We start from the raw sequence: 57,400 nt of genomic DNA, 5'->3' as shown, positions 1-57,400 counted from the left end.
CCTTCGCGGGTACGCCGCCCCGGCGCGCCCAGTGCGCCGCCTCGGCCGGAGGAATCCCCTCGGCGGTCAGTCGCCGCATCACGTCCAGCCGGTCGAGGTCCTCGACGCTGTACCGCCGGTGCTGACCCGGCATGTGCCGGCTCGGACCCAGCCCGTACCGCCGGTGCCAGCTCCGCAGCGTGGTGACGGCGATGCCGAGCCGCCGTGCGACAGCACCGGCGCTCAGGGCGTCATCGGCCACCCGACCGCTCCGCCGGGTTCTCCTCCTGACCCGTGGGGGCCGTGACCTGCTCCCACCGGCCGCGATTGCCCGACCGGCGCGGTGGCCCGGACGGCGTACCGGCGGAACCGGACGGCGTACCGGCAGAACCCGACGGCGTACCACCGGCGGAGGACGACTGGGCCGGTACGCCGGTCAGCCGGCTGAGCACCCCACCCAGCCACGGCGCGTACGCCTCCGGGTCGGCGTCGAGCCCGGCCCGCAACTCGTCGGGATGTACCCAGCGCAGCTCGGCCACCTCGTCCGGGTCGGGCAGCACCGGGCCGTCGGCGGCGAAGTCGCCCCGGAGCACGTGGTCGTACTCGTACTCGACCCGGCCGGTACCGGGGTCCTCGGCCCGGTAGAGATAGACGCCGACCTCGGTCAGCGGTACCGCCTCGATGCCGAGTTCCTCGCGCAGCCGCCGGCCGGCGGCGGTGTCGAGCGACTGGCCGGGCTCCGGATGTCCGCAGCAGGTGTTGGCCCAGCGCAGCGGGAACCGGGTCTTGGCGGCGGCCCGCCGCTGGAGCAGGATCCGGCCGGCCGGGTCGACCAGCAGTACCGAGAAGGCCCGGTGCAGCTCGCCCGGCGGCCGGTGCGCCTCGTCGACGGTACGGGCACCGAGCGGGGCGCCTGCCTCGTCGACGAGTTCCACCAGGTGCCGTTCCCGGTCGGTCGGGCGGCCCCGCTCCCCGGCGGCGGACCCGCCCTCGTCCGCCTCCTCGGGCCGGTGCGCGGGGGCACTCCGGCCCGGCGTGTCGCGGTCGGCTGTCATCGGCCATCTCCAGTCACCCGGGCGGCGGCGAGCTTCCCGGAGATCATCACCATAGGCACACCCACCCCGGGCTGTGTGCCGGAACCCACGAACACCACGTTCGACAGGCTGCGGTGCAGGTTACCGGGGCGGAACGGGCCGGTCTGCCACAGGCTGTGCGCGGCCGCGAACGGCGTACCGGCGGCCATCCCCGCGTCGGCCCAGTCGGCCGGGGTGACGATCCGGAGTACCTCGACGCTGTCGGCCAGCCCGACGTAGCCCCGGCGTTCCAGGGTGGCCAGCAGCTCGTCCGCGTACCGCCGGGGCAGGTCGCCGCGCCAGTCCAGCCCGGCGCCACGGTCGAGGTTGGGCACCGGGGCGAGCACGTAGTAGCCGTGCCGGTCGGCAGGTGCGGTCGACGGGTCGGTCCGGCTCGGGTTGGTGACCAGCAGCGACGGGTCCGACATCAGCTCGCCGCGCCGGATCACCTCGTCGAAGGTACGCCGCCAGGCCCGCCCGAAGTGGATGTTGTGGTGGGCGATGCCCCGGTAGCCCTGCCGGGCGCCGACGTGCAGTACGACGCAGGACGGCGAGTATTGCAGCCGGCGCGGCGGCGCACCGTCGGGCAGCAGGTCACGGTATGCCACCGGCAGGTCGGGGTTGAGTACCACCACGTCGGCGGGGACGAACGACCCGTCGGTGGTGCGTACCCCGGTGGCCCGGCCGGCGGAGGTCTCCACCCGCTCGACGGTGCTGCCGTACCGGATCCGCACACCGTGCTTCTCGGCGGCGCCGGCCAGGGCCCGGGAGACGGCGTGGATGCCGCCGCGCGGGAAGTAGACCCCGGCGACCGAGTCGAGGTAGGAGATCACCGTGTAGATGGCGAGCGCGTCGTGCGGGGCGAGCCCGGCGTACATCGCCTGGAAGGAGAAGATCCGCCGGGTACGTGGGTCGGCGAAGAATTGGTCGATCTTGGTTTGCAGCCGTCGGAACGCACCGGCGGCCACCAGTCGCAGCAGGTTGCCGGTGAGCAGATCGGTGGGGCGGTCCAGGTTGCGGTCGATGAAGTCGGCGCGTTCGAGCTGCCAGAGCCGGCGGGCGTAGTCGACGAACCGCAGGTAGCCGTCGGCCTCCCGGGGGCCGCAGACCCGGGCGATCTCCCCGGCCATCCCGGCCGTGTCGGTGACGACGTCCAGGGTGGACCCGTCCGGATAGTGCGCCCGGTACGCCGGTTCGAGCGGGACGAGGTCGAGCCAGTCCGTCAGCTCCTCGCCGACGGCACCGAGCGCCTCGGCGATCAGGTCGGGCATGGTCAGCACGGTCGGGCCGGTGTCGAACTCGTAGCCGTCGAGGGTGAGCCGGCCGGCGCGGCCGCCCGGCACGGCCTCGCGTTCCAGCACGGTGACCTGCCGTCCGGCCCCGGCCAGGTGCAGGGCGCAGGCGAGGCCGCCCAGCCCGGCGCCGACCACCACCACCCGGTCGGTCCGTCCACCCACGGTTCGCACCCGATCACCTCCTGGATCGACCATCATCCTTACGCCCCAGGCCGCCGAAGGCATCCTTCTTCCGTTTTTGTAGCTGAAAGATCCCTTGTTGACACCCGGGTGGGCCGCGAACCGCCCACCGGAGGGCCGGTCGAGCGTACCCTGGAGCTACGAGTTGCGTCGATTGGTGCGTCGATTCCCTGGGAGGACCGGTGGACAACAGTCTCGGCGAGTCCTATGAACGTTGCCGTGAGCTGCACAAACGGCACGGCCGGACCTACTATCTCGCGACCAGGCTGCTGCCCGCCTGGAAACGACGGCACGTGCACGCCCTCTACGGCTTCACCCGGTACGCCGACGAGATCGTGGACCGGACCGAGGAACTCCCGACCCCGGTCCGGTCCGCCCGGCTGGCCGACTGGTCGGACCGGTTCCTCGCCGGGTTGCGCGGCGAGCCGGTGAACGATCCGCTGCTGCCGGCCGTGCTGCACACCATCGCGGTCTTCGACCTCGACCGGGCGGACTTCGCGGCGTTCCTGCGCAGCATGTCGATGGACCTGACCGTGACCAGCTACCCCCGCTACACCGACCTGCTCGACTACATGGACGGCTCGGCGGCGGCGATCGGCACGATGATGCTGCCGATCCTGGGCAGCGCCGACCCGGCCGCCGCCCGGGAGCCGGCCCGGCAGCTCGGCTTCGCCTTCCAGCTCACCAACTTCATCCGGGACGTCGCCGAGGACCTGGACCGGGGCCGGGTCTACCTGCCCGCCGAGGACCTGGCGAGGTTCGGGGTCACCCCGGCCGACCTGGTCGCCGCCGCCCGACGGGGGCAGGCCACCGCGCCGATCCGGCAACTGATCGAGTACGAGGTGAGCCGCGCCCGGGAGCACTACCTCGCCGCGGCGCCCGGGGTGCCCCTGCTCGCCCCCGCCTCGCAGTCCTGCATCCGCACCGCCTACCTGCTCTACGGCGGCATCCTCGACGAGGTGGTCGCTGCCGGGTACGACGTCTTCGCCGGCCGGGCGGTGGTGCCACGCCGCCGTCGGGCCGCCGTCGCCGCCCGGGCCCTGGTGACCCGGACCGGTACTCCGGTGGTGGCCCCGGGTGCGCCCCGCCGGACCGCTCGCGGCGTGCCGGAGCGACTGGCCATCCCCTGACGGTCCCGGGAATCAGCCCTTGATGCTGCCGGTGGTGAGGCCGGACATGATGTTCCGCTGGAAGATCAGGAAGATGACCACGGTCGGTATCGCGGCGATCACCGATGCGGCGATCACGACGTTCATCGGGGTACCGCCGGCGAAGGCGTAGATGCCGACGCTCACCGTACGGGTCTCCGGTGACGGCATCACCAGCTTCGGCCAGAGGAAGTCCTTCCAGACCGCCGTCACGGCGAAGATGGAGACCACCCCGAGGATGGGGCGGGACATCGGCAGGATGATCGACCAGAGCGTGCGCAGTGGCGTCGCGCCGTCCATCATCGCCGCCGCCATCAGGTCCTCGGGGATCGAGTCGAAGAAGCGCTTCAGCAGGAAGATGTTGAAGGCGTTCGCCACCAGCGGCAGCCAGATCGCGAACGGCGAGTCGAGCAGGTTGATGTGCAGGATCGGCAGGTCGATCACGGTCACGTACTGCGGCACGATCAGGACCATCGCCGGGATCATCAGGGTCGCCAGCATCAGGCCGAGGATCGCGTTGCCGAAGACCGGCCGCAGCTTCGACAGCGAGTACGCCGCCGCGGTGTCCAGGACGAGCTGGAACAGCAGCGCCCCGGCCGCGTAGTAGAACGTGTTGAAGAGCAGCTTCGCCAGGTCCAGGTTGTGCCACGCGTCGACGTAGTTCTGCGGCTGCGGATCGCGCGGAAAGAGCGTCGGCGGGGTCTGCGCGATCTCCTGGCCGGACTTGAGCGCCCCGGTGACCATCCAGTAGAGCGGGCCGAGGAAGACCAGCGTGAAGACCACGACGACGACGGTGAGCAGCGTCCAGTAGACGATCCTGCCGCGTCCCCGGCGGAGCTGGGCGGGGGAGATGAGGGTCCGGGTGCCGGAGTCCTGTGCCATGTCTCGCCTGTCCTAGTCCTGTTTCGTGGTCAGCCGGGCGTAGACGGCGGAGAAGCCGGCCAGTCCCACGAGCATGATCACGCCGAGCGCGGCGGCGCCGTTGAGGTCGTTCTGGAAGAACCCGTGCTGGTAGATGAGGTACGCCACCGAGGTCGCCGAGTCCTCCGCGCCCGCACCGTTGGCCAGGATCAGCGGCTCGATGAAGAGCTGCATGGTGGCGACGATCTGGAGCATCGCCAGCAGCAGCAGGATCAGCCGGGTCTGCGGGATGGTCACGTTGACGATCCGCCGCCAGATCCCGGCGCCGTCCAGCTCGGCCGCCTCGTAGAGGTCGCCGGGGATGTTCTGCAACGCCGCGAGATAGATCAGCACCGCACTGCCCATGTTCATCCAGGTCGAGGCGATCACCATCGCCGGCATCGTCATCTGCGGCGACTGCATCCACTCCGAGGTCGGCAGGTGCAGCGCGGCGAGGACCGCGTTGAAGAGTCCGGCCTCGCTGGGGTCGTAGGCGTAGTACTTGAAGAGGAAGAGTGCCGAGGCCGGCGGGAGCATCACCGGCAGGTAGACCAGGATCCGCAGGTACCCCTTGGCGTGCCGGAACTCGTTGAGCAGGATCGCCACGAAGAACGGCACCGCGTACCCGACCACCAGCGCCAGCACCGTGAAGTAGAGGGTGTTCCGCCAGGCCGGCCAGAAGCTCGGGTCGTCGAGGATCCGCAGGTAGTTGTCCCAGCCCACCCAGGTCGTCTCGCCCCGCCGGGTGCGCTGGAAGCTCATCACGATGCCGCGGATCATCGGGTACCAGGAGAAGACGGCGAAGCAGACCACCGCGCCGATCAGGAACGCGTGCCCGGTGAGGTTGTCCCGGATCTTCCGGCCGAGGCCGCTGCTGGGCCGTGGCGGTGCCGGGTACGGCCGGGCGGGGCGACCCGGTCTGGTGGTACCCGGGGCAGTGGTGATCGCCAAGGCAACTCCCAAGTCGGTGACCGTACGGTGCGGCGCGAGGGTGGGGACCGGTTGCGCCGGCCCCCACCCCGGTGGGATCAGCTCTCGGCGGCCAGGAGCTGGTTCACCTTGTCCTCGGCCGTCTTGAGCAGCGCGTCGACGTTCGCGTTCGGGTTGGTCAGCACCCCGGACATCGCCGCGTCGAGCACCGCGTAGATCGCCTGGGCGTTGCGCGGTTCCCCCTTGATCGGGACCGGGGCGGCCTCGAAGAGCGCGAAGTTGGCGGTGTCGAGGTTGGCGTTCGCCTTGCGCAGTTCGAGTTCCTGCTTCTGCGCCTCGCTGCCGTTGCTGAAGAGCAGCGGCTGCGGCAGCCCGACCGGGTAGTTCTGCGGCTTGGCGCGTACGTAGTCGAACTGGCCCTTGCCCGGGGTCAGCTTCTGGTACGCGATCCACTTCAGACCGGCCTTCACCTGCTCCGGGGTGAGGCCCTTCTTGAAGAAGTAGCCCTCGCCGCCGCCGAGCGTCCCCTTGGCGGCGCCATCCTGGCCGGGCATCGGCGCCATCGCCCAGTCCTGGAACTTCCCCTGGAACTGGCTGACGATCGCCTGGGTGGAGTCGGGTGCGCCGATGAACATGCCGACCTTGCCGGCGGCGGCGTTGGTAAGCAGGTCACCCCACTGGAGCAGTTGGCGGGCGCCCATGCTGTTGTCGCCGTACCGCATGTCCTTGAGGTTCTGCAGGACCTGCCGGCCCATCGGGTTGTTGAAGTCGGCCTTCTTGCCGTCCGGGGTGAGGACCTGGCCGCCCTGCGAGTAGAGCAGCGCGGTGAAGTGCCAGCCGCCGGTGTTGCCGGCGCTGTATTCGGAGTACCCGGCGATGCCGTTGCCGAGCGCCGCGATCTTCTTGGCGGCGGCCCGGACGTCGGCCCAGGTCTTCGGCGGGTTGTTCACGTCCAGCCCGGCCTGCTGGAAGAGCGCCTTGTTGTAGACCAGCCCCATCGAGTAGTTCTTCACCGGTACGGCGTAGAGCTTGCCGCCGTCGGTGAAGACCTCCTTGAGTGCCGGGTCGACGCTGTCCCAGGTCGGTACGGTCTCCTTGTTGGCGTACTCGTTGATGTCCATCGCCTGACCGGAGTCCAGCACCTGCTGCAGGTCGGTCATGTACCCGTAGAAGACGTCGGTCACGGTGCCGCCGGCGAGCCGGGCGGTGAAGTCCGGCGGGTTGTTGCACTGCTCGCCGACGCTCACGCTCTTGATGACGATGTCGGGGTTCTGCCGCTGGAACTCGGCGACGTCGGCGTTCCAGTTCTGCAGCAGCTCCTTCTGGGAGCCGACCGGCTGGCAGTCGACGGTGATGGTGACCTTGCCACCGGCGTTCGAGTCGCCGTCGTCGCTCTTGGTGGAGCATGCCGTGAGGCTGAGTCCCAGGCCGGCCACGAGCGCCAGCGCCGCGGCCTTCCGGTACTGCGGTACGGACATCTGTCCATCCCTTCGGGGTGTCTCCATGGCCTGTGCTGATCCGCGGGATCGTCACCGTGGCGGTGTCCTGAGGCTGGTCCGCATCCGCCGTGTGACCAGGCCCTGGAGCTGGGTGGCGTCGTGTGTGAGTGCGGTCACTGTAGCGAGATGAACTCATTCCAGCAAGATGGCGATCGTCTGTTGCAAAGACACGACTTGATTACGGCAGATAGTGACAACGGGTTGCTTGGGGCGTGAAGGTTGATCGGGTGACCCGGTGCTCCCGGGGTATCTCCGAGCTGCCGATCGGACGTCGGGTCGGGTGCGGGGTAAGGATCCTCGCCGAGGAGACTGTCGAGCTGCCCCGCTTGTGCAACCACCCCACGGGCTGCCCGAACCCCGGTCTCGCCCGGGCGGTCGGCCCGAGCCGCGTCGTGCCGTCGGCGACCCGGCTTCCGTGCCCCGCCTGTGCACCCAGCTCGACAGTCTCCGCGCCGACTAGCCCCGGCTCCGCTGCCGGTCACCCACGCGGTTGCCGACCAGCCTCCGCCGAGGCCACGTACCGCCCGGTCGAGGTCCCGGCCACGCAGCGGCGAGCCCGCGCAGCTCGGGCAACCGCAGGGTAAGCCCCGACCCGGGTACGCCGGGTGATCCGATCCACCTGGCCGGCCGGGGACGGATCGGGAAAGCTGGCGGTATGGCTGAACTGGAACGGAGACACGTGAGGACCGACGAGGGCGCGACCACGGACGTAACCGCGGAGGTCGACGTGGTGGTGGTCGGGCTGGGCGTGGGCGGTGAGGAGACCGCCAACCGGCTCGCCGCCGCAGGCCTCTCGGTCGTCGGCATCGAGCGCGACCTCGTCGGCGGCGAGTGTCCGTTCTGGGGCTGCGTGCCCAGCAAGATCATGATCAGGGCCGCCAACGCGCTGGCCGAGGCGCGCCGGGTCGACCATCTGGCCGGGCAGGCCCGGGTCGTGCCGGACTGGGGCATCGTGGCCAAGCGGATCCGCGAGGAGGCCACCGCCGGCTGGACCGACGACGCCGGGGTGGAGCGGTTCACCGCCAGGGGCGGCCGGTTCGTCCGGGGCTCCGGCCGGCTGGTCGGGCCCGGCCTGGTCAGGGTCGGCGACGAGACGTTCCGGGCCCGGGTCGGCGTGGTGCTGGGTACCGGCACCACCCCGGTGATCCCGCCGGTGCCCGGGCTGGCCGGCACGCCGTACTGGACCAACCGGGAGGCGATGGAGCTGGCCGAGCTGCCCGGCTCGGTGGTGATCCTCGGTGGCGGGGCGATCGGCGCCGAGGTGGCCCAGGTCCTCGCCCGGTTCGGCGTCCGGGTCGGCATGGTGGAGGCGGGCGAGCGGGTACTCGCCCAGGAGGAGCCGGAGTCGTCCGAGCGGGTCGCCGCGGCGCTGCGCGCGGACGGGGTGACCGTGCACACCGGGGCCCGGGCCGAACGGGTGGAGCACGACGACAGCGGCTTCACTGTGCACCTGGCCGACGGTGACCAGCTCCGGGGCGAGCGGCTGCTGGTGGCCACCGGCCGGCGGGCCGTACTCGACACGCTCGGCCTGGAGACCGTCGGGCTGGACCCGACGGCACGGTTCGTCGAGACGGACGACCGGATGCGGGCCGGCGACGGGATCTGGGCGGTCGGCGACCTGACCGGGCACGGCGCCTTCACCCACGTGGCGATGTACCAGGCCGGGATCGCGGTCGCCGACATCCTGGGCCGGGCCGGCGTGCACGACGGCACGACCGGCGACGGGCCGCGGGCGGACTACCGGGCACTTCCCCGGGTCACCTTCACCGATCCCGAGGTGGGCGCTGTCGGGCTGACCGAGCGGCAGGCGCGGGACCGGGGGCTCAACGTGCGGACCTCCTGCACACCGCTCGGCGAGTCCAGCCGGGGCTGGATCCACCAGGTCGGCGACGAGGGCTTCATCAAGCTGGTCGCCGACGCCGACCGGGGCGTACTGGTCGGTGCGACCTCGGCCGGGCCGGTCGGCGGCGAGGTGCTCAGCGCGCTGGCGGTGGCCGTACACGCCGAGGTGCCGGTGACGACACTGGCAGGGATGATCTACGCCTATCCGACCTTCCACCGCGCGATCGAGACAGCGGTACGCGGGCTGTTGCAGTAGGCCGGCGAACTTTGGTTCGGTTTTTTCAAGTACCTGTCGTACTATCGCGGCCGTGACCAGAAGACTCACCGAGGTGGCCCGGAAGGCCGGGGTCAGCGAGGCCACGGTGAGCCGGGTGCTCAACGGCCGGGGCGGTGTCTCCGAGAGCACCCGGGTCGCCGTGCTCACCGCCCTGGACGTGCTCGGTTACGAGCGTCCCAGCAAGCTGCGCGGCGAACGGGCCCGGTTGGTCGGGCTGGTCCTGCCGGAGTTGCAGAACCCGATCTTCCCGGCCCTGGCCGAGGTGGTCACCGGGTCACTGGCCCAGCGCGGGCTCACCCCGGCGCTCTGTGCCCGGACCATCGGCGGAATCTCCGAGATGGACTACGTGGAGATGCTGCTCGACCACCAGGTCTCCGGAGTGATCTTCGCCGGTGGCTCGTACGCGCTGGCCGACGCGCCGCACGACCACTACCGGCGGCTCACCGAGCGGGGCCTGCCGGTGGTACTGGTCAACGCCGGGGTCGACGAGCTGGGCTTCCCGTGCGTGTCGACCGACGACGCGGTGGCGGTCGAGCAGGCGTACGGGCACCTGCGGTCGCTCGGCCACGAGCGGATCGGTCTGGTGCTCGGCCCGGCCGACCACGTGCCGTCCCGCCGGAAGCTGGCCGCGATGGCGAACGTCGCCGGTTGGGCCGACGGCGAAGAGTGTGTCGAGCGGTCCAGCTTCTCCATGGAGGGTGCCCGGGTCGCGGCGAGCAAGCTGATCGAGCGCGGCGTCACCGGGATCATCTGCGCCAGCGACGTGATGGCGCTCGGCACCATCCGGGCGGCCCGCCGGCTGGGCCGGTCGGTGCCGGCCGATATCTCGGTGGTCGGCTTCGACGACTCGGCGTTGATGACCTGCACCGACCCGCCGCTGACCACTGTGCGGCAGCCGATCGAGATGATGGGCCAGGCTGCGGTGGACCTGCTGGTGAACCAGATCGAGGGAGTCGGGGTGCTCACCGACGAGCTGCTCTTCGAACCCGAACTGGTGGTACGCGGATCGACCGCCCCGGCCCCCGGCCACTGACCGCGCCGACCCCCTGGCTCACTGACTCCGCCGACCCCCTGGCTCACTGACTCCGCCGACCCTCGGCGCACTTTCCCCACCCGGTCCCGGGCGCTGACCCGGCCGGCCCTTTTCGCCGCGCCGGATCCTTTCGCCACCCCGCTGGGCCGGCTTGCCGGAGTGTGCCGACCGGCGCCTCCCTGCTCCGTGTGACTTTCGCCGGGTGCGCGCGACCTGCCGGGAGGCGGGAATGCGGCGTCGTCATCTTTCAGAGTTCTGTCGCATTATTGCGGTGTCGGTACCGAGTTTGTATCGTCATCGGCACGAAACGAGGCACACCAGCGGTCCCCGCAGACTCCGAAATCCCCGGGCCCAGCGTGCAGGTGCCGGTGGAGAGCTCACCGGACCGATCCAGGAAGCAGGTACTCGTGTCCACATCAGAGCGCGACCGCCGGTGGTGGCGAGACGCGGTGATCTACCAGGTCTACCCGCGCAGTTTCGCCGACGACAACGGCGACGGCATCGGCGACATCGCCGGCATCCGGAAGCGGCTGGGCTACCTGTCCGGGCTGGGCGTCGATGCCATCTGGTTCGGCCCGTGGTATCCGTCGCCGATGGCCGACGCCGGCTACGACGTCTCCGACTTCCGTTCCGTCGAGCCGGTCTTCGGCACGCTCGCCGAGGTCGAGGAGCTGATCGCCGAGGCACACGGGCAGGGCCTGCGGATCATCGCCGACCTGGTGCCCAACCACTGCTCCGACCAGCATCCGTGGTTCCAGGCAGCACTGGCCGGCGGGCCTGACGCGCCGGAACGGGACCTGTTCTGGTTTCGGCCCGGGCGCGGCCCCGACGGAGACCAACCGCCGACCGACTGGATCGGCGAGTTCGGCGGTCAGACCTGGACCCGGACCATCAACCCCGACGGCACCCCCGGCGACTGGTACCTGCATCTCTTCGCCGCCGAACAGCCCGATTTCAACTGGGACCACCCGAGGGTGCGCGCCGAATTCGAGGAGATCCTCCGGTTCTGGTTCGACCGGGGTGTGGACGGCATCCGGATCGACTCGGCGGCGCTGCTGCTCAAGGACGCCACCCTGCCCGAGGTGGTCGAGGGTGCGCCGCACCCGTTCCACGACCTGGACGGGGTGCACGACATCTACCGGAGTTGGCGGCGGATCGCCGACAGCTATCCCGAGCCGCGCGCGTTGATCGGCGAGGTGTGGCTGCCGGACCGGCAGCGGTTCACCAACTACCTGCGCCCGGACGAGCTGCACACCGCCTTCAACTTCGACTTCCTCACCTGCGCCTGGGACGCGGCGAAGCTGCGGGAGAGCATCGACGGCACCCTCGCCGAGCACGCTCCGATCGGCGCACCGGCCACCTGGGTACTCTCCAACCACGACGTGACCCGGGTGGTCACCCGGTACGGCCGGGCCGACACCACGTTCAGCTTCGCCAGCAAGCGCGAGGGGACGTACACCGACCTGGAACTGGGCACGGTGCGGGCCCGGGCAGCCGCGCTGCTCTCGCTCTCCCTGCCCGGCGCCGCCTACGTCTACCAGGGCGAGGAGCTGGGACTCTGGGAGGTCGAGGACATCCCACCGGCACTGCGGCAGGACCCGATGTATCCGCGCTCCGGATTCGTCGACCCCGGTCGGGACGGTTGCCGGGTGCCGCTGCCGTGGTCGGGTGACACCGCGCCGTTCGGGTTCAGCCCGGACGACGCCGCCGCACCGCCCTGGCTGCCGCAGCCGGCCGCCTGGAAGGACCAGACCGTACAGGCGCAGACCGACGACCCGCACTCGATGCTGGAGCTGTACCGCGAGGCGATCCGGATCCGGCGTACCCTGCCCGCGCTCGGCGACGGCACGCTGCGCTGGCTGCCGGCTCCGGACGGGGTACTCGCCTTCGCCCGCGATCCCGGGTTCGCCTGTGTGGTGAACCTCTCCGAGGCTCCGGTGGAGCTTCCGCCGCATCAGGGCCGCCTGCTGGCCAGCCGGCCGGTGGACGGTGACCTGCTGCCCTCCGACACCACCGTCTGGCTGCGTACCGCGGGAGCGAGTTGACGGTACGCGGCCGGGCGTGACTACGGTTGGGCCAGGACTCACGGGGGAGGATGGCCGGATGGGGAAGACGTACGACCGGATCGACGGCAGGTTGCGCACCTTCATCGAGCAGCAGAAGGTTTTCTTCGTGGCGACCGCTCCGCTCGCCGCCGACGGGCACGTGAACCTCTCGCCGAAGGGGCTCGCCGGGTCGCTCGCGGTGCTCGACGAGCAGACCCTGGCATACCTCGACTTCGGCGGCAGCGGAGCCGAGACCATCGCGCACCTGCGGGAGAACGAGCGGATCACGCTCATGTGGTGCGCCTTCGAGGGCCCGCCGAAGATCGTCCGGGTGCACGGCCGGGGCGGGGCGGTGTTCCGGGACGACGCCCGGTGGGCGGAACTGCTCGGGCACTTTCCCCCGGAGCAGGTCGGCCTGCCGGGGTTGCGGGCGATCGTGCTGGTCACCGCACGGCGGATCAGCGACAGTTGCGGCTACTCCATCCCGCTCATGGACTACCGCGAGGAGCGGACGCTGCACACCGAGTACTTCGGGCGGAAGACCGACGAGGAGTTCGCCGCGTACTGCGAGCGCAAGGAGAACGTCGGCAGCAGCATCGACGCCCTGCCCGCGCTGCCCCTCCCACTGCCGCCGCTGCCAGTGCCGCCGGCCTGACCGGGGGCGACGACCCTGCCGGCCTGACCGGGCGGCGACCCGGCGGGCGTCACGCCTCGGAGTACGACCCGTGCCGGCCCTCGCCGGAGGTGAACCGGGCCACCCCTTCGGTGGCGTCGGTGGCGAGCGAGTTCATCCCGTACGCCAACTCGGTGCGCATCGCCTCCTCCTCCGGCCGGCCGGCGGCGGCCAGCATGGAGAGCCGGTCGTTGCGCAGGCAGGTCTGCGGGAACCCGGCGATCTCGGCGGCCAGCGCCTCGGCGGCGGCCCGTGCCTCGCCCGGCTCGACGAGCCGGTTGACGAGTCCCATCTCGTACGCCTCCGGCGCCGGTACGGGCCGGCCGGTCAGGATCAGGTCCATCGCCCGGCTCTGCCCGACCAACCGGGCCAGCCGCACCGTCCCGCCGTCGATCAGCGGTACCCCCCACCGCCGGTTGAACACCCCGAAGACTGCGTCGGACTCGGCGACCCGCAGGTCGCACCAGAGCGCCAACTCCAGCCCGCCCGCGACGGCGTACCCGGAGACGGCGGCGATCACCGGCTTGCCGAGCCGCATCCGGGTCGGGCCCATCGGACCGTCCCCCTCCGGCTCGACCCGGTTGCCGCTCGGTGTGGTGATCGCCTTCAGGTCGGCGCCGGAGCAGAACGTGCCGCCCTCGCCCCAGAGCACCGCGACCGAGGCGTCCCGGTCGGCGTCGAAGCTCCGGAACGCGGCGGCCAGTTCCCGCGCGGTCGGACCGTCCACCGCGTTCCTGGTCTCCGGCCGGGACAGTACGACCGTCCGAACCGGACCGCTCTGCTCAACTCGTACGCCCACCGAACAAGGATGCCGTCAAGGGACCCGGCTTCGCACCCCCCAATTGTCGTCAGCCGGTCCGGCCGGCCCGGCCGGTGATCGCACCCAGCGAGGCGGCGACGACACAGCCGATGCCGAGCACCTGCGGCCAGCCCAGCGTCTCGTGCAGCAGGGTGAGGCCGACCAGCGCCGCCACCGCCGGTTCGAGGCTGAGCAGTACCGCGAAGACCCGGGCCGGCATCCGGCGCAGTGCCGCCATCTCGGCCGAGTACGGCAGTACCGAGGAGAGCAGCGCGACTCCGAGCCCCAGCGCCATGGTCCACGGGTCGAAGAGCGCCGACCCGCTGCCGGCCACCCCGAACGGCAGTACGCAGACCGCCCCGACCGCCATCCCGAGGGCGAGGCCCTGACTGCCGCCGAGCCGGGTGCTGACGGCCTTGCCGAACACGACGTAACCGGCCCAGCCCAGCGCGACCAGCCCGCAGTAGAGCAGCGCCGTACCGTCGAGCCGGCCCGTGCCGTGGGCGCCGGAGCCTGAGCCGGTGCCGGTCAGGGCGCCGAGGTCGAGCAGACCGGCGAGCAGCGCCACCCCCAGCCCGGCCAGGACCACCCAGCCGAGGTCCCGGGCACGACGGCTGGTCACCACCGAGACCAGCAGCGGCCCGGTGAACGCGATGGTGACGGCGACGCCGAGCGGCACCCGTTGCAGGGTGGTGTAGAAGGCGAGGTTCATCCCGGCCATCGCCACCCCGAACGCCACGACCAGCCCGGCGGTGCGCCAGCCGAGCCGAAGCGCCGGCCGGGCCACCGCGAGCAGCACCAGGGCGCCGAAGCCGAGCCGCAGTGCGGTCGTACCGCCGGGGCTGGTGGTGCGGAACAGTTGGGTGGCGATCGCCGCGCCGACCTGTGTGGAGACCATGCCGAGCAGCATCAGCAGCGGCGCCGGCACGCCCGGCCCGGCCAGGGCGGCGAGTCGGCCGACGCCGGCCGGTGCCGGCTCCGGGCCGGGCTGGCCCACGGCGCAGGTGTACGTCCCAGACATGCCGATCATCCTCCGGCCCGGCAGGCCCGGGAAGCGAGCGAGTTACCGCCCGGGAAGCGAGTGGGTTACCGGAAGCGAGTGGGTTACCGCGCGTTGATTAGGTCGAAGCCGTTGGCGGCCAGTGCGACGAGTTCGTCGAGTGCCTGCCGGGCCCGGGCCGCCGTCGCCGGCTCCCGCTCGGGCAGGCCGCTGGCGACGAACTCGTCCTCGTCGAGCCGGAGCACCTGACTCCGGTCGGCCGACACCCACAGGTCGAGGTCCAGGTCCGCTACCACCAGCACGTCGTCGCGTACCGTCGCCGGCCGGGTGACGTCGCAGTACCAGCCCTTGAGGGCGCCGGTGGCGTCGTACACCTCCTTTATGGAGTACCACCGGTCCCGCCAGTAGTGCTCGGTCCAGACGTCACCGGGCACGAACTGGACGAAACCCATGTCCCGGACGACATCCTTGCCCCAGGGAGCCCGGACCACCAGGTGGTCGCCGTCGTCGGAGACCACCGACGCGGGATAGCGCACGTCCGGGCGGGGATCCTTGACCAGTCGTACGGTCACCGGCTGCCCGGCCGCGAGGACCTGCCCACCGCCGTCGCCACCGATGTTGCCGTCGCCATCAGCCTTGCCATCGTCCCGGACCGTCATGCCGTTCCCCCGCGTCGCGCCGTGTCGTCGCGGCCGACGGTACCGGACCTCGGGGTAGCGGCTTCGTGCCGGGACGATGAAGATCAGCAGGTGGCTCAGGAGGGCGGCGAGTAGGGCCACTCCTCGAACGCCGCGCACCGGCCGTCCCCGGCGAAGGTCATGATCCAGAGATCCCGGAACTCCTCGCCGTTGCCGTACCGGACCTCGATCCGGGCGACTCCGACATCGCCGTCCACCGCGACGATCTCGCTTGTCATCTCGAACTCCTCGTCCGGCCCCTCCCGCTCGGCCTCCCACATCTCGCCGATGTCCCGCAGGCCGAGCACCGGCTGCCGGTACGGCCCCGGCAGGTAGCGCGCGTCCGGGGTGAAGAGCGCGGAGAGCGGTTCGGTGCCGGGGGAGCGCCAGGCCCGTTCGTAGCCGACGATCCAGTCCCGTACCCGCGTCCGGTCCATCAGGCCCTCCACCACGTCAGGCCGCCGGGCGGCCGGCGAACCGCTTTGTCGGCCGCAGCGGCGGGCTCGTCGTACCCGAGCCGGTGGCGATGCCGGCGAGCAGTTCCCGCAGCGCGACCCGGGCGTCCTGCCGCGGGCGCCAGCCCAACTCCCGCTCCGCCCGCGAGCAGTCCAGCAGCGGTACCGCCGCACCCATCTCCAGCCAGCCCTCGTCCACCGGCACCAGCCGGGTCCACCAGGCGGCCCGGGCCAGCAGCCGGAGCAGGGGCAGCGGCAGTGGCGCCGCCCAGCCGCCAAGTTCCGCCGCGACCAGCGGCCCGTCGACCACCGGCTCGGCGGCGATGTTGAACGCACCGGTCCGGTCGCTGCGCAACGCCCGCAGGTACGCCTCGGCGGCGTCGTCGGCGTGCACCACCTGGACCCGGAGTCGCCGGTGCCTCGGTACCACCGGCAGCCGCCCCGAGCGGAGCAGTGAGACCGGGGCGAACCGGCCGAGGAAGTACCGGGTGACCTCGGCTCCGGCGTCGTGCTGGAGCACCAGCGCGGTACGCAGCCGGGTGACCCGGAGTACCGGATAGTCCCGCTCGGCGTCGGCGAGCATCGCCTCCACGGCCGCCTTGTCGACGCTGTAGGCGGATCGCCCGACGCCGGTGACCGGCCAGTTCTCGTCGACCCGCCGGTCCTTCGGCCCGGGGGCGTACGTCCCGACCGACGAGGCGTACACCAGCTTCGGTACCCCGGCCGCCAGCATCGCGTTGACGACGTGCCGGGTGCCGTTGACGTTGGTCTGGCGCAGTCGGGCCCGCTGGTGACTCGGTTGGATCTGCCAGGCCAGGTGTACCACCGCGTCCACGCGAGCGAGCCGTTCGGCGAGCGAGTGCAGGCAGGCGGGGTCACCGAGATCGGCCGCGTGCCACCGCACCCGGTCGTACGGCGCTCCGGCGTCCGGCGGCGGGCAGCGCCGGGCGATGCCGATCACCTCGATGTCCGGCTCCCGGGCCAGCCGACGCAGCAACGCCGTACCGACGTTGCCGGTGGCTCCGGTGATCGCGATCCGCATGTCGGGCGGTCTACCCGGACCACGCCTCGGTAACCCGGCCGGGTGATAACCGACCTCCTCGTTCGGCCGTGAGGTTTGTCCGGCGGCGCGCCGGGTAGTCCGGGTCGGTGCGAGCGATCCTGAAACTTGAGCAGGCAACCGGCCTGGACCGGACAGCGGAACGCATGCAGCGGATCGTCGCCGCGGCGATCCGCCCGCAGCGGCTACGCGACATCCTGCACGGGGTCCCGATCGGGCATCCGCTGCATCCGGCGCTGGTCCAGGTGCCGCTGGGCGCCTGGATCAGTACGGCGGTCCTGGACCTGATGCCCAACCAGCGGCGGGCCACCACCACCCTGGTGGCGGTCGGTACGGCAGTCGCCGTACCGACCGCGATCTCCGGCTGGAACGACTGGGGAGCCCTCTCCCGGGAGCAGCAGCGGGTGGGCCTGGTGCACGCGCTCGCCAACGGGGTCGCCATCGCGATGTACGCCGGCTCGCTGGCCGCCCGGCTGACCGGCCGGCACGCCCTGGGTCGTACCCTCGGCTACCTCGGCCTCGCCGCCGCTGGTGGCGGCGGGTTCCTCGGCGGGCACCTCGCCTACAAGCAGGCGGCAAACGTCAACCAGGCAGTGCCGGACCTGCGCCGGATCGAGGACGGTTGGCATTCGCTGGCAGACATGTCCGCGCTGCCGGAGAAGGAGCTGCTGACCCGCCGGATCGACGACATCGCCGTCATCGTCTACCGGGACGGCGACGACGTCACGGTGATGCTGGAACGCTGTGCCCACCAGAGCGGCCCGCTCGGCGCCGGTGAGGTCGTCCGGGAGAACGGGCGTACCTGCGTGAAGTGCCCCTGGCACGGCAGCATGTTCGAGCTGGACGGCGGCGAGGTGGTGCACGGCCCGGCCAGCACCGACCAGCAGGTCCTGCCGACCCGGGTGGTCGGCGGCGTCCTACAGACCCGCCTGCCCTGAACCGCCGACAGCCGCGCCCCGCGCGTGCCTGTCGCGCCTCGCGCCTGCCGCCTGTCATGCCTGGTGCCTGCCGCCTGTCGTGCCTCGTGCCTGTCGTGCCTACTGTCCCGGGCTTGGCGGGCGACCAGTGCGGGTGGCGGTGAGTCCCCAGGTGGCGTGCGGCACGGTGACACTGTCGCCGAGTTCGTCGACCGCCGCGCCCACCGTGGCCAGTATCTCCGCCGTCTGGTGCTGAGCCAGGATGGTGAAGCCGCCCGAGGTGGCCACCAGGTCGAGCAGCTCGTCTCGGCCGTACGAGCGTTCCCAGTCGTACCGCCACAGTTCCGGTTCGTCGAACCCGCCCGCTTCGCGGATTCCGTCGGCGGCCCTGGCATACAGCGCCTGGTACCCGTCGAGCGCGGAAGTCCCCGGCCGGCCGCCCAGGTTGATCGGCGAGTCCGGGACCACCCGACGGTACGCCGCGACGAGGGCCTCGGTGACGGCTGGCGGAAGCTCGTAGACGTGCCCGAACGGGGCGAGTACGCCGCCTGGTCGCAGGATCTGTGCCGCCTTGGCCGCACCGCCGACCGGGTCGACCCAGTGCCAGGCGGTGCCGGAGACGATTGCGTCGAAGCTGCGCCCGGCTGGCTCCCACTCCTCGAAGGTCGCGACCTCGACCTCCACGCCGGTCCCACGGGCGAAGTCGGCCATCCGTGGGTCGGGCTCGACGCCGAGCACCCTGCGGCCGGCGGCCAGGAACTGGCGGGCCTCGATGCCCGTGCCACAGCCGACGTCGAGGAAGTCGGTGCCGGGACTGGCAGCCACGATCCGCTCGATCAGATCATCGGGGTACGGGGACCGGGTTCCGTCGTACCGTCCGGGGTCGATCCCGAACGACTGCGCTGCCCGACGGTGCCGGTGTGGTTCTGGCGTGGGCGAAGCCGATATAGTGGTCATGTGCCCACTCTAATGGGCAGCCGCCCACTATGGAAACCGGGGTCGATGAGTCCGACAGGGGAGGAGGGGCCTTGCCGACCGGCGTAGCGCTGCGAGACCCGCGCCAGCAACTCTTCGACGCCGCCGTGCGGGTGCTGCTCCGGGACGGGGTCACCGGCCTGACCAGCCGAGGGGTCACCACGGAGGCGGGCGTCGCAAAGGGCGTTCTGCACCGGCACTTCGCCGACTTCGACGCCTTCCTCGTCGAGTTGGTGCTGGACCGCATCGCGCAGGTGGAAGCCCAGTCCGCCGCCCTGCGGGACGCGGCCGGGACGGGAACGGTCGTCGACAACCTGACCCACGCCCTGATGACCCTCTGCGAGCCGGTGATGGTGGCGATGGTGGCCCTCGTCATCGCCCGGGACGAGCTTCGCGCCCGGCTCCGTGCGGCCGGCACCGCCCGGCTGCCCCTGGTCGGCGAGGGTGCGGCGATGCTCACCGGCTATCTGGCGGCCGAACGGGACCATGGCCGGATCGCGTCCGACGCCGACGTCGACACCCTCGCGCCCACGCTCGTGGGCGCCGCGCACCTGCTCTTCGCCGAACGGAACGGCAGCCCGCCGGAGCCTGCGGCCGTCCGCAAGGTTGTGCGCACGGTCCTGGCCAGCGTCCTACGCTGACCACCGTCGTTCGTCCCCGGTTCGCCCGGCCCCGGGTCAGTCGGGGAGCCGGTGTCGACCGTTGCCGAAACCAGGACGGCGGCCCGAGCGGTTGCGGAGGCCGAAGACCGCACCGACCTGCGCGCCGACGATGCTGGCCACCGCGATCACCGCGGAGACCGCGAGCGGCCGGTTCAGCTCCTCCGCCCCGCCGGTCCGCGAGGAGGTGACCGTGTACGTACCTCCGCCGCCGTCACCACCCGACGGCTGTGCGGGCGGCGGGTCGGCCGGGGGGCGCGCACTGGGAGGTGGTGGCGGGGCTTCCGGCTGTTCGGCCTCTGGTGCCGGTTCGACGGGTACGGTCGGCTGCCAACCGCCCGGCGGTGGTGGGGTCGCGACCAACCCGCTGGCGTGCTGTCGTGCGCCGCGATCCTCGGCTGACGGCGGCAGGTTCAGCAGTTGGCCCGGCCGGATCCGGTCCGGGTCGCGGATCTCGTTGAGCCGGGCCAGTTCCGGATAGCGGTCGAAGTCACCGAGGTAGCGGCCGGCGATGTGGCCGAGGTAGTCACCCTTCTCCACCCGGTAGACCGGTTCCGGCTCGCCGGCCAGCCACTCCGGCGCGGGTCCGGAGGCCGGTTCCGCCGCCAACCACGGCGGTGCCGGTCCCGACGCCGGCCCGTCCCCGCCGGCCGGCTGGCCTCCGTCCATCATCGACCCCACGCCGACCGGCCGGTTTCCCGCCACCGGCAGTCCTGGCGATCCCGGTTGGCTTCCCGCCACCGGTTGCCCTGCTGCGGCCGCTACCGGTTGCCCCGCTATCGCCGCTACCGGTTGCCCCGCTGTCGCCGGGTGCCCTGCTGTCGCCGGCTGGGCGGCGGCTGCCGCCGTCGGCCCGAGGACCGTGCCGGCGGCGGTGGCGGCCGGGCTGACCGCCAGGACCAGTGCCACCGAGCCGACCAGGGTGGCGGCCCAACGCTGCTGGCGGCCGAGCCCGGGCAGCCGGATCGCCGGCCGCCTCAGGATCCGGGCCGGAATCTCGACGAGTACCGAGAGGGCGAAGGTGGCCCAGCCGACCCAGCCGACGACCGCCAGTGCCCGGAGGAACAGTTGACCGTCGTCCCGGCTGGTCAGCGCGGTGCCGATCTCGTCGAGCCCCGGCAGGTGGTCCGGCAACGGATTGCCGGCCAGGGCCAGCAGCGCGAGGGGTGCGCCGACCAGCAGTCCGATCAGGACGGTCAACGCCCCGAACCCGGTGCAGAACTGGCCGGCCCGGCGGGCCGCCCGGGATGCAGGCATGACTATGCCCCCTATTCAGCGGTTCGTCGTGGTGAGGAGTGTCGCGGTGGCCGTACCGGGCACCGTGATGTTGTCGGCGAAACCGAACAGGTCGAGGAAGACCGTGTCGTAGTCGAGTTCGAGGTTGACGGTCAGCGTGGAGTTGTCCCCGGCGACCGCGAAGTCGACGTCCCAACGCTCGACGCCGTCCACGCTCGCCAGGTAGTTGCCGACCGCCGTACGGGCGGCGGGCTGGTCCAGCAGGGTGGTGCCGTCCAGGAGCAACTGCCCGAGGTCGATCGCCTGGCCGCCGGCCCGGGCCGCCTCGGCCGCCAGGTTGTCGGCGCGCTGCATCGTGCGCAGCTGGCCGGCGCCGTCGTACGCCAGCCCGATGATCGCGAGTACGCCGATCAGCGCCACCGCGAGGAAGAGGCTGACCCGCCCCGAGTCCGGCCCGACCGGCTGGTCCGAACCGACCGGCTGGTCCGGCCCTGCCCGCGCACCGGCGGCGGAGCGTCGGGCGTTCACGCTGCGCTCCGGCCACGGTAGCGGTCCAGTGGGGACGCGAAGGTCGCCTCGACGGTGCTGTGCTGGCGTACGCCAGGCAGCAGCGGCATCCGCAGGTCCCGTACCGAGACGTCGCAGGTGACCGTGACGACCACCGAGGCGTCGGTGCCGAGGCCGATGACGTACACCTCGTCGAAGCCGGCCCGCTGGCCGTCGACCGTACCGGCGAAGTCCAACTCCGGCTCGCCGGAGCAGGAGAGCCCTTCGGCGTCGAGTCGACTCCGTACCGCCTCCCGGGCCGCCTCCCGCCCGTCCCCCGCCGTACGCGAGATCGAGGCGGCCCGGGCGGCATCGTGCGCGGCGGCCTCGATCGCCTCGTGCGCGACGGCGGTCCGGCCGGCGACCCCGGCCAGCGCCACCAGGGCGAGGAAGGCCGGGGTGAGGATCGCGGTCTCCACCGAGACCGAGCCCCGGTCCCGGCCGTTCCACCGCCCCCGCCGCGTCCCGTCCCGCACGGTCACGGCGCCTCCTCGGTGAACCGCTCCACGGTGCCGAAGGCCGTCTCGCTGATCGGCGGCAGCGAGATCAGCGGTACCACCCGGAGCGGTTCTCCGGTGACGGTGGCGCTCACCTGGGTGTCGTCCGGCTCCACGGCGGTGACCGTGACCTCCCAGCTGACCAGCCAGTCACCGGCCCGATCCAGGAAGTCCTCGGCGCGCTGCTGCCCCACCCCCGGCTCGGCCTGATAGGCGCGTTGTGCGCTCACCGCCGACTGGGCGGCGTTCAGCGCGGTGGCCCGGGCGATGAACCAGGTGGCGGCCTGGATCGAGGCGAGCAGCAGGATCAGGATGGCCGGCATCAGTACGGCCAGCTCGACGGGGTTGGCGCCCCGGTCCCGCTGTACGCCGGCCAGGCGCCGGCCGACCATCCGCCGCACGCCGACAGCGGGCCGCCGCTGCCGCGCGTCGACGATCGGTCGCCCGCCGACGGTCCGGTGCACGCCGACGATCCGGTGCCGCCGGCCCCGGGCGGTCGTTGCCGGAGGCCGGTGCCGGATGCGGGCGCGCGATCGTGGCACAGGATCAGTCCTGCGGCAGTCCGGGGTCACCACCGGTGTCCGCGCCACCGCCCGGCTCCGGAATGGCGTCCATCCAGTCCGTGACGCTGCGCGACACGGCGACGGTAACCGCCAGGGCAGCGGCCACCAGACCAAAGATGATCACTGCGGTCGGGACCGGGCTGTCGCCCCGATCCCGTTCACCGCTGCGGCGCAACTCGGCGATCCGCACGACGAACGCAATGTGCAGGTAGTTGATGATCGACATTGCGGTCTCCCTTCAGGGCAACGGTGGGTCGGGGTCAGATCCGGGCCACGAACGGATAGAGCACGAAGCCGACGAGTACGAAGACCAGCAGCGCGCCCGGCACGTCCAGGCGGCTCGTCACCGCCTCGGCCCGGGCCAGGTTGTCGGTCCGGATCTGGTCGCGCAGCGAGTCGGCCCGGCCCCGCAGCGAGTCGTGCACCTGTGCGCCCTCGGTACCGGAGGACTGCATGATCGCCCCCACGTCACCGAGTTCCGGGATGCCGATCTTCTCGGCCAGTTCACGCAGCTCGTCCCAGGGCGAGTGCATCTGGAGCTGGGCCAGCCGCAGCGCCTCGCGGATCCGCTCGAAGACCCAGCCGTCACAGACCTCGGCAGCCCGCTCCAGCGCCTGCACCGGACCGTGCGCGGCCGACAGTTGCAGTGCGACCAGGTCCAGATAGGCACAGACGGCCTGTCGGAACTCGCGCCGGGCCCGCTCCGCCTTGACCAACACACTCCGGTGCGCCATCAGCACACAGAGCAGCGCGAAGCCGAGCGCGCCGACGGTCGGCACCACGAACGGCAGCCGGATCCCGGCGACGAAGAGGATCGCGGTCGACACCGCCGGAGTGGCCAGCCCGACCAGCCCGGAGAGCAGCAACGACAGCGTGTACTGCTCCGGAGACTGTCCGATCAGCGCCAACTGCCGGTGCGGTGGACGCAGCCAGCGGGCCGCCCCGGCGAGCCAGTCGAGGTCGCGGCGGGACGGCCGGACCGGACGGCTCAGCCCAGCCGGCTGGTGCAGCCGGCGCAGCGCCGGGCCGAGCGCCGGGGTCGCCGGCAACGCCTCCCGGACCAGCAGGAACAGCCCCAACCCGACGGCCGCGCCGCCGAGCACCCCGAACGTCAGAGGCCAGTTGAGAATCACACCGTCCTCCTCGCGCTCACGGGAGCGCTCCGTCCCGGTCGGGCGGGGCGAGGAACCGGGCCGGCCGGGGCGGCAGGCTCATCGCCCGTACCCAGGCCAGCAGGGCGACGAAGGCGGCACCGAGCAGTACCATCACCAACTGCCCGTCCGGGGTGCCGTACGGCTCCATGTAGTCCGGGTTCACCAACCCGTACGCCAGGACCAGCAGGGTCATCCCGGTCAGGAAGCGCACCGCGAACCGGGGTTGCGCCCGCTTCGCCTCCACCTCCCGCCGAGTCACCACCTCGGCCGCCGCAGCCGAGGCGATCGCCCCGAGCACGTCACCGAGCCGCTCGCCCCGATCCGTCAGGTGCAGGATCAGCGCGGCGACCACCTGGTCGCAGACCGGGTCACCGATCTCCTCGGCAAAGGCCAGCAGTGCGGCCCGGCCCTGCCAACCGGCCGCCAGCCTGGCGGCGAGCAGGCGTACCTCCTCGTCGATCTGGTCGGGTGCGGTCGAGACCGTACCGATGATCGCCTGCTGGAGGCCCTGGCCGGTGCTGGAGACGTCCTTCAGCCGGCGGGTCCACTCGCCGATCGCCTCGATCCGGTTGATCGCCCGCCGTTCGGCCCGCCCGGTGCCGAGCAGCCACGGCACGCCAGGCACCGCGACGGCGACCAGCAGCCCGACCACCGGCAGCCCGGTGAGCAGGAACGCCACCGCCCCGGCCACGGTCGCCCCGACCAGCAGCGTCTGGTGCGTCCGTTGCTCCCGGGCACTCGTACCGGAGCCGAGCCAGAGTCGGCGCAGCATCGAGTCGCGGCGCGGCGCCGCCGGCCGCTTCGTCCCGACCAGCGCGGCGACCACCAGCACCAGCCCGGTCGCGCAGGCGATCCCGGAGAGTACGGCGATCAGCTCGATGTTCGACGGCAGCGTCACCTCGGCCCCCCCGTTCCCAGCCGGCTGTGCCGGGGACGCCGCCACGCGCCGGTACCCGCCTCGATGTAGCGGGTCAGCAGCCGTGCGTCGTACCCGACCCGGAGCAACTGGTCGCGGACCCGTTCCGGCAGGTGGCGGGGGACCGCCCGGCCGTCCGGCCCCGGCCCGAAGACGGTGGTCGTGGTGATCCGGTTGCCCTCGCCGACCCCGACCACCTCCTCGACGTGCGAGACGAAGCGGTGCTTGCGGCCGCCGATCGCGGTCTCGTCCTCGATGGTCACGTAGACGATCAGGTCGAGCGCGTTGCCGGCCATCCGCCTGGCCTGCTCGACTGTCATCTCCCGGCCGTGCGACAGCGCCAACTCGATGATGCGCTCGCTGACCCCGGCCGGGGTGCGGGCGTGGATGGTGCACATCGAACCCCGGCTGGTGGTCATCGCCTGGAGCATCGGCACGATCTCCCGGGACCGGACCTCGCCGACGATGATCCGGAGTACGCCCATCCGCAGCGCCACCGGGATCAGGTCGGCGATGGTCACCTCGCCCGCCGGCCGGCCGTCCGGCCCCCGGTCGCCGTGCCCCTCCCGGGACTCGAAGCTCATCACCGCCCGGTGCTTGCGTCCCCGCCGGGTGGGCAGCAGCTCGCGGCTCTCCTCCAGCAGCACGTACGGTTCGTCGGCCGGGATCTCGTCCATCATGGCCCGGATCACGGTGGTCTTGCCCGCCCCGGCCAGCCCGGCGACCATGATGTTCAGCCCGGCCCGCATCGCCGCCCGGAGGAAGTCCCGGATCAGCACGTCGAGCATCTCGTCCAGGTCGGCCCGGCCGCCGGAGATGTCGTCGAGGGTCACCTCGATGGTGTTGTGCTTGCGGATCACCGCGTAGGGGCGGTGGCTGACCAGGAAGACCGCCGCCAGCCGGCTGCCGTCCGGCAGTTGCAGGTCCAGGGTCGGCTTCGAGGTGGAGAGGGACCGCTCGGTGGCACCGGCCCGCCGCGCCGCCGCCTGGAGGATCTCCACCATCTCCTCGTCGCTGTCGGCGATCGGCTCGGCCCAGTCGACGCCACCGTCGCGCCTGGTGATCCGCACCGAGTCGCAGCCGAGGATGTGCACCTCCTCGATCGAGTTGTCGACCAGCAGGGTCTGCAACCGGCCCAGCCCGACCAGTTCCGCGTTGACCTGGTCGAGCAGCATCCGCTCCTCGGCCGCCGACATCGGGGTACCGGCCCGGCGGGTGGAGTCGGCGTACTCGGCGACGACCGCGACGGCGAGCCGGGCCCGTTCGACGTCCTCCTCGGCGGTGTTGAACTCCCGACCGCGCTGCCACAGCGTCAACCGTTCACTCAACTCGCGCCGGAGTTCCCGGACCACCGCGAAGTCGACCCGGGGCCGGGGCGGGGCGGGCGGAGTCACCGGCTGCGGCACCGCCGCGTACGGCGGGGGCGGTCCACCGCTCGGCAGCGGTACGGGCCGGTGCCCGTTGTGCGGGACGACCTGCCAGATCGGGGCGGTCGCGGCGGCGTCCTGGTTTCCGGGACGCGGGTCGGAGTAGACCGGCTCAAATCGCACCGGGTACCCCCTCGATCGCGGCCGGCCAGCCGAGCCGGGCCCGGCGCCGGTCCAGTACCGCCCGGACCGGCACCTCCAGGGCGCTGGCCGCGCGCATCAGCGGCCGGTTGGCGCGTACCGTCCCGCCGAAGCTGAGCACCTCGGCGGTACGCGGATCGTCCGGCAACTGCGCGATGACCGGCAGCCGGAGCGCCTTGCCCACCTCGCTGCGGCCGTGCTCACCACCGATCAGCAGCAGTCGCAGCGTGTCGGCGGGTACCCGGTGTTCGGCGAAGTCCCGCTCGATGGCCCGGATCGCGGCCTGGGTGCTGGACAGGTGCGGCAGCCGGGCGGCGGTGACCACAAGCACCAGGTCGGCGGCCCGGAGCAGTGGCCAGGGTGGCCCGACCACCTGGAGCCGGCCACAGTCGACAAGTACGTCGTACGCCGGGCGACCCTGGGCCAGCCCGGTGAAGAAGTCGGCGAACCGCTGCCAGAGCGGTACGACGCTGCCGGCCTGGGCCGGATCGACGACACCGGGCAGCAGCAGCCGTTCCCGCCGGGGCGCGTCGAGGTCGACGAGCTGCGACCAGAACGCCTCTTCGAGGTTGCCGTCCCGCAGTTCGCCGACGGCAAGTTCGCCGATGCCCCGGGGGCCGGGCAGCGCCCCGCCGAGATAGCCGGCCAGCACCGATCCGCCGGACGGGTCGCACTCGGCCAGCACCAGCCGGTGGTGCCAGGTGAGCGTGCAGGCGAGCGCGGTCGTGGTGACTCCGGGCGATCCCTTGGCCGAGACGAGGGCGACGATGGCCACGGTCAGGCTGCCGCGTTCAGCACGACCGCGATCCGGTCGCTGGTGGCCAGTGCCACCACCGCTGGTACGTCCTTGGCGGCGAGCGCGAGGTAGAGCACCACCGAGTTGCTGGCCGGGGTGGCCATGTCGATCACGGTGGCCTGGAACCGGGTCGCCGGTGCGGCGGCACCCCGCGCGTCGTCACCGGCGGTGCTGAACAGCAGCACCTTGTCGCCGGGGCGCAGCCGCTTCGCCGGTACCTCGCTGGGGCGCAGCCCGACCGAGATCTGCTGCTGGCCGGGGCCGAGCAGCGGCTTGTCGGTGAGCTGCGCCATGGTGAGCAGGGTCCCCGGGGTCAGCGCCACGGTGGCCCGCTTGCCGATCACCTCGGCGATCCGGTCGGCGGGCACCGGTTCGAGGCCCTGACCGCCGGCCACCTGGACCGCCACCAGGTCGTCGGCGGTGAGCGCGGTGCCGACCGGTACGGCCCGGGCGACCGCGAGATAGCTGCCGGTGGCGCGTACGGAGGTGATCGCGAACGCCGACCCGAGCCCGCCTAGCGCGATCAGCAGTACGGCGAGGCCGAGCAGCCCGGGTCGCATCCGGCGCTGCCGGACGATCCGGGGCGGGGTGATCGGCGCGTCGATCGGCGCACCTGTGGTCGGACTGGTCACCACTGTCACCTCGTCACCACCTGGAGTTCGTCGATCCGGATCGTGGCCGTGGCTTCGCGGCTGGTGGAGAGGGCGTCCTGGTCACCCTCGCCGGTGCTGCTGCCCCACGGCACCCGCCAGTGCTTGACGGCGGTGATCTCGTACCGCCCACCCGGCTTCGCGCCGCTCGCCTGCGGATAACCGGGGTACGCGCACGCGGCCCGGGGTGGTTGGCGCGGGTCGTGGGTGCCGGCCTTGAACGGGGTACCGGCCGAGGTGCACGTGACGGTCTCGCCGTTGCCCATCCGCCAGACGATCTTCGTCGGGATCGCCTCGATCCAGACCGTCACGCCACCCTCGTCGGCCGTCTTCCGCTGCTCCCGCCAGCTCGACGCGTCATGCAGCCACACCGGTACGCCGACCAGGCCGGGGGCGTCGCTCGGCGCGGTCCGGATCTCCGGCGGGTCCAGGGTCAGGCTGGCGAAGAGGTTCAGGGCCATCTGCTCGGGGTCCGGCGGCGCGAAACCGCTCGGCGGGTCGGTCAGCTCCACCACCTCGGAACTACCGGCCGCGCTGCACGTGCGCAGGTAGGCGGTCTTGCCGGCCTCGACGCCCGGCGGCTGCGGCTCGGCCCGCTTGTAGTAGCAGTCGTCGGCGCTGTTGAACCAGCCGAGCACGTCGTCGTAGCAGGGCACCCGCGTGCCGTCGTCCTTCTCGCAGACCCGGTTGCCGCCGCCGGAGCCGCCACCGTCGCCGTCACCGGAACCGCCGCCGTCGCCCGGCTCGCCAGGCAGGTTCTGCCAGACGTCGCAGTTGCTCTGCCCCGGCGGGCACTCCGCGACCGGGTCGGCTCCGGCGGGACCGGCCGGTATCGCCAGCGTACCGGCCAGGGCCAGCACCGCCACGGCACCGCCCCCGAGCAGCCGCCGGGCCGGCACGGCACCGGCCACGAGCAGCCGGGCGGGCGCGGCAACGGCGCCCTTCATCCGTGCTCGCCGGGTCAGCACGGCTGGTCCTGGTGCGCCGCGCCGATGTTGATCAACCAGCGGCCGTCGGGATAGCGGGTGGCGGTGGCGGTGGCGAGGTGCCGACCGCTGGCCGAACCGGGTACCACCTTCCGGTTCTTCCGGTAGACCAGCCGGTAGTCGGTGGCGTCGATGCAGTCCTGGATCGAGACGGTGGCCGGGTCGGAGTCGAGATCGACCGCGGTGACCGACGGATTGGAGACGAGCTTTCCGGTACGCATCGCGCCGTGCTCCTTCGCGTCGCGAATGGTGAGCCTGACCCGGGTAAGTAGTGGATCGGCGAGATATTTCCGCAGTTGCGGATCGAGTGGATCGCCGGACTGTTCCGCTTTCCGGACGGCGGCCAGATAGCCCGCATAGGCGGCGAGGGCTGATTTCTCCGCCTCGGCGGCCCGGGCGTCGGCGCTGGCGGCCGGCTCGGCGTCGGTGTCGCGTGGCGCGGCGCTGCCCGGCCGGTTGCCGCAGCCGGTGACGCCGACGAGCAGCACCGCCACGAGCAGGGTGCTCCAGAGGTGTCCCGGTTGCCGGGTTCGCAACGGTGCCTCCTCCTGCTGTGCCGCTGACCGCCCACCTGAGCGGGGTTGACCGGTCGCTCCCGCCGATGGCATCGGTCGGGACGTGGGCACGGCCGCTCCGCCCCGGAGGCCCTTCACCGGGCCCGGCGCCGCTGCATCCACATTCGGGTGAGTCGATCTAGATTTTCGGTGTGGTATTGCCAGTCGATCTTTTTGTAACCTGCTGCTCGACGGTTGTGTGCCGTCCAGAGGGCGAGCATAGGCTGACCGCCGACGATACAACAGGGGCTATTTGAGAGAATACGTACGGTTACGATCTCTGTTGTCGACAGACATCACGATCATATGATGTCCATCGATGGCGCCAATGTGATCAATAGAAGCTGCGTGGTGAAGATCCGCCAACCCTTCCGATCCGATTGTGCCGCCTCAGGGGAGCGAAATGCCATGGATGACGATGATCTGACACCTTCCGTGCCGGTGCTACCTGTAGTGGCGGCCGGATCCACGGCCCGCCGTCGCGGCGTCAGTGGGTACTCCGCGCCCCGGGTGGGTGTGCGCTCGCCGGATCGGGGAAGGGCCGGAAATAGCGATCATGAAGTTACTCTGCGTGGTTGGAGTCGCCGCGGATCCGGGCGTACCGAGGGGGCGCCGAACGGGAGGTCGAGATGCCGAACACCGCGACGCCGCGTAGCCCGGTGAAGCCGGTCGGACAGCCGGCCCGCCGGCCGCTCCGGTGGCTCGCGCTGCTGACCGTCGCCCCGGTACTGCGCTGGCTCGTCGCCGCCGACTCGGTCCCGTACGGCCGGCCGCGCCGCTCCGGCTGTGACCACTGTGGTACCCCGATCGGCCCCACCGGGCCACTGCGCTCGCTCGCCCCGTCGGCCCGGTGCCCCGGCTGCGGCAACCGGATCGGCGCGCCGCCACTGGCCGTCGAGTTCGCCCTGCTCCTCGCGGTCGCGGCGGTGGTCCTGGCCGGACGGTCACCTGTCGAGTCCATCGCGTTCGGCTGGTGGGCGGCGTGCGCCGTACCGCTGCTCTTCGTCGACCTGGCCGTACACCGGCTGCCGGACCGGCTCAGCTACGCCGCCGCGGGTGGCACCCTGGCCCTGCTCGGCCTGGCCGCCCTGGTGACCGGCGACGCCACGGCCTGGCTTCGGGCCGTACTGGCCGGGCTCGGCGCGGCCCTGTTCCTGGCCGGCACCACCCTGCTGCTCGGCCGCCGGGGCTTCGGGCTCGGCGACGCCAAGCTGGCGCTGAGCGCGGTCGCCGTACTCGGCTGGCTCGGCTGGCCGGCGGTGGTGCTCGGCACGCTGCTGACCTTCGGCGCCTCGGCGCTGTGCGGGCTGGCGCTGCTGGCCACCCGCCGGATCGGCTGGGGCGGCCACCTGCCGTTCGGCCCGTTCCTGGTCCTCGGCACGCTGGGCACCCTGGCACTGAGCTGACCCGCCCGGCGGCTCGCGCCTCCAGCCGGCTGGACCGGGCCGGGCCTGCCCTGACCGGCTGGAACGGGCCGGGCCTGCCCCGACCGGGTGGAACGGGCCGTCAGTTCCGGTTCGTCGAGCCGGCCGGCGACATCCGCCCGGTCAGCCGGCCGACGGGCGCATCGAGCGGCCCGCCCGGTAGGCGCGCATCTTCGCCCGGCTGCCGCAGAGGCTCATCGTGCACCACCGACCGCGCCCGGCCGGGCTGTGGTCGTAGTAGACCCACTGGCACCGGTGCGCCGCGCAGGCCTTCAGCCGGGGCCAGGTGCCGGCGGTGGCGGCGTTCAGGATCGCCGCCGCCACCTCCGCGATCAACGCCGCCGACCCGTCGAGCCCGGTCGCCGGTACCGCCCGGGCCGCACCGGCGGCGTCGATGCCCAGCAGCAGCGGGGAGGTGGCGAGGGTGTGCCGCAGCGCGGCGACGGAGGCGCTCGGTACCTCGTCGCCGGTGTGCCCCCGGCAGGCGTCCCGTAACGCCTCCCGGAAGCGTCGGGTCTCGGTCACGTCGGAGTCGGTGAAGCAGAGTCCGGTCGTGCCGTGCGCGGCGGCGAAGGCGGTGAGCTCGGCGATCGTGCGCAGCCGGTCCCGGCCCGCCTCGATGTCGACGGTGTTCAACAGGTCCTGCACCAGTGCTAGCGGTCCGGGTGCGGGTGCACGGTCACCGGGCTGCCTCATGGCGCCACCGTACGCACCCGATGCCAGATACGGAAACGTCTGTCGATGTCTATCCGCTGAGCCGGTGGGTGAGCGCGGTGTGTCGGCGGCCGGTGCCTGCGGTACGGACCGCGATCGCCAGCGCCTTGCGGGATCCGGCCAGCACCACCAGCTTGCGGGCCCGGGTCACCGCCGTGTAGAGCAGGTTCCGCTGCAACATCGTGTACGCCCCGACGGTCACCGGTACCACCACCGCCGGATACTCGCTGCCCTGCGACCGGTGCACGGTGATGGCGTACGCGTGTTGCAGCTCGTCGAGTTCGTCGAAGTCGTACCCGATCTCCTCGGCCTCGTCGGTGCGGACGGTGAGGTTGCGCTCCTCCAGCGACAGCCCGGTGACCACCCCGACGGTGCCGTTGAAGACCCCGGCGGCGCCCTTGTCGTAGTTGTTCCTGATCTGGATGACCTTGTCGCCGACCCGGAAGACCCGGGCGCCGTGCCGGCGCTCCGGCTGCCCCTCCCGATAGGGCGAGATCGCCTGTTGCAGCGCGGTGTTCAGGCTCCCGGCGCCGGCCGGACCCCGGTGCATCGGAGTGAGCACCTGGATGTCCCGGGGCTTCAGGCCGAACCTGCGGGGCACCCGGCGGGCGACGATGTCCACCACCAGCTCGGCGGTGGCCGCCGGGTCGTCCACCGGGAAGAGGAAGAAGTCGGGGTACTCGCCGAGCAGCGGGGACTGGCCGGCGTTGATCCGGTGCGCGTTGACCACCACCCCGGACTTCTGCGCCTGCCGGAAGATCTTCGTCAGCCGGACCCGGGGGATCGACGCGGCGCCGAGGACGTCCCGGAGCACCTCGCCGGCCCCGACCGAGGGAAGCTGGTCGACGTCGCCGACCAGCAGCAGATGCGCTCCGGGCGCCACCGCCCTGACCAGCTTGTTCGCCAGGATCAGGTCGAGCATCGACGCCTCGTCCACCACCACCAGGTCGGCGTCGATCGGGTTGTCCCGGTCGTGCGTCGGGTCGCCACCGGGACGCAGTTGCAGCAGCCGGTGCACGGTCGCGGCCGGATGCCCGGTCAGTTCCGTCATCCGCTTCGCGGCCCGGCCGGTCGGCGCGGCCAGCACGATTTTGGCGCCCTTGGCGGCGGCGAGCGCGATCACCGACGAGACGGTGAAACTCTTGCCGCAGCCGGGTCCGCCGGTCAACACCGCGACCTTGCTGGTCAGCGCGAGCTTGACCGCGGCCTCCTGCTCGGGTGCCAGGTCGGCGCCGGTCCGGGTACGCAGCCAGGCCAGCGCCTTCGCCCAGTCCACGCCCCCGAAGGCCGGCATCCGGTCGCTGCGATGGTGCAGCAGTCTGAGCAGGCTCGCCGCCAGTGCCGACTCGGCCCGGTGGAACGGCACCAGATAGACGGCCGGGATGGTGCCGCCCTCGGTGCTCGGGTTCGGCACCGCCTCCCGGATGACGCCCTCGTCGGCGGCGAGCGCGGCCAGGCACTCCCGGACCAGTTCCACCGGTACCCCGAGGATCTCGGCGGCGTCCGCCACCAGGTTCGGCTCAGGCAGGTAGCAGTGCCCGGCGTCGGCGGCCTCGGAGAGGGTGTACTGGATGCCGGCCCGCACCCGCTGGGGACTGTCGTGCGGGATGCCGACGGCCTGGGCGATGGTGTCGGCGGTCTTGAACCCGATCCCCCAGACGTCGGCGGCCAGCCGGTACGGCTCGTTGCGGACGATCGAGATCGAGGCGTCACCGTACTTCTTGTAGATGCGTACGGCCAGCGAGGTGGAGACGCCGACGCCCTGGAGGAAGACCATCACCTCCTTGATGGACTGTTGCTCGACCCAGGCTGCGGCGATCAGTTTCGTCCGCTTGGGACCGAGCCCGGGCACCTCGACCAGCCGCCCGACCTCCTCCTCGATGACCCGCAGCGTGTCGACGCCGAAGTGCGCGACGATCCGCTCGGCCATCTTCGGGCCGATCCCCTTGATCAGCCCCGAGCCGAGGTACCGCTCGATGCCCTGCACCGTCGCCGGCAGCACAGTCGTGTACGACCGCACCTCGAACTGCCGCCCGTACTTCGGGTGCGTGCTCCAGTGCCCGACCAGCCGTACACTCTCGCCGGGCTGTACCCCGAGCAGCGAGCCGACCACGGTCAGCAGGTCGGGTCCGCTGCGTTCGGTGGCGAACCGGGCGATGGTGTAACCGGTCTCCTCGTTGGCGTAGGTGATCCGTTCGAGTACCGCCTCCAGCACCACCCCGCCCGGCCGGTCGGCGGGGCGCTGCCCGGCGATCGACGACGCGTGCTGTCCGGTCACTGACGCATCATGCATCACACCTGCGTCACCGTCGCCCAGCAGCCACCCTGAACCCGCTGATCCCGGCGGTCGCCAGCTCGGTCGATCCGGACCCTCCGCGCGGCGGGCGGGCTTAGCGTGAGGCCATGGACGACGGGGAGCGGGCGCTGGTGATCGACGGCGAACTGCACGACCTGCTGGTCATGCTCGCCAACAGCCGCAACGAGACGGTCGGCGAAACGGCCACCCGGCTGATCGAGGCGGAGTTCGACCGGATCAACCCGGGGATGCTGGACGACATCCGCCGCCCCGGAGCGGCGATCAAACGCCTCTACGCGGCGACCGGGCGGCCGGTTCCGTCGGTCTTCGCCGAGATGGTGGAGCCGGAGTTCGGCCGCGCCGCCGGGGCACGCGAACTCGACGAAACCGGCGAACTACAACGGATGTAGCCGCCGGCCCGGTGCCGGACGCCGGGGTGTCGGGATGCCGGGCACGCCGGGACGCGGGGACGCGGGGACGCGGGGATCTGCCGTACCGGGTGAGAATGGCCCGGATGATCGAGGCCATCGAACTGACGAAGCAGTACCGGCGGGTCCGGGCCGTGGACGGGTTGACGTTCACCGCCGTGCCGGGCCGGGTGACCGGATTCCTCGGGCTGAACGGCTCCGGCAAGACCACGACACTGCGGATGCTGCTCGGACTGAGCCGGCCGACCTCCGGCCGGGCGCTGATCAACAAGCGGCGGTTCCGCGATCTGTCGCAGCCGCTGCGGCAGGTCGGTGCCGTCCTCGAACAGGGCATCAGCCATCCTGGCCAGACCGGCCGGACGCACCTGGTGGCCCAGGCGATCCTGGCCGGTGCCGGCCGGTCCCGGGTCGACCACCTGATCGAGTACGTCGGGCTCGGGCACGCCGCCGACCAGCGTACCGGTGACTACTCGCTGGGCATGCGGCAGCGACTCGCGGTCGCGACCGCGTTGCTAGGCGACCCGCCGGTGCTGATCCTGGACGAGCCGGCCAACGGGCTCGACCCGGAGGGGATCGCCTGGCTGCGTGAGCTGCTGCGCGAGCGCGCCCGGTCCGGCGGTACCGTGCTGATCTCCAGCCACCTGCTGGCCGAGTTGGCCCAGCTCATCGACGACGCGGTGATCATCGCCAAGGGCCGGATCAGGTGTGCGGCCCCGCTCGCCGAGCTGTACGGCGGTACGACCCGCAGGCTGCGGATCCGGGGCCGCGATCCCGGCCGGCTGTGGCAGGCGTTCGAGCGGGCCGGCGGCCGGGTCAGCTCCAACGGGTACGCGCTGGAGGTGCTGGGCCTCTCGCCGGAGGAGGCGGGCGAGATCGCCTTCCAGGCGCGGGTACCCCTCTACGAGCTGACCAGCGACGCCCCGAACCTCGAACAGATCTTCCTCGACCTGGCGGCCGCCTGATGATCGCACTCGTCCGCAGCGAGCTGTACCGGGTGGCCACGATCCGGTCGAGCTGGATCTCGATCGCCGCGTTCACTGTGCTGGGCGCGCTCTTCGGCGCGGTGAACGTCGACGCCTGGGCGCTGCTGGCCGGGATGGGCGCGTTCGGCCTGGCCGTACTGGGCGTGACCGGGCACTACCAGCACCGTACGGCCGTGCTGCTGCACCTGGCCCGGCCGAGTCGGCTGCTGACCCTGCTGGGGCAGATCGTGGCAGGCGTGATCGTGGCGGTCGGCTTCGCCGCCGTCAGCGGCGTGACAGTGCTGGCCAAGGGCGATCTGACGCAGTACCGGAACACTCTCGTCCTGGCGCCGGTGATGGCGGTCTTCGGCGCCGCCAACGCGGCTGTGGTACGCCGCCCCACCTGGCTTTTCCTCGGGTACGCCGGCTGGTTCGTCTTCGTCGAGGGGCTGCTCGGCCGGCTCTCCGCACCGCTGCCGTTCTCGGCCTTCCTGGGTGCCGGCGGCGGCGACCGGACGAGCCTGCTGATCGCCGTCGGCTGGACCCTGCTGGCCCTGCTCGTGGCGGTGATCGCCGTCCGCCGCGACCTGACCGGCGACTGACCGCCCCCGCTGCCCCCGCTGCCGCTGCTGCTCCGCACCCCCGTGATCACGTAGCGTCCGGCTCGCTATAGCAGGCCAGACACCACGTGATCACGTAAGAGCGCGGGCCACATCGTCCGTCGTCCGTATCCGATTAGTGGTTCGTGCCGTCTGGGCGGGTGGTCGGGGTGACGAGAAGGATGCCGTGCCAGAGGTCGAAGATGTCGGCGCGCGGCACGGGCAGCCGTACGCCGCAGGCCTCGAGTAGGGCACGCAGGGCGGCCTGCCGGTGGGCACAGGGAAGCCGGGCGCCGCAGGCGCAGCGGTCCGCGTCGCCGCGATGACGTTGGTGCAGGGCGTGGGCGATCCGCCAGAGCGTCGGCATCGGGCAGCCCGGCGGTGGCTCGGCGGGGGGACATAGTGGGTCGAACGGTAGGGCTGTCATCGACTACCGTCGTCAGACGCTGGTGTCCTGATCGGGTACGTGCACGGCGAGCATCTGGTGTGCCACCTCTGCTTCGACGCTCGGCCGGGATCGGTATGTCGTCATCGGCTATCCCTCAGTTCCGAGGGTCGGCTGTCCGGATTGGTGGATGGGCACCCGGCTGCCCGGCCCACCGCTCTCCGGGGGGAAGAGGCGGGTCCGGTGGGCCGTGCCGTCGGCGGCCGGACGCCCATCCGGCTTCGGGGCGTTGCGTCGAGTGACTGTGGATGTACATTCAGCATGCACGCGAGTCGTGAGCTGTGCAAGCTTGCACGCAACTAAATTTGTCGTGATGTTGTTTCTGGGACAGTTGACGATGGAAGGGGTGCCATGCCCAACGAGCAGGCGTTCACGCTGCGGGCGCAGTGGCTCGGCCAGCAGCTCCGCGAGATGCGTGAGTCGCGGAAGCTGACCCTGAAGGCGGTCGGCGACTTCATCAAGCGCGATCCGTCCACGGTCAGCCGCATCGAGTCCGGCATGCTGCCGGCACGCGTACCCGAGGTGCTCGCCTATCTCGACATCTGCGGGATCGACGACCGGCAGCGCCGGGAAGATCTCAAGACGATGTCCGAGGACGCCTGGCAGAAGGGCTGGTGGGACGGCTTCACCGCCAACGTCGCGTCGTCCCTGATCGACTGGGTCTGGCTGGAGAGCCGAGCGGCCGAGATCCGTAGCTTCGAGGTCGGCGTCGTGCCGGGCCTGTTGCAGACCCGGGAGTACGCCGAGGCGCTGATCCGGGCCGCGCACGTGGACGCCACCGACGAGCAGATCGCCCAGTTCGTCGAGTTGCGGATGGCTCGGCAGCTGCGGTTGACCGGCGACGACCCGGTCCGATTCGCCGCCGTCGTCGACGAGGGCGCGCTGCGCCGACCGGTCGGCGGGGCCGCGGTGATGCGCGCCCAGCTCGCCCACCTGCGAGAGGTGGCCCGGAGCCGGCACGTCGAGGTGTTGGTGCTGCCCTACGAGGTTGGCGCGCATCCCAGCCCGGACGGCGCGTTCACCGTGTTCCGGATGCGTCCGCCCTATCCGCTGGTCGGCTTCGTCACCACGCCCGCCGGCAACCTGGTGGTCGAAGCCGAGGAGGCGGAGAACCTGCTCCAGACGTACGATCGGCTACGCGACGTGGCACTGCGGGAGAAGGCCGCTGTCGCGTTCCTGGCCAACCTGGAGACGCGTCTGGAGTGAGTGGGATGGCAGCACACCGTGTGGCGCGGGCCGTCGCGCTGCCCGAGGTGGCCTGGCACGTCAGCACCCGCAGCGGTAGCGGCAGCGGGAACTGCGTGGAGGCGGGTCCGGTGCTCGATCAGAGCGGGCGGGTCGCGGTGCGGGACAGCAAGGACCAGGGCGGGCCGGTACTGGTTTACCGGGGCGCCGGCTGGACGGCCTTTCTCGACGGGGTCCGGAGCGGTCTTTTCAACCCCGGGAACTGACGGGACCATCGCGGCCCGTTGATCGGTTGGCCCGGACAGGTGCGTCCGGCCTCTCGGCCGGCTCTAGTCCGGTTCGGTGGGAACGCCCGGTGGCCCCGGCACCGTGCCGAGGCCACCGAACGGCACCACAATCCGTCACCCGCGCACTTGCTCCGGGCTGCGGTCGACCGGCCGGCCGTCTCGCGGGCGCGGATCGTGCGGGGCGGGGTGCGGCCGGTCTGTCGTCGAGGGATCGCGTGGAATGGCGAGGTAGGACAGTGCCAGCCCGAGCAGACTGAACAGCGCGCCGGCCAGCCCGGTCCAACGCAGCCCGCCGGTTGCGACGACCGCGCCGCCGATCGCCGACCCTGCGGCGGCTCCCAGGTTGAACGCGCCGACGTTCACCGACACCGCGAGCGTGGGGGCGGCGCTGGCGTACCGGAGAATCAGGCCCTGCAACGGGGCGATCGTCGCGGTCGCCAACAACCCGAGCAGCAGTACCGCGACGATCGCGGACGGCTGCCACACGGCGGCGACCGGGAAGACCGCGAGTACTCCGACCAGCCCGCCGAACACCCCGCGCACGGTCGCGCTCAACGACCTGTCGGTCAGCCGACCGGCGGCCAGGTTCCCGGCGAGGCTTCCCGCCCCGTACGCCAGCAGCAGCACCGACACCACTGCTGCGGAGAACCCGCTGACCTGCGTCAGCAACGGGGCGATGTAGGTGAAGACAGCGCTGACCCCAGCGAACCCGACCGCGGTCGTGGCGACTGACAGCAGCACGGGTCGCCTGGTCACCACCTGCAGTTCCGCGCGGATGCTGCCAGCCTCAGCGGCCTGGCGGGGCATCAGCACCGCCAGTACGGCCGTGCTGGCCAGCGCCAGCAGCGTCAGCACCACGAAGGGCACCCGCCAGCCGGCTCGCGCGCCCAGCAGCGCACCCAACGGCACCCCCAGCAGGGTGGCGACGGTGAACCCGGAGACCACCGTGGCGATCGCCCGGCCCACCCGTGCGGGCGGCACCACCCGGGTCGCGGTCACCAGTGCCAGGGCCAGGAACGCGGCGTGGCTCAGCGACGACACCACCCGGCCGGCCAGCAGTACCGGGAACGCCGGAGCCCACGCGGTCAACGCGCTACCGGCGGCGAACAGCAGCATCAGCCCGAGCGCCACCGCTCTGCGAGGCAGTCGGGCTGTCGCGATGGTGACCAATGGCCCGCCGATCACCACACCGAGCGCATAGGTGGTCACCGCCTGTCCGGCGGTTCCGACCGGGACGCCGAGATCCATACTCACCTGGGGCAGCACTCCGGCGATCAGGTACTCGGAGGTGCCGACCACGAAGACGCCGGCGCACAATGCCGCCAGCACTAGATGACTCTTCTTCACGAGTCCGGACGCTAGACACTGACATGGATGTCAGACTCAAACCCGAGTGAGTCGGATCACCGATCTCCTGGCGGCTGGATCAGTCGCCGGGCTGGGCGCCCCGGCGGACGCTCGGTCTGGTCGGCACCGACCCGCCCTGACAGGAGGCCGCGCGCGGATCGATACGCGGTCTATCGCCGATCTATCGAGTGCCACCCCAGGATCAGGGATTGTCCCGGCGGCTTCCGTGCCGGGCAGACCCGGGGGGAAGCAATGAACGACCACTGGCCGGTGCCTGGCGGAGGACACCCCAAGCCGGACGGGACGCCGCCGGGGCATTGGCCACCCAGAGCCGGCTACCCGCCGCTTGCACCGGGCTATCCGCCATCGCATGGATATCCGGCTCCGCCGCAGGCGCCGGGCTATCCGCCACCGGCAGCGGGCTACTCGGGTCTGCCGCCGGCATATCAAGTGCCGCCTGGGCGGATGGCGCCGCCTGGGGCGGGACCGGTTGGCGGAGTGCCGCCGCAGGGTGGCGGGCGGCGGTCGTACAAGCTCTGGCTGGCGGTGGGTGCCGCTGTCCTGGTCGTACTGCTGGTGGGGGTGGCGGCGGTGGTCGTCGGCGACAGGGGCGGCGACAATCCCGTGGTCGCGGACCAGCCGTCCGCTTCGGCGTCACCGGAGCCGTCGGTGCACCCGGCGAAGCGGCTGGAGCAGATGCTCCACGCGCAGGGGGAGGCGTTGCTCCGTGGCGACGAGCAGGGCTGGCTGGCCCCGATCGACCCGGGCAACCGGAAGCTCTACGAGCACTATCGCAGCCAGTTCAAGGTGCTGCGGGCGCTGAAGATCTCGGGTTGGCAGGTCAAGATGGGCATCCCGCCGATCGTGGTGTACGGCCAGGAGACCGAGGCGCGGATGATGGTCGCCTACTGTTTCGGCACCCCCAAGTGCCCCGAGTTCAAGCTGATGTACGGCGAGGCTGCGCAGTTCACCCAGGATCTGATGGTCCGGTGGGGCGAGGACGGCACGATCCTGGTCACCGGGTCGAAGGCTGCCGAGCAGGACCGGTACGAGGCGCGCCCGCTGCCCTGGGAGAGCGGCGGGCTGACCGTACGGGAGGGGCGGCGGGTGATCGTGGCCACCCCCGCCAGCCAGCGGAGTCGGCTCGGCGAGGTGGTCGCCGCCGCTGACCGGGCCGCCCCGATCGTCGACCGTTACGCCAGGCTCGCCGGGCGTGAACCGCCCACGCACTACATCGTCTTCATGGCCGGCGAGACGGAGTGGAACGCCTGGCGGGGCGGCAGGAAGGGCAAGTGGGTCGCTGGTTACGCCTATCGGGTGGGCCTGATGACCAGCAACGTGGTGATCAGGATGGGTCGGGTCGACCGGGACTTCATGGGAACGATGCTGCGACACGAGTTCGGACACGTGGTCACGGCGACCGGCTCCGACCCGTACGGCACGTCGGTGTTCGACAAGTGGTTGGTGGAGGGAATCGCGGAGTACATCGGACAGTCCGGCCAGCCGGCGTCCCGTACGCCCCGGATGTACTCCATCCGCACCTACGTGCGCCAGAAGGGCTGGCCGCGGACGATCAAGTTGCCGTCACCGGACGCGGATGCCAAGGACATCGAGCTCGACGCCTACTACGGCCTGAGCTATCTCACGATGAGCTGTCTGGCCAAGCGGCACGGAGAGTCGAAACTGTTCCGCTGGTGGATCGACGTGGTGCACGGCGAGATCGACGACGACCAGGCGACCCGAAAGCACTTCGGCGAGAGCTGGGCGGCGATGGATCGCGCCTGTCTCTCCTACATCCGCAGCACCGTCTGAAGGGCGGGGAGACCGTGCACAACCAGGAACACCCACCGCCACCCGGGTACCCGGTACCGCAAAATCCACCACCGCAGTACCCGGCGCCGCATCCGCCGCCCGTTCACCCGGCGGCACCCTGGCCGGGATACCCGGGCCGGCCGCCCGCGCCCCGCCCCACCCGTCCGACCGGCTGGTCGGTGCGGCGCTGGCTGGCGGTCGGCGCGGGAGCGGGCGTACTGCTGCTGGTCGGGGTGGTCTCGCTGCTGCGGTTGGTGGTCGGTCAGATCGTTTCGCCCGTCGACGACGTCGTGCTGCCGCCGACGGCAGCGCCGACCGTCGAGATGCGGCCGGGCGAGCGGCTGGAACAACTGCTCAAGGCGCAGGGCGAGGCGTTGGTTCGGGGCGACGAACAGGGCTGGCTTGCGCCGCTCGACCCGGCCAACGCACAGCTCCGCGAGACGTACCGCAGCCAGTTCAAGGCGCTTCGGGCACTGCGGGTCTCCTCCTGGCAGGCCAAGCCGATGGTCCGGCCGGTGCTGAGGCTGGGAGAGGAGCGTGACACCGAGGTCGTCGTCTCGTACTGCCTCGCCGTGCCGAAGTGTCCACCGCCCAGGGTCGTCGATCCGGAGGCTCCGCGACTCATCCAGGTGATGACCGTCCGATGGGGACCTGACGAGCAGACCGTCACCATCACCGGATCCCGGGCACCCGAACGGGACCGTTACGCCTCTCGTCCGCTGCCCTGGGAGGGCGGCGGGTTGACCTTCCGGGAGGGGCGACGGGTGATCGTGGCTGCCCCGCCGAGCGAGACGGATCGGCTCGCCGAGGCGGTGGCGGCAGGTGACCAGGCCGCGTCGGTCGTCGACCGGTACAGCCGGCTCGCCGGACGGGAGGCACCCGAGCGCTACATCGTCTTTCTGGCCGGGACGAAGGAATGGCGCACCTGGTTGGGCGGTGACGAGCCCGAATGGGCGGCGGCTTACGCGTACGGCAACAACAAGATGCCCGGCAACGTGGTGCTGCAGATGGACGTCATGGCCGATCGGGCGCAGGTGCTGTCGACGTTGCGCCACGAGTTCGGGCACGTGATCACCTCGCCGGCCCAGGACGACATCTTCGAAGGTGGCCAGCAGTGGCTCGCGGAGGGCATCGCCGAGTACATCCAGTGGGGCGGCAGGCTGCCGGCTCGTGACCAGCTGGCCGACGCCCGTGCGCACCTGCGCAGCGATGACTGGCGGGGCAGTGTGCAACTTCCCAGCCTGGGCTTCAACGCCTCCCGCAGCGATGCGAGTGCCTTCTACCAGATAAGCCACGTCACCATGTCGTGCGTGGCCGAGCGGCACGGCGAGGCCAAGCTGTTCCGGTGGTGGTACGAGATGGTGGCCGTAGGCCCGGAGGACCACGACCAGGCGACGCAGAAGACCCTCGGGGAGAGCATGACGGCGCTGGACCGCGCCTGTGTCTCCTATCTGCGCCGGACCGTCGGCTGAGCCGCGGCACCATGCTGGTCTGCGCCGTGCTGTCGGTCGGGTCGCGGCTCCCAGCCCGCCAGGGTGCCAGGGAAACACTGCCCGGGTGGGGGATCCTGGGCGGCCGTCGATCGTTCACGATGAATATCCGGCGTCCGTCCGGCGTTCGTGATCGAGAGCGAGGGTTCCGTGCGCAGTCGTCCGTTCCGCCCGACCCGATACCGGGCCCGTACCCTGATCCTGGCCGTCCTCGTCGCCACCCTGACGGTCACCGGCGGCAGCGCCGCGCAGGCGTCGGCCGAGGACACCGAACCGCCCAGCACGCCGGGCCCGATCACGGTTGTCGCCGCCACCACCAACTCCGTCGAACTCACCTGGACACCGTCGAACGACAACGTGGGGGTGGTGGAATACCACGTATCCCAGATCTTCACCGACATCGCGATGCTGCACCGGACTTCCACCAACAGCATCGTGCTCGGCCGCATGCTGCCGTCCCGGACGTACACCTTCGGGGTCTGGGCGGTGGACGCCGCCGGCAACCGGTCGACGGCGCCGCCGTCGCTGCGCTACACCCTGCCGCCGGGCGACAGTCAGCCGCCGACCGCACCGACCTCATTGTCCGTGGGAGAGGTCGGAGAGAGCACTGTCGGCCTCCGCTGGAATCCATCCAGTGACAACGTGCTGCTGGCTCGGTACGAGGTGCTGTCGATCGGGCCGACCGGCGCGGCCAGCGTGGTGGGACAGGTCCCGCTGATGCCGCCCGTCATTCCCAGTACCTCGCACACGGTCACCGGGCTGACGCCACGCACCGGCTACCGGTTCGCGGTGCGGGCGGTGGACGAGGCGGGTAACCGTTCGGCGCTCTCCAACCAGGTCGCCGTGACCACCGGGCCGGTGCCGACCTGCACGGCCCGGGCCCAGCGCGGCTATGCGGACGTCTGGATCTCGGTCCGGAACGTCGCCGCCACCCCGGTCGACGGGTGGACCATCTCCTGGGCCCTGCCGGACTCGCAACGGATCACCGCCATCTGGAACGCGGCGCTGGTCAGCCACGTCGGCGGGGTCGTCACCACCCGCAACCTCAACTGGAACGCGGTGATAGCCCCGGGTGAGACGGTGACCATCGGATACCTCGCCGCCGGGAACTTCCCGCCGGACCGTATCGCCCTGAACGGCCAGCTCTGTCAGGTCTGACGGGTCCCGTACACCCTGTCCGGCAACGGAGCGCGGTGTCTGGTTCGCTGGAGGGCGTGGTGCCGTGGGGCGCGTGTCTGGTTCGCTGGGAGCGGCTGTCCGGTTCGGTGGAGGGTGTGACTCGTTCGGGTGGGGTGGGGTGCGGCGTCTGGTTTCGGGTGGAGGGCGCGCCGGAGCGTGCGCGCCCTCCACGACCACCACGCCGGCTGGCTCCCGTCCGTCGCCAGACCGGTTCACTTTCCGGGCCGACGGCCGCGTGTCCTGCGGTGCAGGCCGGCGTTTACCTAGGTAATCGCACCTGTGCCGGTGCTGTCGATTGACAGGACTGCCGATATGAGAGGAAGTCGTCGATCCGATGTGCCGACGGTCAGGACACTGACGGGTGGCTGAACTTCCGCCGTACGCTGCGGAGATAGCCGCCGAGGTCGAAAGGGTGGCATCTTCGCCCGCCGGTACCGAGGAACGGGTGGCGGAACTCTTCGTGGCGCTGCGCCGTCTGGTGCCGTACGAGGCGGGTGTGCTTCAGGTGCTGAATCCGGAGCGCTGCCGGTTCGAGACGCTCGGCGCCGTGGGCTACCGCGACTCGACCATGACCTATCTCCTGGGGGACGCGCACTACCAGGAGGTGGAACTGCTCGGGCTGCACCGTGACCAGGCGCCGGTACGGGTCAGGGATGCGCCGATCCCGGTGTCCGAGATCTGCTCCTGGGCCGAGCACTTCGACCCGGCCGGCTTCAAGGAGGGCGTCGGCGTCCCGTTGTTCAGCCCCGACGGCCGGCAGATAGGTGTGCTGGCCATGCACACCGAGACCGTCGAGCACCCGACCGACGAGGCCCGGGACTTTCTCGGCCTGCTCGCCCCGGTCATCGCCGATGCGGTGGACCCGCTGCGGTCGGTCGCCGCACTCGCGACAATCGTCACCGGGGCGGTCGCCGGAGGGGTGCTCACCCGTGCCGGTGACGTGCTCACGCTGCCCGGACTGCCGGACGATCCCCGGCTGCGGCCGGGCTCGGCGGTGCTCGTCGCGGCGGCGGAGAGCCTGGCCGAGGGGGAGCGGCACGCCGTGTTCCTCTGCCCGGGTGGGCTGGAACCGGGCAGCCGGGGCTGTACCCGGGTCACCGTGCTGGCCTGCCCGGGGCACGCGCCGACGTACCTGCACGCGGTGGTGCTCTTCTCGGCACCCGGTGACCTGCACGGGTTGACCCCTCGGGAACTGGAGATCCTCGGCCTGCTCATCGAGGGCTGGTCCAACCAGCGGATCGCCAACGTCCTGGTGGTCGCCCCGCGTACCGTCGCCGCGCACGTCGAGCACATCCTCGCCAAGCTGGCGGCCCCGTCCCGCACCCTGGCCGCGGTACGCGCGATGCGGCTGGGCCTCTACGTACCGCGATCGCTGACCCGGAGTGGAAGATGACCCGTACCCCTGCCCTTCCCGAACTTTTCCGCGAGGCGGCGTCGATCGTCGCCAGCCCGGTCGGTGCGGACCGCCCGGCACAGTGGCTGTCCCTGCTGCGCAGGGTGGTGCCGTACGACGCGGTCTGGTTGTCCCTCTTCGACGACCGGTCCCACCGGTTCACCGAGGTGGCCACCACCGGATACGACGACCGGATCCGGAACTACTTCCGCACCGGCGAGACGACGCGCCAGGCCGAAGAGGCGGGGCTGACCGAGTCGTCGGTGCCCTATCGCGGCCGGGACCTGCCGGTTCCGGCAGCCGAGTTCCCGGTCTGGGCCGACTACTATTACCCGGCCGGGTTCCGGGAAGGGCTGGCGGTCGGCCTCTTCAGCCGGGATCGCCGCCACGTAGGCATGCTCGTGCTCAGCACCGAGGACCCGGCCCATCCCACCGATGCGGAGCGGGCCCTGATCGGCCTGCTGACGCCCCGGATCGCCGCCACCCTCGACCCGCTGCAGTCGCTGTCGGCGCTGGCCAGGGTCGTACACGACGCGGTCGCCGGGGTGGTGCTGACCCGGGCCGGCGATCCGCTGCCCCTCGGTGGCCTGCCCGACCATCCGCTGCTGGCGCCGGGCTCGACGCTGCTCGCCGTGATCGACGAGCACGCGCCGGGCGGCGAGGGCTCGTTCTCGTTCCTCTGGCCCGTCCGGCGCCCGGCGCGGCGGTCGTACCGGGTCCCGGCCGGTGGGCCGGAGCTGCCGGACGAAATGCTCCGGGTCGTGGTGCTGGGTTGCTCCGCCGCCCTGTCGCCACTGGTCGGGGTGGCGATGCTGGCGCCGCCACCGGCGGGCGGGTGTCCACTGGGCCGTCGCGAGCTGGTGGTACTGGGTCTACTGTTGGCGGGCTGGACGGAGGAGCGGATCGCGGTCGGGCTCGACCTGCCGGGTACGGCGATCGCCGAGGCGGTGGAGCGGAGCATCGACGGCCTGGAAGCCCCGGACCTGCACGTCGCCCTGCTGCGGGCGGCCCGGCGGGGCTGGTTCATCCCCCACCTGTCCGGGACGGCACCACTCGGCTGAGCGGGGCTCGGGTTCGGCACCGTTTCCGGTGGCGGTTCCCGCCGTTCTCATAGGTAACCGCACCGGTGCGGGTGGTGCGTTGACGGCGCTGGCGATACGACGAAGGAGTGGGTCATGTGGGTAACGGCTCGGTCCTCGGGTACGGGGGATGATTGACCTGCCGCCCGGTGCTGCCGAGATCGTGGCCGACATAGAGCGGATCGCGGCGATGCCGGGAGATGTGCGGGACCGCGTGCCGGAACTGCTGAGGGTGCTGCATCGGCTGGTGCCGACCGGCGCCTCGATGATGCACGTGCTCGATCCCGAGCGTCGGGAGTTCGAGGGGCTGGCCGAGTCGGGCTACCCGGAAGAGGCTCTCGCCTACATGCGCAGCTCGGAGCACTACCGGGAGATGGAGCTGCTGGGCATGGACCGGGACCGGCCGCCGATGTGCGTACGGGACTCCCCGGTGCCGCTCGATGAGTTGCCGTCCTGGGCGGAGCACCTGGAGCCGGCGGGTTTCCGGGAGGGGGTCGGCCTCACCCTGTTCAGCCGGGACGGTCGCCACCTCGGACTGATCACTCTGCACACCGACGACCCGGCGCAGCCGACCGACGAGGTACGGGACTTCCTCGGAATGCTCACGCCGACAGTGGCTGACGCCGTCGACCCGATGCGGTCGATCGTCACGCTGTCGAGGATCGTCGCCGACGCGCGGTGGGGTGTGGTGCTGACCCGGGCCGGTAACGCGCTGTCGCTGCCCGGGCTGCCCGACCATCCACTGCTCGGTGCCGGGTCGGCGGTGTTCGAGGTCGCGGCGGCGGGACTGCGCGAAGGGCACGTGCACAACGCGTTCCTGTGCCCGTACCCGTCGCCGGACGATCCGGGTCGGCACCTGCGGGTGACGGTGTTGGCCTGTCCGACCTCGGCGCCGGCATACATGCTCGCGGTACTGCTGGTCTCGCCAACGAGTGACCTGCGCAATCTGACCAGGCGCGAGTTGGAGATCCTCGGACTGCTCGTCGACGGCTGGCCCAACCAGCGGATGGCGAACCATCTGAGGATCACTCAACGCACGGTCGCCGCGCACATCGAGCACATACTGGACAAGTTGGAAGCTCCGACCCGTACCCTGGCTGCTGTCCGCGCACTGCGGCTCGGCCTCTACGTTCCCCAGCCCCTTGCCCGGATCCGACGTTGACTGTCCCACGTCGTCGTACCGGCCCGTCCATGGACGAAGGTTTGTGATGACCGCTCCGCCACCGTCTTCGTCGAAGGCGTTCCGTGGTCTGGTCGACATCGCCGCTGCAATGGGCCGTGACGGTCGGGCGGACGAGTTGCTGGCCGGGATCGGCGAGGTGATGCCGGTACAGGCCGTCTGGCTCGCCCTGTTCGACGACGGGTGCCGCCGGTACACCGAGGTGGCCAGCACCGGTTACGACACCCGGACCCGGAACTACTTCGGCACGTCGGCACTGCTGGAGCAGGTCGAACTGGTCGGGCTGACCAACTCACCCGTGCCGCAGCGGGCCCGTGACTCGCCGGTGCCGCTCGCCGAGCTGCCGGTCTGGGGGGAGTACTACCTCCCGGCCGGCTTCCGGGAGGGGATGGCGGTCGGCCTCTTCGCCCCGGACCGCCGGCACGTCGGGGTACTGATCATGTCCACCGACGACCCCGATCGGCCGACCGACGCCGAGCGGGACCTGGTCGGTGCGCTGGCTCCCCGGGTCGGCGCCGCCGTCGACCAGGTGCGGTCGCTGACGGTACTGGCGCAGATCGTCCGGAACGCCCGGGCGGGGGCGGTGCTGACCCGAGACGGTGAGGCGCACCCGCTGCCCGGCCTGCCCGGTCACCCGCTGCTGGCGCCCGATTCGGCGTTACCCGGTGTGGCCCTGCACCAGGTGCTGAACTCCGGCGGCTCCGCCTCGTTCCTCTGGCCGACCGGCGCCGCAGAGCATGACGACCGCTCGGGGTTTCTCCAGGTCGCAGTGCTGGCCTGTGGCACCGCGCCACCGTCGACGGTCGGGGTGCTGGTGCTGTCTGCGCTGCCCGGCGGCCGGTCGATGCTGACCCGCCGCGAGTTGGTGGTGGTCGGTCTGCTGCTGGAGGGCTGGTCCGACCGGCGGATCGAGGTCGGCCTGGCGCTGCCGGGCGGCAGCGTTGCGGAGATCGTCGCGCGGGTCGTGGTCAAGGTCGACGCCTCGGACCGACACTCGGCGCTGCTCCGTACCGCCCGCCGTGGCTGGTTCATCCCGCCGTGCGCTGGTCGCCCGCCACTGGTCTGAGCGTCCGGTTCCCCGGAACTCCGGTCCGCCGTGGCACTCGTCGTAGTGCTCTGGATCACAAGCCGGAACATGGAGCACCGTTTGTTACTTGAGTCGTACAAGCTCAACTAACGATGGCAGGTGTGTGATGGCAACTCTTCCGGTTCTTGCTCTGACCGATGCTGTCCTGCTGCCCGGCATGGTCATCCCGGTGACCCTGGAGGCGACCACCCAGGCAGCGGTGGACGCCGCCCGGGCCACGGGCGACAAGAAGCTTCTGGCCGTGCCCCGGGTCGACGGGGAGTACGGCTCCATCGGCGTCATCGCCACGATCGAGAAGGTCGGCCGGCTGCCCAGCGGCGAACCCGCCGCCGTGGTGCGCGGGCTGTCCCGGGCCCGGATCGGCTCCGGAGTCCCCGGACCCGGCGCGGCGCTCTGGGTCGAGACAGTCGCGATCACCGAGCCGGCACCGGCCGGCCGGGCCAAGGAACTCGCCCGGGAGTACCGGGCACTTGTGACGTCACTGCTACAACAGCGTGGCGCCTGGCAGGTCATCGACGCGGTCGAGCGGATGACCGACCTGACCGAACTGGCCGACTCGGCCGGCTACGCGCCGTGGCTCACCCTGGAACAGAAGATCGAACTGCTTGCCGCGCCGGACGTCACAGCCCGGCTCGAACTGCTGGTTGGCTGGGTGAAGGCGTACCTGGCCGAGCAGGAGGTCACCGAGCAGATCAACTCCGACGTCCGGGAGGGACTGGAGAAGTCCCAGCGCGAGTTCCTGCTCCGCCAGCAGCTCGCCGCGATCCGCAAGGAGCTGGGCGAGGACGAGCCGGACGGCTCGGCCGACTACCGCTCCCGGGTCGAGTCCGCCGACCTGCCCGACAAGGTACGCGAGGCGGCACTGCGCGAGGTCGGCAAGCTGGAACGGGCCAGCGACGCCTCTCCGGAGGCGGGCTGGATCCGTACCTGGCTGGACACGGTGCTGGAGATGCCGTGGTCCACGCGTACCGAGGACAACACCGACCTGGTGCAGGCCCGGCAGGTGCTGGACGCCGACCACGCCGGCCTGGCCGACGTGAAGGACCGCATCCTGGAGTACCTGGCGGTGCGCAACCGGCGCGCGGCCCGCAACCTCCAGGTCGTCGGCGGCCGTGGCTCGGGCGCGGTGCTCGCCCTCGGCGGCCCGCCCGGAGTCGGCAAGACCAGCCTCGGCGAGTCGGTCGCCCGAGCGCTGGGCCGGAAGTTCGTCCGGGTCTCCCTCGGCGGCATCCGGGACGAGGCCGAGATCCGTGGCCACCGCCGGACGTACGTCGGTGCGCTGCCCGGCCGGATCGTCCGGGCGCTGCGCGAGGCGGGCTCGATGAACCCGGTCGTGCTGCTCGACGAGGTCGACAAGATCTCGGCGGGGTACGCCGGCGACCCGGCCGCCGCCCTGCTGGAGGTGCTGGACCCGGCGCAGAACCACACCTTCCGGGACCACTACCTGGAGGTCGACCTCGACCTGTCCGACGTGCTCTTCCTGGCCACCGCCAACGTGGTGGAGGCGATCCCCGGCCCGCTGCTGGACCGGATGGAGCTGGTGACCCTGGACGGGTACACCGAGGAGGAGAAGGTCGCGATCGCCCGGGACCACCTGCTGCCCAGGCAGGTCGAGCGGGCCGGGCTGACCGCCGACGAGGTCAGCGTCTCCGACGCCGCGCTGGGTCGGATCGCCGCCGAGCACACCCGGGAGGCCGGGGTACGCCAGCTCGAACGCGCGCTGGCGAAGATCCTCCGCAAGGTCGCGGTTGCACTGGCCTCGACCGATGGTCCGGTACGGGTCGACACCGACAACCTGACCAGCTATCTGGGGCGGCCGAAGTTCACGCCGGAGTCGGCGGAGCGGACGGCGGTGCCCGGGGTGGCGACCGGGCTGGCGGTGACCGGTGCCGGTGGTGACGTGCTCTTCATCGAGGCGACAAGCATGGAGGGCGAGCCGGGGCTGACCCTGACCGGGCAGCTCGGCGACGTGATGAAGGAGTCGGCGCACATCGCGCTCTCCTACCTCCGGTCGAACGGCCGGGCGTTGGGGCTGGACCCGAACGCGTTGGCGGGGCGGCGGATCCACCTGCACGTACCGGCGGGTGCGGTGCCGAAGGACGGCCCGAGCGCCGGCATCACCATGGTCACCGCGCTGGCCTCGCTGGCCAGTGGCCGGCCGGTACGCCCGGAGTTCGGCATGACCGGCGAGGTGACCCTCTCCGGCCGGGTGTTGCCGATCGGCGGGGTGAAGCAGAAGCTGCTCGCCGCACACCGGGCGGGACTGACCGAGGTGATCATCCCGGCCCGGAACGAACCGGACCTGGACGACCTGCCCACCGAGGTGCGGGAGGCGCTGACCGTGCACACCCTGACCGACGTGGCGGACGTACTGGCGCTGGCCCTGCGGCCGGCCGACGACGCCGGACTGCTCGACACCGCCGACGGTCCGGCACTGGCCGCCGCCTGACCCCGATTCCGATTCCGACGATCATCGACGGGCCGCCCGCACCGCGCGGGCGGCCCGTCCCCGTCTGGCGCTGCCGGCTCTCAGGTGGCCGGTGGCGGTGGGTAGAGGTGGTAACCGGCAACCCGCTCCGGGGTGCTGTCGGGCATCCGCCGGGCCAGCTCGGCGTCCAGCGGTGAGCCGATCGGCGCCAGTACGGCCTCCGGCTGCGGGCGCCAGTGGCCGGGGTACCGGTTGAGTCCCCGGTCGAGCCGGTCGTCGACGACGCCGCAGGTGGTCCGTTCCGCGCTCAGGTAGGTGATCCAGTTGCAGGTCCAGTACCCGCCGTGCACATGGCTCAGCCCTCGCTCGCGCAACGCGGCCAGCACCTCCGAGCGCTCGGCGCGCTCCGCCCGGTATTCGCCGACGGTGCCGAGCAGGCTCACCGTGGCGGCCAGCATGGTGACCGCGAGCGCGGCGATCGGCAGCGCCGCCGGAACCGCCGTACGGCCGCCGGCCCGGACCAGCCGCCAGAGCGGCCAGAGCGCCACCGGCAGCGAGAGCAGCAGCACCGACAGGTAGCGGGCACTCTCCACAGGGGAGTCCGCGGCGGCCGGGCTGCGTACGTAGCTGAGCACGCTGAGCAGGCCGGCGGCGGCCAGTACCAGCCGGGTCATCGCCCGGGTGCGGTCGACCGGGTCAGGCGTCGCCGGGGTACGCAGCCGGCGTACCGCGAGCAGCAGGGCGGCGACGAGCAGGACCAGTACGACCGGTCCCCACCACAGCGACCAGCCGGCGCAGGAACTCGGCTCGCACAGGCCCATGCCCAGCGGCAGGCCCAGCCAGGCACCGCCGACGAGCCGGTCCCAGAGCCCGGCGTCGGTGCCGGCCCCGTTCAGCCGGAGGAAGACCGCCAGCGAGTTTCCGCCCCAGCCGGCCTGCACGTTCCCGACGACCAGCGGCAGTACCCCGACCAGCAGCCCGGCCCCGACCAGCCCGGCGGTGCGCCGGGTCAGTACCCGGGCGGTGCCGAGCACCACAAGCGCGCCGAGCAGGTACGGTGCCGGCAGCCAGTGGTTCCAGGCGATCAGTCCGAACAGGACGCCCCAGCCGGCGAAGGCGTACCAGCGGGTGGTTGCCCGGGTGGCCAGCAGGTAGCCGAGCAGCAGCAGCCCGGCGACCATCGGGGCGGTCTCCGGATAGCCGCCACCGGCGATCAGCTGGTTCTTCACGGTCCGGTCGGAGCCCAGCGCCAGCAGTCCGACGGTCAGCACCGCCAGGCCGGTGGTGAAGACGCGCCGGACCAGCAGGTACATCAGCACCAGGAAGAGCACGTAGAGCAGCAGCGTGGGGATCCGCAGCGCGGTCACCGAGGGCCCGGCCAGCGCGACGAGCGGCGCCGCCAGATACGCCTCGATGGTGCCCATGTAGTGCTGTCCGTAGAAGAAGACCGGCAGGTCCCGACCCTGCGCGATGTGCAGCGCGGCCAGTCCCATGGTGGCCTCGTCGCTGTTGGTGGGCGGGGTGCCGACCACGGTCAGCCAGATCCGCCAGAACAGACCGAGTGCGCCCAGCGCGGCGGCGAGCAGGCCGTAGCGGCCGGGACGGCGGAGGCGGAGCGGCACGAGACGCGAGTCTGTCACATCTCCGGTGCTGCCGTTCCGCCCCGACCGACCGTTGCGGGGGCACCACCGACGGTTGACCTCGACATTGCTTGAGGTCGTACTGTCGGTGGGCGCCGATAGGGTCCGGCCGATTCGGTGTTCACGGAGGGGTGCCAGCGATGAGTATGGAAGTAACGGCGTGGAACTCGCTCTACCACGCGATGCACGCCCAGCAGGACAGGCGGCCGTTCTCCATGGCCACCCTCCGGCGCATCGCCGGCTTCGCCCGGCCACACCGCCGCCGGCTGACCTTCTATCTGCTGCTCAGTGTGGTGATGGCGGTGCTCGCCGTGGCCACGCCGGTGCTGGCCGGTCGGGTGGTCGACGGCATCGTCGGCGGCGGGAGCACCGATCTGGTCGTCGGGCTCGCCGTGCTGATCGGGATCGTCGCGCTGGCCGAGGCCGGCCTCGCGCTGCTCACCCGCTACCACTCGGCGAGCATCGGCGAAGGGCTGATCCTCGACCTGCGTACGACGGTCTTCGACCACGTACAGCGGATGCCTGTCGCCTTCTTCACCCGGACCCGCACCGGTGCCCTGGTCAGCCGGCTCAACAACGACGTGATCGGCGCGCAGCGGGCCTTCTCCGACACCCTCTCCGGGGTGGTCGGCAATCTCGTCACGCTGCTGCTCACCCTGGTGGTGATGGTCGGGATCTCCTGGCGGATCACCCTGCTCGCGCTCGTGCTGCTGCCGGTCTTCGTGTTGCCGGCCCGCCGGATGGGCAGCCGGCTGGCCCGGCTGGAGCGCGAGGCCGCCAACCACAACGCGACGATGAGCACCCAGATGACCGAGCGGTTCTCCGCGCCCGGCGCGACCCTGGTCAAGCTCTTCGGCCGGCCGGCGGAGGAGTCGGCCGAGTTCGCTCTGCGGGCCCGCCGGGTCCGCGACATCGGGGTGCGCACCGCGATGCTCCAGGCGGTCTTCATCACCGCGCTCACCCTGGTCTCGGCGCTGGCTCTCGCCCTGGTGTACGGCCTCGGCGGCTTCTACGCGCTGCGCGGCGAACTGGAGCCGGGCGCCGTGGTCGCGCTCGCCCTGCTGCTGACCCGGCTCTACGCCCCGCTGACCGCGCTGGCCAGCGCCCGGGTCGAGGTGATGAGCGCGCTGGTCAGCTTCGAGCGGGTCTTCGAGATCCTCGACCTCAAGCCGCTGATCACCGAGAAGCCGGACGCGCGCTCCGTTCCGGACGGGCCGGTATCGGTCGAGCTGGCCGAGGTGAGCTTCGGCTACCCGTCGGCGGAGAAGGTCTCGCTCGCCTCCCTCGAAGAGGTGGCGACCCTGGGCACCCGGGGCGGGGTCGAGGTGCTGCACGACGTGTCGTTCCGGGTCGAGCCGGGCCAACTCGTCGCGCTGGTCGGCTCCTCCGGGGCCGGCAAGTCCACGATCGCCCAGCTCGTACCCCGGCTCTACGACACCGACTCCGGCGCCGTACGCCTGGCCGGGCAGGACGTCCGGGACCTCACCGCCGACTCGATCCGGGACACGCTCGGCCTGGTCACCCAGGACGGGCACCTCTTCCACGACACCATCCGGGCGAACCTGCTGCTGGCCCGGCCCGACGCAGGCGAGGAGGAACTCTGGGACGTGCTGCGCCGGGCCCGGCTCGCCGACCTGATCGAGGGGCTGCCGGACGGGCTCGACACCGTGGTCGGCGAGCGCGGCTACCGGCTCTCCGGCGGTGAGCGGCAGCGGCTGACCATCGCCCGGCTGCTGCTGGCCCGGCCCCGGGTGGTGATCCTGGACGAGGCGACCGCGCACCTCGACTCCACCTCCGAGGCGGCGGTGCAGGCGGCGCTCGGCGAGGCACTTGCCGACCGTACGGCGTTGGTGATCGCGCACCGGCTCTCCACCGTACGGGCCGCCGATCAGATCCTGGTGGTGGAGGAGGGCCGGATCGTGGAGCGCGGTACCCACGAGGAACTGCTCGCCGCCGGTGGCCGCTACGAGGAGCTGTACCGGACCCAGTTCGAGCAGGAGGACCGGCGGCCCCGGGCCGAGGAGGCGGAACTGGTCGCCGGCTGACCGGCCGGTTCTCGCACGTCCACGACCTCGGGACGGCGTGGCGGACCGATGCGGCTCGACCCGACAATGACTGGGTGACAATCGAACCATCCCGAGTCGGGTCCGCTGCCGGATCGGTACCCGCCCAGCCGGCGCCGCCGGAGATCGCCCCCGAGACCACGCCGATCCCGGAGATCTCGCCGACACCCGATACCACCCCGATCCCCGAGACCACGCCGCCGCCGGACGTCCCCACGGCACCGGACGGCCCGACCACCGCCGAGGCGCCGACGCCGCACCCCGCGACACCGGTACCCGTGGCACCGGAGCCGGCGTCGGCCCCGGCCGGCGAGGCGGTGTCGCGGTCGTCCGGCGACGGCTCGGCCAGCCCGACCAAGGTACGGATCGACACTCCGGGCGCCACCATCGAGATCGAGGCGAACGAGTCGCTGGCCGAGGTGGTGGCGACCGCACTGCGGCTGTTCCACGAGGCCGGCGGCTGGCCGCAGGTGAACAGCCGGTCCGCCGGGTTCGCCCAGGCCGAACGCCGGGAGACCCATCCGGTGCAGCCCAGTTCGATGCCGTACGGGCCGGGGTCGTATCCGGTACAGATGCCGTAACCGCCGGGCACGGGTGATCGGCAACGCGGCGCCGACCGGCCGGGATGGCACGGCGGAGTCACCCGGCGGGAGAAGCAGTACCGTGGCCTGGTGGGCAACCCATTGCAGACTCTCTCCCTGGCCGACCTGCGACGCCGTACCAGCGAGAAGTGGCGACGGTACCCGCCGGACGTACTCCCGCTCTGGGTCGCCGAGATGGACGTGCCGCTCGCCGAGCCGGTGGCGCGGGCGCTGACCGACGCCATCGGGCTCGGCGACACCGGCTACCCGCCGGACGGTACTGACTACGCCTCGGCGCTCGCCGGCTTCGCCCGGGAACGCTGGGGCTGGGCCCCGAAGGTCGAGCACACCCGGCTGGTCCCCGACGTGATGCTCGGCGTCGTCGAGATGGTCAGGCTGGTCACCGGGTACGGCGACGCGGTCGTGATCAATCCGCCCGTCTACCCGCCCTTCTACGACTTCGTCCGGGGTGCGGACCGGCGGGTCGTCGAGGCGCCGCTGAACGCGGAGTACCGGCTCGACCCGGATGCCCTGGAGCGTGCCTTCGCCGAGGCCGTCGACGGGGGACGGTCGGCCGCCTACCTGCTGTGCAGCCCGCACAACCCGACCGGCACCGTGCACACCGCCGACGAACTCGCGATGGTGATCGAGCTTTCCGACCGGTACGGCGTACGCGTGGTGGTGGACGAGATCCACGCGCCGCTGATCTATCCGGGCGTGACGTTCCGGCCGTACCTCTCGATGCCCGGCGCCGAACGCGGCCTCGCGCTGCACTCCGCGTCGAAGGCGTGGAACCTGGCCGGGGTGAAGGCGGCGCTGGCGGTCGCCGGGCCGGCGGCCGCCGACGACCTGGCCCGGATGCCGAAGGTTGCCGGCGACGGTGCCAGTCATCTGGGTGCGCTCGCGCACACCGCCGCGTTCCGCCACGGCGGCGGGTGGCTCGACGAACTGCTGGCCGGGCTCGACCAGAACCGCCGGCTCCTCGGCGCCCTGCTCGCCGAGCATCTGCCGCAGGTGCGGTACCGGCCGCCGGAGGGCACCTATCTGACCTGGCTGGACTGCCGCGACCTGCCCCTGCCGGGCGGTGACTCTGGTGCACCCGCCGATCCGGCCGAGGTGTTCCTGGAGCGCGGCCGGGTGGCGCTGGTCTCCGGGCCGCTCTTCGGCACCGGCGGTGCCGGACACGCCCGGTTCAACCTGGCGGCCTCGCCGGAACTGGTCACCGAGGCTGTCCGCCGGATGGCCGCCGCGCTGCGCTGACCTGTCGACCACGGGCCGGGAATCGCCGTCGATCAGCAGACCCGGTACGGCGGTTCCCGGTGGCAGACTGCTCGGCATGACGGGTGCGGATCCGGCGGCCGGGGACCTGCGGGTGGCGCTCGGTGGGGGTACCGGCCAGCCGGTGCTGCTGCTGTTGCACGGGATGGGCGCGACCGGCGACGTGTGGCGGGGCTGGGCGGGGCTGCTCGCCGACCGCTGGCCGGGACGCTGGCTGGCGCCGGACCTACCCGGGCACGGCGGCTCGGCGCCACTCGACCGGTACTCCTTCGACTCGCTCGCCGCCGGCCTGGCCGGACTGCTCTCGCCCGGGGACCGGGTGGTGGTGGTCGGGCACTCGCTGGGAGGTGCGGTGGGGCTCGCCCTGGCTGGGCGTGGCGCGGACGGTCCGGCCGGTGGCGGGGCCGGCTGGGCGGTAGAGGCGGTCGTCGGGCTGGGTGTGAAGGTCGGCTGGACCGCCGACGAACTGGCCAGGGCCGCCGCGCTGGCCGACCGGCCGGTCACCTGGTACGACTCCCGTGCCGAGGCGGCGCGACGCCATCTGCGGGTCTCCGGGCTGGCCGGGTTGGTCGAACCGGACGATCCGGTGGTCGACGGCGGAATCGTCCCGGTCGGGGACGGCCGTTTCAGGCTGGCGATGGATCCGCGTGCGTTCGGCGTCGGGGCTCCCGAGCTGGGCGGGTCACTGGCGGCGGTCTCCGCCCCGGTGCTGCTGGCCCGTGGCGAGCACGACCCGATGGTCGGTGACGACGAGTTGGCCCGGTTCGGTGCGCCGACGTGCACGCTGTCCGGTCTGGGGCACAACGCCCACGTCGAGGATCCCGCCCGGGTACTGGCGCTGCTCGACGGGTTGACCGCCGTCCGGTCGTGATCCGGCTGTCCGGTTTTTGGTCATGATCGGGTGGCTGGCGGGGGCGGATCGCGGAACACCGGGCCGGGGGCGGTCGTTATACCTGGCGCACGTCCGCAGCAGCGGTCCCCCGGCTGTGGGCGCGGTTGGCCGGCCTGCGGGAATGACGGGCCGCCGGCCCCGGTTACATCTCCCCGGCACCCCGGTAGCGGGCATGCCGTTCTTCTTCCCTTCGACACGTCCACCGTGTCGCACCCCCGGAATGGAAGGCGACCATCATGACTCACGTCAAGCGATGGCTACCGGCCATCACCGACACCCCGATGCGTAAGACCGCCCTGGGCATCGCCGGACTCGCCGTCGTCGGCGGCGCGTTCGCCGGCCCGGTGATCGCGATGGACAACCCCGGCACCGGCTCCCCGACCGCCGCGTCGGTGACCGCCGACATCAAGCAGATCGACAAGCGGGCCCCGTCGAAGGTCCTGGACTACCAGTACAAGGCGCAGGAGAACTTCTACTACTGCGCACCCGCCGCGACCCGGATCGCCCTGTCGGCACAGGGACACACCCCGTCGCAGGACGAGGTCGCCAAGCAACTCGGCACCACCGAGGCCGGCACCAACTCGGCCGAGGACACCACCCGGGTACTCAACTCCACCGGCGGTAAGGACTACCACACCGTCGCGATCCCGGACAGCACCGCCAAGCCCGAACAGATGGACCGACTCCAGGTCGACATCGTCAACGCGATCGACGCCAAGCGTCCGGTGG

At 71.7% G+C, this 57,400-nt stretch carries 54 protein-coding genes and 1 pseudogene (2 of these 55 only partly in view); 26 read left to right on the top strand and 29 right to left on the bottom strand.

The window, feature by feature from the left end; translation table 11 throughout:
• The 3 genes and pseudogenes from CLT71_RS21135 to crtI all read right to left on the bottom strand — a co-directional run.
• Positions 1–241, bottom strand: the start of a protein-coding gene (locus tag CLT71_RS21135; protein ID WP_101368631.1) for a MerR family transcriptional regulator. 686 nt of this gene lie to the left of the window's left edge; the window shows 241 of its 927 coding nt (coding positions 1–241); its start codon is at positions 239–241; its stop codon lies off the left edge, out of view.
• A gap of 175 nt (positions 242–416) precedes the next feature.
• Positions 417–917: pseudogene (idi, locus tag CLT71_RS38140) on the bottom strand (isopentenyl-diphosphate Delta-isomerase); the annotation flags it as partial.
• Between the two features lie 113 nt (positions 918–1,030).
• Entirely contained in the window at positions 1,031–2,518 is a 1,488-nt protein-coding gene (crtI, locus tag CLT71_RS21125) for a phytoene desaturase family protein (protein WP_199187671.1), read from the bottom strand.
• Positions 2,519–2,709: 191 nt separating this feature from the next.
• Between crtI and CLT71_RS21120 the strand changes: the two genes are divergently transcribed.
• Positions 2,710–3,657, top strand: coding sequence for a phytoene/squalene synthase family protein (locus tag CLT71_RS21120; protein WP_101368628.1), 948 nt, complete (start codon positions 2,710–2,712; stop codon positions 3,655–3,657).
• 12 nt (positions 3,658–3,669) lie between these two features.
• Here CLT71_RS21120 and CLT71_RS21115 read toward each other — a convergent pair whose 3' ends face one another.
• From CLT71_RS21115 to CLT71_RS21105, 3 genes are all read right to left on the bottom strand, one after another.
• The gene (locus tag CLT71_RS21115; RefSeq protein ID WP_101368627.1) at positions 3,670–4,557 is read right to left on the bottom strand and encodes a carbohydrate ABC transporter permease; all 888 of its coding nucleotides are present in this window, start codon (positions 4,555–4,557) and stop codon (positions 3,670–3,672) included.
• Between the two features lie 12 nt (positions 4,558–4,569).
• A complete protein-coding gene (locus CLT71_RS21110) occupies positions 4,570–5,526 on the bottom strand; it encodes a carbohydrate ABC transporter permease (protein ID WP_101368626.1) in 957 nt (318 codons plus the stop codon).
• A 77-nt stretch (positions 5,527–5,603) separates the two neighbouring features.
• The gene (locus CLT71_RS21105; RefSeq protein WP_101368625.1) at positions 5,604–6,983 is read right to left on the bottom strand and encodes an ABC transporter substrate-binding protein; all 1,380 of its coding nucleotides are present in this window, start codon (positions 6,981–6,983) and stop codon (positions 5,604–5,606) included.
• Positions 6,984–7,683: 700 nt separating this feature from the next.
• On the opposite strand from CLT71_RS21105, the gene CLT71_RS21100 reads away from it, so the two are divergent.
• The 4 genes from CLT71_RS21100 to CLT71_RS21085 all read left to right on the top strand — a co-directional run bounded on the left by CLT71_RS21100 (position 7,684) and on the right by CLT71_RS21085 (position 12,856).
• Complete coding sequence (locus CLT71_RS21100; protein ID WP_486483374.1) at positions 7,684–9,102, top strand: dihydrolipoyl dehydrogenase family protein; 1,419 nt, start codon at positions 7,684–7,686, stop codon at positions 9,100–9,102.
• A 52-nt stretch (positions 9,103–9,154) separates the two neighbouring features.
• Positions 9,155–10,156, top strand: a complete 1,002-nt coding sequence (locus CLT71_RS21095) for a LacI family DNA-binding transcriptional regulator (protein ID WP_101368623.1) — start codon at positions 9,155–9,157, stop codon at positions 10,154–10,156.
• A 407-nt stretch (positions 10,157–10,563) separates the two neighbouring features.
• Positions 10,564–12,201, top strand: coding sequence for a glycoside hydrolase family 13 protein (locus CLT71_RS21090; RefSeq protein WP_101371650.1), 1,638 nt, complete (start codon positions 10,564–10,566; stop codon positions 12,199–12,201).
• Between the two features lie 58 nt (positions 12,202–12,259).
• A complete protein-coding gene (locus tag CLT71_RS21085; protein ID WP_101368622.1) occupies positions 12,260–12,856 on the top strand; it encodes a pyridoxamine 5'-phosphate oxidase family protein in 597 nt (198 codons plus the stop codon).
• A 49-nt stretch (positions 12,857–12,905) separates the two neighbouring features.
• Here the strand turns inward: CLT71_RS21085 and CLT71_RS21080 are convergent, their stop codons facing one another.
• The 5 genes from CLT71_RS21080 to CLT71_RS21060 all read right to left on the bottom strand — a co-directional run bounded on the left by CLT71_RS21080 (position 12,906) and on the right by CLT71_RS21060 (position 16,847).
• Positions 12,906–13,673: a crotonase/enoyl-CoA hydratase family protein gene (locus CLT71_RS21080; RefSeq protein WP_101368621.1), complete on the bottom strand. Its 768-nt coding sequence runs from the start codon at positions 13,671–13,673 to the stop codon at positions 12,906–12,908.
• Positions 13,674–13,722: 49 nt separating this feature from the next.
• Entirely contained in the window at positions 13,723–14,694 is a 972-nt protein-coding gene (locus tag CLT71_RS21075; protein WP_101368620.1) for an EamA family transporter, read from the bottom strand.
• An 83-nt stretch (positions 14,695–14,777) separates the two neighbouring features.
• Complete coding sequence (locus CLT71_RS21070; protein WP_101371649.1) at positions 14,778–15,332, bottom strand: ribonuclease FAU-1 family protein; 555 nt, start codon at positions 15,330–15,332, stop codon at positions 14,778–14,780.
• 95 nt (positions 15,333–15,427) lie between these two features.
• A complete protein-coding gene (locus CLT71_RS21065; protein ID WP_101371648.1) occupies positions 15,428–15,787 on the bottom strand; it encodes a nuclear transport factor 2 family protein in 360 nt (119 codons plus the stop codon).
• A 16-nt stretch (positions 15,788–15,803) separates the two neighbouring features.
• Entirely contained in the window at positions 15,804–16,847 is a 1,044-nt protein-coding gene (locus CLT71_RS21060) for an NAD-dependent epimerase/dehydratase family protein (RefSeq protein ID WP_101368619.1), read from the bottom strand.
• Between the two features lie 107 nt (positions 16,848–16,954).
• On the opposite strand from CLT71_RS21060, the gene CLT71_RS21055 reads away from it, so the two are divergent.
• Positions 16,955–17,803: a Rieske (2Fe-2S) protein gene (locus tag CLT71_RS21055; RefSeq protein ID WP_101368618.1), complete on the top strand. Its 849-nt coding sequence runs from the start codon at positions 16,955–16,957 to the stop codon at positions 17,801–17,803.
• Positions 17,804–17,902: 99 nt separating this feature from the next.
• Here the strand turns inward: CLT71_RS21055 and CLT71_RS21050 are convergent, their stop codons facing one another.
• Positions 17,903–18,739: a methyltransferase domain-containing protein gene (locus tag CLT71_RS21050; protein ID WP_101368617.1), complete on the bottom strand. Its 837-nt coding sequence runs from the start codon at positions 18,737–18,739 to the stop codon at positions 17,903–17,905.
• Between the two features lie 71 nt (positions 18,740–18,810).
• Here CLT71_RS21050 and CLT71_RS21045 point away from each other — a divergent pair, with 71 nt between their 5' ends.
• Positions 18,811–19,398, top strand: a complete 588-nt coding sequence (locus tag CLT71_RS21045; protein WP_101368616.1) for a TetR/AcrR family transcriptional regulator — start codon at positions 18,811–18,813, stop codon at positions 19,396–19,398.
• Positions 19,399–19,434: 36 nt separating this feature from the next.
• Here CLT71_RS21045 and CLT71_RS21040 read toward each other — a convergent pair whose 3' ends face one another.
• The 12 genes from CLT71_RS21040 to CLT71_RS20985 form a co-directional block, all read right to left on the bottom strand.
• Positions 19,435–20,673, bottom strand: coding sequence for a LysM peptidoglycan-binding domain-containing protein (locus CLT71_RS21040; RefSeq protein WP_101368615.1), 1,239 nt, complete (start codon positions 20,671–20,673; stop codon positions 19,435–19,437).
• 15 nt (positions 20,674–20,688) lie between these two features.
• Positions 20,689–21,072, bottom strand: coding sequence for a hypothetical protein (locus tag CLT71_RS21035; RefSeq protein ID WP_101371647.1), 384 nt, complete (start codon positions 21,070–21,072; stop codon positions 20,689–20,691).
• A gap of 104 nt (positions 21,073–21,176) precedes the next feature.
• Positions 21,177–21,680: a TadE/TadG family type IV pilus assembly protein gene (locus tag CLT71_RS21030; protein WP_486483373.1), complete on the bottom strand. Its 504-nt coding sequence runs from the start codon at positions 21,678–21,680 to the stop codon at positions 21,177–21,179.
• Positions 21,677–22,087, bottom strand: coding sequence for a TadE/TadG family type IV pilus assembly protein (locus CLT71_RS21025; protein WP_101371646.1), 411 nt, complete (start codon positions 22,085–22,087; stop codon positions 21,677–21,679). Before CLT71_RS21025 ends, CLT71_RS21030 begins: the two co-directional genes overlap by 4 nt.
• A 154-nt stretch (positions 22,088–22,241) precedes the next feature.
• Positions 22,242–22,484: a hypothetical protein gene (locus tag CLT71_RS21020; protein WP_101368614.1), complete on the bottom strand. Its 243-nt coding sequence runs from the start codon at positions 22,482–22,484 to the stop codon at positions 22,242–22,244.
• Positions 22,485–22,518: 34 nt separating this feature from the next.
• A complete protein-coding gene (locus CLT71_RS21015) occupies positions 22,519–23,388 on the bottom strand; it encodes a type II secretion system F family protein (RefSeq protein WP_101371644.1) in 870 nt (289 codons plus the stop codon).
• A 19-nt stretch (positions 23,389–23,407) separates the two neighbouring features.
• Positions 23,408–24,355: a type II secretion system F family protein gene (locus CLT71_RS21010; RefSeq protein ID WP_101368613.1), complete on the bottom strand. Its 948-nt coding sequence runs from the start codon at positions 24,353–24,355 to the stop codon at positions 23,408–23,410.
• Entirely contained in the window at positions 24,307–25,878 is a 1,572-nt protein-coding gene (locus CLT71_RS21005; RefSeq protein ID WP_486483372.1) for a CpaF/VirB11 family protein, read from the bottom strand. Before CLT71_RS21005 ends, CLT71_RS21010 begins: the two co-directional genes overlap by 49 nt.
• The gene (locus tag CLT71_RS21000) at positions 25,868–26,671 is read right to left on the bottom strand and encodes a P-loop NTPase family protein (protein ID WP_101368612.1); all 804 of its coding nucleotides are present in this window, start codon (positions 26,669–26,671) and stop codon (positions 25,868–25,870) included. Before CLT71_RS21000 ends, CLT71_RS21005 begins: the two co-directional genes overlap by 11 nt.
• A gap of 2 nt (positions 26,672–26,673) precedes the next feature.
• Positions 26,674–27,333 (bottom strand): SAF domain-containing protein, encoded by a 660-nt coding sequence (locus CLT71_RS20995; RefSeq protein WP_101368611.1) that lies wholly within the window; start codon positions 27,331–27,333, stop codon positions 26,674–26,676.
• Complete coding sequence (locus CLT71_RS20990; RefSeq protein ID WP_143743525.1) at positions 27,330–28,289, bottom strand: hypothetical protein; 960 nt, start codon at positions 28,287–28,289, stop codon at positions 27,330–27,332. Before CLT71_RS20990 ends, CLT71_RS20995 begins: the two co-directional genes overlap by 4 nt.
• Before the next feature lie 14 nt (positions 28,290–28,303).
• Positions 28,304–28,864, bottom strand: a complete 561-nt coding sequence (locus CLT71_RS20985; RefSeq protein ID WP_101368609.1) for a hypothetical protein — start codon at positions 28,862–28,864, stop codon at positions 28,304–28,306.
• Positions 28,865–29,511: 647 nt separating this feature from the next.
• Here CLT71_RS20985 and CLT71_RS20980 point away from each other — a divergent pair.
• Positions 29,512–30,288, top strand: a complete 777-nt coding sequence (locus tag CLT71_RS20980) for a prepilin peptidase (RefSeq protein ID WP_101371643.1) — start codon at positions 29,512–29,514, stop codon at positions 30,286–30,288.
• Between the two features lie 141 nt (positions 30,289–30,429).
• Here CLT71_RS20980 and CLT71_RS20975 read toward each other — a convergent pair whose 3' ends face one another.
• Together CLT71_RS20975 and recD2 are read right to left on the bottom strand one after the other, a co-directional pair.
• Complete coding sequence (locus CLT71_RS20975; RefSeq protein WP_101368608.1) at positions 30,430–31,002, bottom strand: CGNR zinc finger domain-containing protein; 573 nt, start codon at positions 31,000–31,002, stop codon at positions 30,430–30,432.
• A 49-nt stretch (positions 31,003–31,051) separates the two neighbouring features.
• On the bottom strand, positions 31,052–33,274 hold the full coding sequence (gene recD2 / locus CLT71_RS20970) for an SF1B family DNA helicase RecD2 (protein ID WP_486483708.1): 2,223 nt from the start codon (positions 33,272–33,274) through the stop codon (positions 31,052–31,054).
• A 149-nt stretch (positions 33,275–33,423) separates the two neighbouring features.
• Between recD2 and CLT71_RS20965 the strand changes: the two genes are divergently transcribed.
• The 3 genes from CLT71_RS20965 to CLT71_RS20955 all read left to right on the top strand — a co-directional run bounded on the left by CLT71_RS20965 (position 33,424) and on the right by CLT71_RS20955 (position 35,308).
• A complete protein-coding gene (locus CLT71_RS20965) occupies positions 33,424–33,726 on the top strand; it encodes a hypothetical protein (RefSeq protein ID WP_101368606.1) in 303 nt (100 codons plus the stop codon).
• Positions 33,727–33,830: 104 nt separating this feature from the next.
• Entirely contained in the window at positions 33,831–34,706 is an 876-nt protein-coding gene (locus CLT71_RS20960) for an ATP-binding cassette domain-containing protein (RefSeq protein ID WP_101371642.1), read from the top strand.
• The gene (locus tag CLT71_RS20955; RefSeq protein WP_101368605.1) at positions 34,706–35,308 is read left to right on the top strand and encodes a hypothetical protein; all 603 of its coding nucleotides are present in this window, start codon (positions 34,706–34,708) and stop codon (positions 35,306–35,308) included. Before CLT71_RS20960 ends, CLT71_RS20955 begins: the two co-directional genes overlap by 1 nt.
• Before the next feature lie 133 nt (positions 35,309–35,441).
• On the opposite strand, the gene CLT71_RS20950 is transcribed toward CLT71_RS20955, so the two are convergent.
• Positions 35,442–35,672 carry a hypothetical protein gene (locus CLT71_RS20950; protein ID WP_101368604.1) on the bottom strand — a complete coding sequence of 77 codons (231 nt, stop codon included), beginning with the start codon at positions 35,670–35,672 and terminating at the stop codon, positions 35,442–35,444.
• A 429-nt stretch (positions 35,673–36,101) separates the two neighbouring features.
• On the opposite strand from CLT71_RS20950, the gene CLT71_RS20945 reads away from it, so the two are divergent.
• Both CLT71_RS20945 and CLT71_RS20940 read left to right on the top strand, forming a co-directional pair.
• Positions 36,102–36,956 carry a Scr1 family TA system antitoxin-like transcriptional regulator gene (locus CLT71_RS20945; protein WP_101368603.1) on the top strand — a complete coding sequence of 285 codons (855 nt, stop codon included), beginning with the start codon at positions 36,102–36,104 and terminating at the stop codon, positions 36,954–36,956.
• A 5-nt stretch (positions 36,957–36,961) separates the two neighbouring features.
• Positions 36,962–37,201, top strand: coding sequence for a DUF397 domain-containing protein (locus CLT71_RS20940; RefSeq protein ID WP_101368602.1), 240 nt, complete (start codon positions 36,962–36,964; stop codon positions 37,199–37,201).
• A gap of 135 nt (positions 37,202–37,336) precedes the next feature.
• Here the strand turns inward: CLT71_RS20940 and CLT71_RS20935 are convergent, their stop codons facing one another.
• On the bottom strand, positions 37,337–38,569 hold the full coding sequence (locus tag CLT71_RS20935; protein ID WP_101368601.1) for an MFS transporter: 1,233 nt from the start codon (positions 38,567–38,569) through the stop codon (positions 37,337–37,339).
• A gap of 498 nt (positions 38,570–39,067) precedes the next feature.
• On the opposite strand from CLT71_RS20935, the gene CLT71_RS20930 reads away from it, so the two are divergent.
• The 8 genes from CLT71_RS20930 to lon all read left to right on the top strand — a co-directional run bounded on the left by CLT71_RS20930 (position 39,068) and on the right by lon (position 50,238).
• Entirely contained in the window at positions 39,068–40,381 is a 1,314-nt protein-coding gene (locus CLT71_RS20930) for a hypothetical protein (RefSeq protein WP_101368600.1), read from the top strand.
• A 179-nt stretch (positions 40,382–40,560) separates the two neighbouring features.
• Positions 40,561–41,853 (top strand): hypothetical protein, encoded by a 1,293-nt coding sequence (locus CLT71_RS20925; RefSeq protein ID WP_101368599.1) that lies wholly within the window; start codon positions 40,561–40,563, stop codon positions 41,851–41,853.
• Between the two features lie 168 nt (positions 41,854–42,021).
• Positions 42,022–43,029 (top strand): fibronectin type III domain-containing protein, encoded by a 1,008-nt coding sequence (locus CLT71_RS20920; RefSeq protein ID WP_143743523.1) that lies wholly within the window; start codon positions 42,022–42,024, stop codon positions 43,027–43,029.
• Positions 43,030–43,462: 433 nt separating this feature from the next.
• Positions 43,463–44,443: a LuxR C-terminal-related transcriptional regulator gene (locus CLT71_RS20915; RefSeq protein WP_143743521.1), complete on the top strand. Its 981-nt coding sequence runs from the start codon at positions 43,463–43,465 to the stop codon at positions 44,441–44,443.
• Positions 44,440–45,504 (top strand): hypothetical protein, encoded by a 1,065-nt coding sequence (locus CLT71_RS20910; protein WP_101368596.1) that lies wholly within the window; start codon positions 44,440–44,442, stop codon positions 45,502–45,504. Before CLT71_RS20915 ends, CLT71_RS20910 begins: the two co-directional genes overlap by 4 nt.
• A gap of 148 nt (positions 45,505–45,652) precedes the next feature.
• Positions 45,653–46,684, top strand: a complete 1,032-nt coding sequence (locus CLT71_RS20905) for a LuxR C-terminal-related transcriptional regulator (RefSeq protein WP_101368595.1) — start codon at positions 45,653–45,655, stop codon at positions 46,682–46,684.
• A gap of 46 nt (positions 46,685–46,730) precedes the next feature.
• On the top strand, positions 46,731–47,768 hold the full coding sequence (locus CLT71_RS20900) for a hypothetical protein (RefSeq protein ID WP_143743520.1): 1,038 nt from the start codon (positions 46,731–46,733) through the stop codon (positions 47,766–47,768).
• Positions 47,769–47,895: 127 nt separating this feature from the next.
• A complete protein-coding gene (lon, locus tag CLT71_RS20895; protein WP_101368593.1) occupies positions 47,896–50,238 on the top strand; it encodes an endopeptidase La in 2,343 nt (780 codons plus the stop codon).
• Between the two features lie 80 nt (positions 50,239–50,318).
• Here the strand turns inward: lon and CLT71_RS20890 are convergent, their stop codons facing one another.
• Positions 50,319–51,839, bottom strand: a complete 1,521-nt coding sequence (locus CLT71_RS20890; RefSeq protein WP_101368592.1) for a glycosyltransferase family 39 protein — start codon at positions 51,837–51,839, stop codon at positions 50,319–50,321.
• 158 nt (positions 51,840–51,997) lie between these two features.
• Here CLT71_RS20890 and CLT71_RS20885 point away from each other — a divergent pair, with 158 nt between their 5' ends.
• The 5 genes from CLT71_RS20885 to CLT71_RS20865 all read left to right on the top strand — a co-directional run.
• Positions 51,998–53,902 carry an ABC transporter ATP-binding protein gene (locus CLT71_RS20885; protein WP_101368591.1) on the top strand — a complete coding sequence of 635 codons (1,905 nt, stop codon included), beginning with the start codon at positions 51,998–52,000 and terminating at the stop codon, positions 53,900–53,902.
• A gap of 74 nt (positions 53,903–53,976) precedes the next feature.
• Positions 53,977–54,501 carry a hypothetical protein gene (locus tag CLT71_RS20880; protein ID WP_101368590.1) on the top strand — a complete coding sequence of 175 codons (525 nt, stop codon included), beginning with the start codon at positions 53,977–53,979 and terminating at the stop codon, positions 54,499–54,501.
• 90 nt (positions 54,502–54,591) lie between these two features.
• Positions 54,592–55,761: a MalY/PatB family protein gene (locus tag CLT71_RS20875; RefSeq protein ID WP_486483371.1), complete on the top strand. Its 1,170-nt coding sequence runs from the start codon at positions 54,592–54,594 to the stop codon at positions 55,759–55,761.
• A 76-nt stretch (positions 55,762–55,837) separates the two neighbouring features.
• A complete protein-coding gene (locus CLT71_RS20870) occupies positions 55,838–56,650 on the top strand; it encodes an alpha/beta fold hydrolase (protein ID WP_101368588.1) in 813 nt (270 codons plus the stop codon).
• Positions 56,651–56,907: 257 nt separating this feature from the next.
• Positions 56,908–57,400, top strand: partial view of a C39 family peptidase gene (locus tag CLT71_RS20865; protein ID WP_101367426.1) — the 5' portion only. Its footprint extends 203 nt past the window's final position; the window shows 493 of its 696 coding nt (coding positions 1–493); the start codon lies at positions 56,908–56,910; its stop codon lies off the right edge, out of view.

This window comes from Plantactinospora sp. CNZ320 (assembly GCF_002846275.1).
This window is presented reverse-complemented; position numbering and strand designations above follow the sequence as displayed.

Bases quoted from the DNA above. Each gene is read 5' to 3' on its own strand.
- CLT71_RS20950 (WP_101368604.1), bottom strand. From the start codon at position 35,672: ATGCCGACGCTCTGGCGGATCGCCCACGCCCTGCACCAACGTCATCGC.
- CLT71_RS20870 (WP_101368588.1), top strand. From the start codon at position 55,838: ATGACGGGTGCGGATCCGGCGGCCGGGGACCTGCGGGTGGCGCTCGGT.
- CLT71_RS20905 (WP_101368595.1), top strand. From the start codon at position 45,653: ATGATTGACCTGCCGCCCGGTGCTGCCGAGATCGTGGCCGACATAGAG.
- CLT71_RS21075 (WP_101368620.1), bottom strand. From the start codon at position 14,694: ATGTCTGGGACGTACACCTGCGCCGTGGGCCAGCCCGGCCCGGAGCCG.
- CLT71_RS21050 (WP_101368617.1), bottom strand. From the start codon at position 18,739: ATGACCACTATATCGGCTTCGCCCACGCCAGAACCACACCGGCACCGT.
- CLT71_RS20940 (WP_101368602.1), top strand. From the start codon at position 36,962: ATGGCAGCACACCGTGTGGCGCGGGCCGTCGCGCTGCCCGAGGTGGCC.
- CLT71_RS20965 (WP_101368606.1), top strand. From the start codon at position 33,424: ATGGACGACGGGGAGCGGGCGCTGGTGATCGACGGCGAACTGCACGAC.
- CLT71_RS21085 (WP_101368622.1), top strand. From the start codon at position 12,260: ATGGGGAAGACGTACGACCGGATCGACGGCAGGTTGCGCACCTTCATC.
- lon (WP_101368593.1), top strand. From the start codon at position 47,896: ATGGCAACTCTTCCGGTTCTTGCTCTGACCGATGCTGTCCTGCTGCCC.
- CLT71_RS21115 (WP_101368627.1), bottom strand. From the start codon at position 4,557: ATGGCACAGGACTCCGGCACCCGGACCCTCATCTCCCCCGCCCAGCTC.
- CLT71_RS21065 (WP_101371648.1), bottom strand. From the start codon at position 15,787: ATGGACCGGACGCGGGTACGGGACTGGATCGTCGGCTACGAACGGGCC.
- CLT71_RS20885 (WP_101368591.1), top strand. From the start codon at position 51,998: ATGAGTATGGAAGTAACGGCGTGGAACTCGCTCTACCACGCGATGCAC.
- CLT71_RS20980 (WP_101371643.1), top strand. From the start codon at position 29,512: ATGCCGAACACCGCGACGCCGCGTAGCCCGGTGAAGCCGGTCGGACAG.
- CLT71_RS20975 (WP_101368608.1), bottom strand. From the start codon at position 31,002: ATGAGGCAGCCCGGTGACCGTGCACCCGCACCCGGACCGCTAGCACTG.
- CLT71_RS20990 (WP_143743525.1), bottom strand. From the start codon at position 28,289: ATGAAGGGCGCCGTTGCCGCGCCCGCCCGGCTGCTCGTGGCCGGTGCC.
- CLT71_RS21070 (WP_101371649.1), bottom strand. From the start codon at position 15,332: ATGACGGTCCGGGACGATGGCAAGGCTGATGGCGACGGCAACATCGGT.
- CLT71_RS20910 (WP_101368596.1), top strand. From the start codon at position 44,440: ATGACCCGTACCCCTGCCCTTCCCGAACTTTTCCGCGAGGCGGCGTCG.
- CLT71_RS20960 (WP_101371642.1), top strand. From the start codon at position 33,831: ATGATCGAGGCCATCGAACTGACGAAGCAGTACCGGCGGGTCCGGGCC.
- CLT71_RS21020 (WP_101368614.1), bottom strand. From the start codon at position 22,484: ATGTCGATCATCAACTACCTGCACATTGCGTTCGTCGTGCGGATCGCC.
- CLT71_RS21105 (WP_101368625.1), bottom strand. From the start codon at position 6,983: ATGTCCGTACCGCAGTACCGGAAGGCCGCGGCGCTGGCGCTCGTGGCC.
- CLT71_RS20900 (WP_143743520.1), top strand. From the start codon at position 46,731: ATGACCGCTCCGCCACCGTCTTCGTCGAAGGCGTTCCGTGGTCTGGTC.
- CLT71_RS20955 (WP_101368605.1), top strand. From the start codon at position 34,706: ATGATCGCACTCGTCCGCAGCGAGCTGTACCGGGTGGCCACGATCCGG.
- CLT71_RS21025 (WP_101371646.1), bottom strand. From the start codon at position 22,087: ATGGTCGGCCGGCGCCTGGCCGGCGTACAGCGGGACCGGGGCGCCAAC.
- CLT71_RS21040 (WP_101368615.1), bottom strand. From the start codon at position 20,673: ATGCCTGCATCCCGGGCGGCCCGCCGGGCCGGCCAGTTCTGCACCGGG.
- CLT71_RS21060 (WP_101368619.1), bottom strand. From the start codon at position 16,847: ATGCGGATCGCGATCACCGGAGCCACCGGCAACGTCGGTACGGCGTTG.
- CLT71_RS20945 (WP_101368603.1), top strand. From the start codon at position 36,102: ATGCCCAACGAGCAGGCGTTCACGCTGCGGGCGCAGTGGCTCGGCCAG.